This window comes from Kribbella sp. NPDC059898, assembly GCF_042730855.1.
GTDB lineage: Bacteria > Actinomycetota > Actinomycetes > Propionibacteriales > Kribbellaceae > Kribbella.
Map to the genome: position 1 here is coordinate 57,060 of NZ_JBHWKR010000021.1, position 48,079 is coordinate 105,138.

Here is a 48,079-nt window from a genome sequence, read left to right on the forward strand (position 1 = left end):
GCCACGAACTCAGGCTCGAGTCCCGAGTCGATGTGAAAGGGAGATCGACATGGCAGCACCGCTCCTCGGTATGCCCCAAGGCGCAGAGTGGCTCGTGATCCTCGCGATCGTCGTGCTGCTGTTCGGATCGGCGAAGCTGCCGCAGCTGGTCAAGCAGCTCGGCAAGTCGAAGAAGATCTGGGAAGACGAAGTCGGCCCGAAGAAGAACGACGCGGAGCTGACCGGAGAGGCCTCGCAGGCCCCGGCCCAGGTCCAGCAGCCGGTCCAGCAGGCGCAGGCGCAGCCGAACCAGACGCCTGGCGACGGCCTGCCGCCGACGCACACGGCGAACTGATCAGAACGTCTCACCTGTGTCAATGGTGAAGTTCGGGCGACGGAAGGCAAAAGAAGACCGCCGCCCGAAGGACCCAGAGGGTCGGATGACCCTGCGCGAACACATTGTCGAGCTCCGTAACCGGCTGCTCATCAGTGTGCTCGCGATCGTGGTGTGCACGGTCGCGGCCTGGTTCATCTACTACCAGGCGCTGGAGATCCTGAAGCACCCGTTCGAGGTCGCCGTCAAGCCGTTCGCGGAGAACCGCGGCCTGAAGCCGCAGCTCACCTTCCAGGGCGTCGGTGACCCGCTGACGTTCCGGATCAAGGTGTCCGCGCTGCTCGGCCTGGTCGTGGCCGGCCCGATCTGGTTGTTCCAGCTCTGGGCGTTCATCGCGCCGGGTCTGCACCGCAGCGAGAAGAAGTGGGCGTACCTGTTCGCCGCGATCGCCGCACCGCTGTTCGCGACCGGTATCGCGCTCGGCTACTGGACGCTGCCGAAAGGCATCCAGATCCTCCTGGGCTTCACCCCGGACCAGGTGCAGAACCTGATCGAGCTCGGTCACTACCTGGACTTCGTGATCCGGACGTTGCTGGTGTTCGGGATCGCGTTCCTGATCCCGCTGGTGGTCGTGCTGCTGAACATGGTCGGCGTGGTGCCGGCCGCCGCGCTGGCGAAGTTCCGGCCGTACATCATCCTGGTGATCTTCGTGTTCGCCGCGGTCGCGACGCCGTCCGGCGACCCGTTCACGATGTGCCTGCTGGCGATCCCGATGTGCCTGCTGTTCTTCGCGTCCGAGGTGATCGCCCGGATCAACGACAAACGCCGCAAGGTGCGCAACGACGAGTTGCTGGCGGACTAGGGGATGAGTCGGCGGATCGCGCTGGTGGTGAACCCCTCCAGCGGCCGGGGTCGTGGTGCGCGGATCGCACCCTCGGTGCGGGAGCGGCTGGCGGCGGCGGGGCTGACCGTCGACGTACACACCACCACGTGCGCCGACGACGTCGGGCGGATCGCCGCCGAGGTGGTCGCCTCCGGGGCGGACGCGGTCGCGCTGATCGGCGGCGACGGCACGATCCACCTCGGCGCGCAGGTGCTGGCCAACTCCGGGATGCCGTTCGGCGTCATCCCGGCCGGTACCGGCAACGACTTCGCCCGCGGCATCGGCGTACCGCTGGGTGATCCGGGCGCCGCGGCCGACCTGGTGATCGGCGGCCGGACCCGCGCGATCGACCTCGCGGTGGCCAAGGACGTGTTCATCACCACGGTCGTGGCCGGCGGCTTCGACTCCCTGGTGAACAAGCGCGCCAACGCGATGTCCTGGCCGAAGGGCAGCTCCCGCTACACGCTCGCCACCTTCGCCGAGCTCCGCACGTTCACCCCGCTCGAGTACGTCGTGACCATCGACGGCGATCCGATCGAGACCGCGGCGATGCTGGTCGCGGTCGGCACCGGGCCGACGTACGGCGGCGGGCTGCAGATCTGCGCCGGCGCCGAGATCGACGACGGGCTGCTGGACGTCACGATCATCAAGCCGGTCTCCCGGCTGACCCTGCTGCAGCTGTTCCCGAAGCTGTCCAAGGGCACCCACGTGGGGCACCCGGCGGTGCACGCGCTGCGCGGCCGTACGGTGCGGATCGAGGCGCCGGACATCACGGCGTACGCCGACGGTGAGCCGCTCGGGCCGCTGCCGGTGGAGGTCGGGATCGCGCCCGGCGCCCTCACCGTGTTCCACTGAGACGAAATCTCAAGGTTCCCAGGTATTCTCTTTCATGGTCTTCGTCTGATAGGAAAGCTTCCTAACAGTTCATTCCTCGGACGCCCCTCGGAGGACCCCATGGAAAACCGCCCCACCCGCCGGACCACGCTGCTGCTGGGTCTGTCGCTCGCCGCCGTACCGGCCGCCGGGCTCGCCGCCTCCCGCTACGCGTCGCCCGCCGACGCCGCGGTACAGGTGAAGGCGACCGGTCTGGACGATCCCGCGAAGAAGGAGATCGCGATGGAGATCGTCTGCAGCGCGGAGAACTCGTCGCTGGACTGGAAGGCGCAGTACAAGTACATCGAGGACATCGACGACGGCCGCGGGTACACCGCGGGCATCATCGGGTTCTGCTCGGGTACCGGCGACATGCTCGACCTGGTCGAGCTGTACTCGAGCCGGAAGCCGGGCAACGTGCTGGAGAAGTACCTGCCCGCGCTGCGCAAGGTGAACGGCAGCGCCTCGCACAAGGGCCTCGACCCGAACTTCACCAGGGACTGGAAGACCGCCGCGAAGGACTCGGCCTTCCAGAACTGCCAGAACGACGAGCGCGACCGGGTGTACTTCAACCCGGCCGTCAAGCAGGGCAAGTCCGACGGGATCGGCACGCTCGGGCAGTTCTGCTACTACGACGCGATCGTGATGCACGGCGACGGCGACGACCCGACCAGCTTCGGCGGCATTCGCAAGCGCGCGCTCAGCCACGCGAAGCCGCCGTCGCAGGGCGGGAACGAGACGACGTACCTGAACGCGTTCCTGGACGCGCGCGTCTGGGCGATGAAGCAGGAGGAGGCGCACAGCGACACCAGCCGCGTCGACACCGCGCAGCGGGTCTGGCTGAAGAAGGGCAACCTCGCGCTGAACACCCCGCTGGACTGGAAGGTGTACGGCGACCCGTACCACATCAGCTAGTCACCCACCGGACCGCAGCCGGGCTCTCATCGGACCACCAGGGAAGAGAGCCCGGCTGCGTCATGTCTCGGCCCGATCGGTACGTGGATCGACCTCGGCGCGCTGGCGGAGCATGGAGAGGTTGGTGGCGAGCTGCTCCAGGACCGGGGCCGGCAGCACCGAGCCGAGCCAGATCTGGAGCTCCGCCTCGACCGTCGGCGTCGCGGCCTCGAGTACCTGCCGGCCTTCGGTGGTGAGTTCGAGCAGGGAGGAGCGGCGATCGGAGGGGTTCGCCGTACGCCGGATGCGCCCGGCCGCCTCGAGCCGGTCGACCGCCTTGCTGGTCGCGCCGACGGTGATCGCCACCTCGCGGGCCAGATCGAACACCCGGGCGGTGTCCCGGGACGCGATGTACCGCAGGAACTCGAACTGGCCCAGCGGCAGGCTGTGCTCCGCCTTCAGCCGGGTGTCGAGGGCGTTGTAGATCCGGGTTTCCAGGCGCACCAGGTCCGTGAACAATGCTGTGAGATCAGTCACGGAATTAGATTCCTCGGAATGTAGTTGGAGAGAACTATATTCCTCGGAATCTATCACTGGGAGACGGACCGATGAGCGCTGAAGAACGTGAAGCAGCACGCGGGATGATGCAGAAGGGTGTGGTCGGGCGGTCGCCGGAGGAGCAGCGGGCCGAGTTCGACGAGCTGTTCGCGAGCCGCCCGCTGGGCGACGACGTCCAGCTGACCGAGCGGACGCTGGGCGGCGTACCGGCCCTCGACGTCCGCGTCGACGGTGCCGACCGGGCCGGCGTGATCCTGTACCTGCACGGCGGCGGCTACGTGATCGGATCGGCTCGTACGGGCGCGAACCTGGCCGCGCCGTTGTCCCGCCGGAGCGGCGTCCCGGCGGTCTCGCTGGAGTACCGCCTGGCGCCCGAGCATCCGTTCCCGGCCGGGATCCACGACGCGCTGGCGGCGTACCGCGAGCTGGTCGAGGGCGGGCAGCCGGTCGTCGTCGCCGGTGACTCGGCCGGTGGCGGTCTGGCGCTGGGGATGCTGATCGCGGCCCGTGCGGAAGGGCTGCCGCAACCGGCCGGCGCGGTGCTGTTCTCGCCGTGGACGGATGTGGCGCTGACCGGGCCGAGCATCGACAACCGGGGCGACTACGATCCGCTGTTCAGCCGCGCCAACATGGCGGAGAGCGCTGCGCTCTACCTCGGCGGCGCCGACCCGCGCAACGAGCTCGCGAGCCCGGTCCTCGCCGACCTGAAGGGCCTGCCGCCGCTGCTGGTGCAGGTCGGTACGGCGGAGGTCCTGCTCGACGACGCACTCCGCCTGGTGGCCCGCGCCGCGGAGCAGGAGGTCGACGTCAGCCTCGACGTGATCGCCGGCGCACCCCACGTGTTCCAGTACTTCGCCGGCTTCCTGCCCGAAGCCGACGAAGCCCTCGATCACGCGGCGACGTTCATCGCGACCAGAATCCGCAGTGGTGCTGCGAACTGAGGTCGATCGGCGCCGGGCGGCCGAGCTGGAGCGCCTGAGTGGTCTCGCCGCCACGGAAACGCGGCCACTGCGGCAGTCCTGTTCCGTTGGGGTTGCCGGAGCGGGCGAAGTTCGTCCAGTACTTCACCATCTGCTGTGACAGCTCCGCCTGCCGAGGGGTGAACGTGACACCGGCGTCGAACAGGTACGGGACTTCCGACCCGTGGTACGCGCCCGCCGTGTACCCGGGCGGGAACCCGATGACGTCCGGCGCGGTCCGATCCGCGAACGAGAACGAGTACACATCGGTGAAGCGGGACATCGTCGTACTGCTGCGCAAGGCCGGGCAGACCCACCCGCGGTCGGTCGTGACCGCGTTCCACGCCGCGATCCCGGTGCGCTTGTACTCCCGCTCCACCGCCTCAGCCCGGCCGCCGAAGCTCTTCACGAGATTCGCCCGGTACGACGCTGCCGTCATCGAGCCGTCCACCTCGTAGAGCCACCCGAAGAAGCCCTGCTCGTCCCGAGTGTTGCCCTCCATCACCGGGACGTGGTTGAACAGCCCCGTCTTCAGGGCCGTCCGCGGGTCGAGCGGGAGCAGCGCCGTACCGGTGCCGGCCTGGGTGAAGTCGCCCATCTGCTGGAGCTTCAACGGGTCTGCCTTGCGCAGGCACTCGAGGTCGGCGCAACCGATCTTCAACGCGGCGGTCCTGCCCTCGGCGGCGAGCCGGCTCCGCGGCGCCCACCACTGCTTCGCCGGGTTGTCCGGGGAGTTGCCGTTGACCGGGAAGTTCGTCTCGCACGAGCCGCTCTCGATGATCGCGCGGTCCAGCAACGGACCGGCGCCGGGCGAGGTGAGTTGCGCGCAGGTCGAGAGCCCACCGGCGGACTCGCCGAGTACGGTCACGTTGCCCGGGTCGCCGCCGAACGCGCGGGCGTTCCGCCGCACCCAGCGCAGCGCGGCCTGCTGGTCGGCGAGCCCGTACGTTCCGGAGTCGGGCAGGCCCGGGTATCCGAGGAAGCCGAACGTCGCGAGCCGGTAGTTAATCGTGACCACGACGACGTCACCGGTCTCGGCGAGCCGGCGGCCGTCGTACTCGCTGCCGTTCCCGCTGTTCCAGCCGCCGCCGTGGATCCAGAACATCACCGGCCGCGGCCTGCCCGCGGTGCCGGGGGTCGTGACGTTGAGGTAGAGGCAGTCCTCGGACGAGCCCGGCGCGAGCGCCGTACCTGTCTCGTTGAGCTGCGCGCACGCGGCGCCGGGCCTGCTCCCGTCGCGGATCCCGCTCCACGCCGCAGCCGGCCGCGGCATCGTCCAGCGGCGCTCGCCGGTCGGCGGGGCGGCGTACGGAATGCCCTCGTAGACCTGCGAACCGCCTTTCACGACACCGCGAACGGCGCCCTTGTCGGTCTGCACGACGGGCGGCGCCGCACTCGATGGCACGGCACCCATGGTGAGCAGCCCTGCGATGACGACTGCCAAGCTTCGAACACGAAATGTGGTCACCTCGCCACCGTAGGAAGTCCACCTGGCTACCCGGATCAACCTTTGGTATCTGGCCGGGCACCGATGGGTTTGTCCCAGGTGTCGCATAGATTGGACCCATGAGTACCCCGTCCGAGAAGTACGCCACATTCCGCTCGGACCAGGAGCATCCCGCCGTGAAGGAGTTCCGGGCGCTCTACGACTTCGAGCTGGACGAGTTCCAGCTGCGCGCCTGCGCCGCGCTCGAGGACGGGCACCAGGTGCTGGTCGCGGCGCCCACCGGGTCCGGCAAGACGCTGGTCGGCGAGTTCGCCGTGCACCTGGCTCTGGAGCGCGGGCAGAAGTGCTTCTACACGACCCCGATCAAGGCGCTCAGCAACCAGAAGTACGGCGACCTCGTCAGCCGGTACGGCGCCGACAAGGTCGGGCTGCTCACCGGCGACAACTCGGTCAACTCCGAGGCCCCGATCGTGGTGATGACCACCGAGGTCCTGCGGAACATGCTGTACGCCGGCTCGCAGACCCTGCTCGGCCTGTCGTACGTCGTGATGGACGAGGTGCACTACCTCGCCGACCGCTCCCGCGGCGCGGTCTGGGAAGAGGTGCTGATCCACCTGCCGGACTCGGTGTCGGTGGTCTCGCTGTCGGCGACCGTGAGCAACGCCGAGGAGTTCGGCGACTGGCTGGAGACGGTCCGCGGCAACACCGTCGTCGTCCTGGAGGAGAAGCGGCCGGTGCCGCTGTTCCAGCACGTGATGGTCGGGAAGCGGCTGCACGACCTGTTCGCGGGTGAGGCGCCGACCGCTCGGGTCGGCGTTCCCGCGAAGTCGGGCAATCCCGCGAAGGCCGCCGCGGCCAAGGCCGACGTCCGTGACCTGGTCAACCCGCAGCTGGTCCGGATCGCCCGCGACGACAACCGGATCTTCCGGGACGACTCGCGCAAACCGCGCCGCCGTCGCGACATGCCGCGGAACCGGCCGGCCAAGACCCACTTCACGCCGTACCGCTCGGACGTCGTCGAGGAGCTGGACGCCGGGGCGCTGCTGCCGGCGATCTTCTTCATCTTCTCCCGCAAGGGCTGCGAGGACGCGGTCGTGCAGTGCCTGCGGTCCGGGCTGCGGCTGACCAAGCCGTCCGAGCGCGACGAGATCAAGCGGGTCGTCGCCGAGCGGACCGCGGACCTCCCGGACGAGGACCTCGGCGTGCTCGGGTACCACGACTTCGCCGAGGCGCTGTCCCGTGGGATCGCGGCGCACCACGCCGGCATGCTCGCGGCCTTCAAGGAGGTCGTCGAGGAGCTGTTCGCACGCGGGCTGATCAAGGTCGTGTTCGCCACCGAGACGCTTGCCCTGGGCATCAACATGCCGGCCCGGACCGTCGTTCTGGAGAAGCTCTCCAAGTGGAACGGCGAGGCGCACGTCGACATCACGCCGGGGGAGTACACGCAGCTCACCGGGCGGGCCGGGCGGCGCGGCATCGACGTCGAGGGACACGCCGTGGTGCTCTGGCAGCCCGGGTTCGACCCGCGGGCGGTGGCCGGGCTCGCGTCGACGCGTACGTATCCGCTGCGGTCGTCGTTCTCCCCGTCGTACAACATGGCCGTCAACCTGGTCCGCCAGGTCGGGCGGACGCGGGCGCGGGACATGCTGGAGCTGTCGTTCGCGCAGTTCCAGTCCGACCAGGCCGTGGTCGGGCTGGCGCGGCAGGTGCAGCGCAACACCGAGGCGCTCGAGGGGTACAAGGAGTCGATCGAGTGCCACCTCGGCGACTTCCTCGAGTACGCCGAACTCCGCCGCCGGATCGGCGACCGCGAGGCGTCCGGGTCGAAGCGGCGCAAGCTCGACCGCCGGGTCGAGGCGCAGGAGTCGATCGAGAAGCTGAAGACCGGCGACATCATCCGGATCCCGGCCGGGCGGAGCGCCGGCTGGGTGCTGGTGCTCGACCCGGGGATGCGGTCCGAGCGGGAAGGGCCGCGGCCGACCGTCCTGACCCTCGACCGGCAGGTGCGGAAGCTGTCGATGGTGGACTTCCCGGCGCCGGTGGAGGCGATCGGGGCGCTGCGGATCCCGCGCAAGTTCAACCCGCGGAACCCGCAGCAGCGCCGCGAACTGGCCCAGGTACTGCGCACCCGCACCGACCTGCTCGGCGAGGACGGCCCGCCGTCGCGGCACCGCGACGTGATCTCGCACGCCGACGACCCGGAGCTGCAGGAGATGCGGGCACAGCTCCGCGCCCACCCCTGCCACGGCTGCTCGGACCGCGAGGACCACGCCCGCTGGGCGGAACGGTACTTCCGCCTCGACCGCGAGAACCGCGACGTCCAACGGAAGATCGAGCAGCGGACCAACACCATCGCCCGGCAGTTCGACCGGGTGTGCCAGGTGCTGGACGCGCTGCACTACCTGGACGGCGACAAGACCACCGAGGCCGGCGACCGGCTGTCCCGCATCTACACCGAGCTCGACCTGGTCGCCGCCGAATGCCTCCGCCAGGGCGTCTTCGACGACCTCACCGTCCCCGAGCTGGCTGCCTGCCTGGCCGCATTGGTCTACGAGTCCCGGTCCAAGGACGACCCGACCTCACCACGCCTGCCACGCGGCGACGTACGCCAGGCCCTGGAGCAGATGGGCGCGATCTGGCGCGACCTGTCCGCCCTGGAACGCGACATGCGCGTCGACTTCCTCCGCTCCATGGACCTCAACTTCTGCTGGCCCGCCTTCCGCTGGGCCTCCGGCGCCTCCCTCGCCGAAGTCCTCTACGAATCCGACCTCGCCGCCGGCGACTTCGTCCGCTGGGTCAAACAACTCATCGACCTCACCGAACAAATAGCCGACGCCGCCGGCCCCACCCCCCTCCGCACTACGGCCCGAGCGGTAGTAGACCAAATCCGCCGAGGCGTCATCTCCTACGCCACAGTGGTCGACTAGGTCACTTCGTCACCGGAGTGGACCTCTGGGGGTGAAAGACTTCCGGAGTCGTCCACCCCTGAAGGAGAACACGTTCGTGGAGTTGTCGCGCCGGAATCTCGGCAAGCTGGCGGTCGCAACCGGTGCCACCGCCGCGGTGGGTACGGGTGCCGGGTACTTGATCGGGCGGCCCGCCGACGCGGCCGCGACCTGGAAAGCGACCGGTACGGCGGTGCCCGCGCTGGCCGGGTTCGACAATCAGATGAAGGCGTTCATGCTGGCCCGCGGGATCACCGCCGGGCAGGTCGCGGTGACGTACAAGGGCCGGCTGGTGCTTGCCCGCGGCTACAGTGCGTCGACCGCGCTGACCGTCCAGCCGACCTCGCTGTTCCGGATCGCGAGCCTGTCGAAGTCGCTGACCGCGGCCGCGATCGTGAAGCTGGTGCAGGACGGCAAGGTGAGCCTGTCGACGCCGGTCGCGAACCTCATCGACATCAGGCCGGCGACCGGGCTGACCCGGGACGCGCGCTGGTCGAAGATCACGCTGTGGAAGGTGTTGCAGCACCTCGGCGGCTGGGACCGGGACGTCTCCGGCGACCCGGAGTGGAAGGACGCCACGATCTCCCGGACCCTCGGCGTACCGATGGAGCTGCACACCTCGGACGTGATCAAGTACGTCGCCGGGCAGAAGCTCGACTTCGACCCGGGCACGAAGTACGCGTACTCGAACTTCGGCTACACGCTGGCCGGCCGGGTGATCGACAAGGTCAGCGGCCTCAGCTACGAGAACTACGTGCAGCAGAAACTGCTCGCGCCGCTGAAGATCAAGCGGATGGCGCTCGGCTACTCGATCGCGAAGCACACCGGTGAGACGTCGTACGAGTCGCAGTACACCGGCCGGACGGTCCTCGACATGTCCGGGAAGACCGTGCCCGCGCCGTACGGCTCGTTCAGCATGCGGATCCAGGACGCGAACGGCGGCTGGATCGCGAGCGCGCCGGACCTGGTCCGTTGGGCGAAGATGTTCGACGCCCCCTCGAGCGTGCTGAACAGTACGTCGCTCGGCCACGTCTGGGCGAAGCCGTCCATCGGCGTGAACTCCGACGGCTGGTACTACGGTCTCGGCTGGCAGATCCGCCCGGTCACCGGTGGCACCGGCCGGAACACGTGGCACACCGGCAGCATGCCCGGCACCTACTCGATCGTCGTCCGCACCTCCAACGGGATGAGCTGGGCGGCCGTGTTCAACCGCCGCGACGACGCGAGCGGCAAGTCGTACGGCGACATCGACGCCGCCCTGTGGACCGCCGCCAACGGCGTGAAGACCTGGCCCACGAACGACCTCTTCCCGCAGTACTTCGGCTAGAACATCAACGCCCGGAAGTGCGGCGTACTGATCTGGGCCTCGCCGGCCATCTCGGTCAGTACGTCGCGCAGGGTGTCGACCGCGTCGTCGCCGAGCCGTTTGCGGAGCCGGCGTTCGTAGTCGCGGTGGAACCGGCGCGCCCCGGACAGGGCGGCGCGGCCGCGGTCGGTGAGGTGCAGCAGGCGGGCACGGGCGTCGGACGGGTCGGGGCGGCGCTCGATGTACCCGCGGCGTTCCATGTCGTCGGCGATCTGGCCGGCGCCCTGCTTGGTGATCTCCAGCCGCTCGGCGAGCCGGCTGATCGTGGTCGGGCCGTCGGCCAGCGTGCGGAACACGAAGCCGTCCGAGCGGCCCTGGTCCTCGTATCCCTGCGCGCCCAGCTGCTCGCGGAGCTCGCGGACGAACTCCTGGTCGGCCAGTAGCAGCAGGATGCCGAGATCCGGCTTGCCCAATTGCGTCATGCCCGCCATGATAGTCAAGCTGACTTGGTCAAGTCAGCTTGACTAAATGGGAAGGGGAACGGGATGCGGGTCATCCATGCGGACGAGGCAGCGCGGTTCCAGTTGCCGGGGGTCGAGTTCACGGGGTACGCCGCGCCGAGCCGCGGGTCGGCCGGGCTGTGCACGTGGCGGCTCACGGTCGACGCCGGCCACCGCGGCGACGCGCCACACACGCTCGACCGCGACGAGGTGTTCATGGTGCTCAGCGGCACCGTGCAGCTCGGCCCGGACGGCGACAAGCTCGGCCCGGGCGACGCAGCCGTCGTACCAGCCGGTGAACCGATCTCACTGAGCAACCTGGGCGAGGGCAAGGCCGAGCTGATCGTCGCCATCACGGCAGGCTTCACCGGATACATGGCTGACGGCACGGCTGTGCAGCCGCCCTGGGCGCAGTAGGTTGTCCCTGCTGGGACTGTCGAGCCAGAAAGGGCGGGTCATGCCGGAGATCGTGGAGTTGGGGGAGCGGCCGTACGTCGCGCTGCGGGGAACGGTGCCGATGGACGGTATCGCGGCGTTCGCGGACCGGTTGCGGGAGGTGATCGGCTGGCTGGCGGCGCGGGAGATCGCGCCGAACGACGCGCCGTTCTTCAAGTACGACGTGGTCGACATGGAGCACGGGCTGACGATGGAGATCGGCTTCCCGGTCGACGACGTGCACCCCGGGGAGGGCGAGATCGTCACCGGCGTACTCCCGGCCGGCCGGTACGCGACCGCCACGTACCACGGCCACCCCGACGGTCTGGTCAAAGCCACCGGCGACCTGCTCGACTGGGGCGCCGGGCAGGGGGTCGAGTGGGACACCGAGGGCGACAACTGGGCCGCGCGGCTGGAGATCTACCGCTCCGACCCGCGTGAGGTGCCGAACATGGACGACTGGGTCACGGACCTGCAGTTCAAACTGAAGAGCTGAGTGCCGACCGTTCTCGCGGGCGTCAGCCGCCTCGATTCGGAGCGGATCCGGCACGTCGCCTCACCGCTGATCGAGCTTGGCTGCGCGCTGCACGTACTGGCGGAGCCCGCACACCACGACCGTGCCGACTGGGCGGCCGCCGTGCCGCTCCCGGACGACCTGCGCGCGGAGCTCGCCCAGTGGACCTGGACCGTACGAGCGGTCCGGGCACGCTTCTTCGCGACCTCCTCCACTACGGGTATGCGGTCGTGGGACGACGAGTTGGCAGCGCTGCGTGAACGCCCGCCGGAGGACGTGGCCGCGGAACTCGTCCGCCCGCTCCACGGCCGCCCGTTGAGTTCGACCGACAACACCGCAGCACTGCATTGGGCGCGTAGCCGTGGCCGTTCGACCGCTGCACTGGTTGAAGCACTGCTGACGGACCCTGCAGAACCAGTACGTCGTTTTGTGGAGCTACTGGACGCCTGCTGGCGAGAGTGGTTCGGCAGCGTTTGGGACGAGTCACGGGACGCCCTGGCGGCACGGGGTCGTCACGACCGCGACCTGGCGGTACGGGACGGTGTCGGGGCGATGCTGCGTTCGCTGGACGCGTCGCTCGACGTACGGGACAAAGACAGCGTTGTGGTGCAGAAGGTGCAGAGCAAGCGGATCGACATCAGCAGCCGGTCGCTGTTGCTTGTCCCGAGCAACTACATCGCGCCGCATCTGTTCATCGGGGAGATCCCCGGCGAGCCGATCACGATCATCTACCCGACCGGCGGGCGTACGGCCGACGTACCGACGGCGCAGCAGATCCGGGCGCGACTGGACGCGCTCGCGTCGCCCGATCGCCTGCAGGTGTGCCGTGCGGTGGCCAGCGAGCCGCGTACTGCCGGTGAGATCGCCGCGTTGTGGGGCCTGCACCCAACGCAGGTGACACGCCACCTGCGGGCGCTCACCAGAGCCGGTCTGGTCACGGCCGAACGCGAGGGCCGGTTCGTTGCCTACAGGTTGAACAACGACGCGCTCACGACGCTAGGCGCTGACCTCCTCACGCTCATCATGCGCTAGCAGATCGCGTAGCGCCCTGGCTGCCGCAAAGCCGGCGCGGTTGGCGCCGATGGTGCTGGCTGACGGGCCGTAGCCGACCAGGTGGATCCGTGGATCGGCTGCCGTGGCGGTGCCGTTCATCCGGATGCCACCGGACGGCTCACGCAGGTGAAGGGGCGACAGGTGCGCCAGATCGGCGCGGAACCCAGTAGCCCAGAGGATGGTGTCCACGTGCTGCTTGCTGCCGTCAGCCCACTCCACACCGTCCGGCGTGATGCGTGAGAACATCGGCAGGCGCGTGTAGACGCCGCGATCCCAGGCGGCTTGCTCCTGTTGCCGCAGGTGGAGTCCCGTCACGCTGACGACGCTGCGAGGCGGTAGGCCGGCACGGACGCGTTCCTCGACCCGGGCCACGACCTGACGCCCGTACTCCGGCGTGAAGTCCACGTCGGTGCGCCACTCCGGAGGACGTCGGGTCACCCATGTCGTGGTCGCAACCGCCGACACCTCCGCCAGCAGTTGCACCGCGGACGCCCCACCGCCAACGACGAGCACATGCTGCCCGGTGAGGTCAGCCGCTCCACGGTAGTCGGCCGTGTGCAGCTGCCGCCCGCGGAACGTCTCGATCCCCGGGTACCACGGGATGAACGGCCGGTCCCACGTTCCGGTCGCATTCACCAGCGCGGCAGCGTCGTACTCGCCGGCAGACGTGTCCAGCGCGAACCCGCCGTCGATCTCCCGCACACTCTCCACCGCCACCGGCCGTACGACGGGAAGCTCGAAGCGCTGCTCGTAGTCCGCGAAGTACGCCGGCACGAACGCGTTGGCCCGCTCCGCGCCCACGCTCTCCGGTACGGGTACACCGGGCAGGTTCGCGATCCCGTGCACGTCGTGCATCGTCAACGAGTCCCACCGGTGCTGCCACGCACCACCCGGCGCCGCGTTCCGGTCCAGCACGACGACCTCGTCGTACGGCGTGAACCCGAAGCGCACCAAGTGGTACGCAGCCGACAGCCCCGCCTGTCCCGCACCGATCACCGCTACCTCAAGCACACCAAGAGCAACGCGATGCGAGCCTCAGGTCTTCCCTCAGAGCAGTTCGTCGATGCGATCGTGGTAGCGGCGGCCGCTCTTGCCGCCGATGATCGCGGCGATCAGCGTAAGCACCAGCAGTGCGGCGGCCGCGGCGGTGCTGCCGAGCAGGAGGGTGTTGCCGGACAGCGACACACCGCTCGGCCGGTGGACGTTGCCGAACAGGTCGTACTGGCCGTCCAGGAACCAGGTGAGACCTCCTGCGACCGCTCCGACGAGTACGGCGATCATCCACACGCCGAAGCCCTGCCGGCCGCCGTCGAAGCGGGCCAGCCGGCCCGCGACGTACCCGCCGGTGTAGAACGCCAGCGCGAGCATGAAGATCGCCACCCCGGCAGCGGTGATCGACGCTGCGCCCGCCTGGGCCTTCGCGTCGCTCGTCGTGTAGTCGAGGACCTGCGCGGTCCCGAACGCGGCGGCGGATGCGGCGGCCAGCAGCAGCACGGACATCGAGATGGCGATCAGCCAGCCGAAGAACGCGGCGCCGAACTTGAACCCGCGGTACGACAGCAGCTCCGGCTCGACCTCGGCCGGCGGCGGGGTGCGCAGCGGCTGGTCCGCCGGGACCGTGATGGTGCTGATCGCCCGACTGGCTGCGGCCCGGGCTTCCTCGTACCGCTGGGTGCTCTCACCGGCGGGGGTGGTGATCGTGGCGGTGTCACCCGGGTACTGCTGGCTCATATCCGCTGGCTCCTCACTGGTCTGCCGAAAATCAAGCGCCGTGCGGACGCCCCCTACCCGTCCGAACGCCTCCTGACACAGGCGGAGCGCGGATTTAACCGGCTCCTGGTGTGGGTTCACTGACCGTCGCCGGGTATCGGCGCGGAGTGAAGACCAACGGCCCGGCCGGACGGGGCACGGTACGCGTCTGTGACGAGCCGACCAGCAGCAGGCACCGCATGTCAACCGTTTGAGCGTCCAGTTGGCCCAGAGTTGTCACAGTGATCGCCTCCGCCGGGCCGCCGACATCCCGCCCGACAACCACCGGTGTGTCGGCGGAACGGTGCTCCAGCAGCAGGTCTCGCGTGGCAGCGACCTGCCAGGTGCGGGACTTCGAGGCGGGGTTGTAGATCGCTATGGCCAGGTCTGCCTGTGCTGCCGCGGTCAGCCGCTGTGCGATGACCTCCCACGGCTTCAGCCGATCCGACAGCGACAGCACGCAGTAGTCGTGCCCCAGTGGTGCTCCCACGCGGCTGGCGACCGCCTGCGCCGCGGTCATGCCGGGCAGCACGTGTACGGCGATGTCGGCGTACTCCGGCTCCGCTGCCACCTCGGTCACCGCACTCGCCATCGCGAACACGCCAGGGTCGCCGGACGAGACGACAACGACGCGGGAGCCCTTCCGGGCCAGGTCGAGCGCGAACGCGGCCCGCTCCGACTCCACCCGGTTGTCGGACCCGTGTTTGCGCTGCCGAGCCCTGTCGGGTAGCCGGTCGACGTACGTCGTGTAGCCGATCACGTCGTCGGCACCCGCGATGGCTGCGCGTACTTCGGGGGTCATCCACTCCGGGCCGGCCGGGCCGAGGCCTACGACGGTGACCGACCCTTCCGGCGCCGTCTTGGTGGCTGGGGGAGCGAACGTGTTGTTGATCGGGCTGGGCAGCAGTGCGAGGGAGAAGTACGGCACCTCGTCCGGGTCGACCTCGTTGAGCGGGGCCGTGCGCTGGGCGTCGGTGGTGGCGCGTTCGACGTACCAGGCCTCGTCGGCGCGGCCGGCCAGCTCGAACGCCTCCCGAACTCCTCCGAACGTCCGGCCGAGCTTCATCACCGCGGCCGCGTCCGTCGAGCGGAGGCGGTCGGCGAGGACGTCCGGCGGCAGGGTTCCCGGGAGGACCGTGAGGATCTCGTCGCGTTCGCAGAGCGGCCGGCCGAGTACGGCGGCGGCCGCGCTCACCGACGTCACGCCGGGCACCACCTCGCACGGATACCGGTCGGCGAGCCGTTTGTGCATGTGCATGTACGAGCCGTAGAAGAGCGGGTCGCCCTCCGCCAGGACGACGACGTTCCGCCCCGCGTCGAGATGGGCGGCCAGACGGGCGGCGCAGTCGGCGTAGAAGTCGTCCATCGCGCCCTGGTAGCCGCCAGGGTGGTCCGTCGTCTCGGTGGTGAGCGGGTAGACCAGGTGCTCCTCGAGCTGCTCTTCGGTCAGGTACGGCGCGGCGACCGACCGCGCGATGCTCCGCCCGTGCCGCGCGCTGTGGAACGCGATCACGTCCGCGGCCCCGATCAGCCGCGCCGCCTTCACCGTGACGAGCTCGGGGTCCCCGGGACCCAGGCCGACACCCCACAACTGCCCGGTCATCACTCCGCCTCACTTGCGATCGCGTTGACGGCGGCCGCGGTGATCGCGCTGCCGCCCCTGCGTCCCCGGACCACCAGGTACTCGAGGCCCAGCTCGTTCGCGGCCAACGCCTGCTTGGACTCGGCCGCGCCGATGAACCCGACCGGGATCCCCAGCACCGCGGCTGGTCGCGGGCCGCCCGCCGCGATCACCTCGAGCAGCCGGAACAACGTCGTCGGAGCGTTGCCGATAGCAACAACCGCGCCCTCGAGATGGTCGGTCCACAGGTCCACGGCCGCGGCGCTCCGAGTGGTCCGCAACTGCTGCGCCAGCTCGACGGTCCGCGGGTCGGGCAGCGTGCAGATCACCTCGTTGTCCGCAGGCAGGCGGCGCCGGGTGATGCCGGCCGCGACCATCTGCGCGTCACACAGCACCGGGGCACCGCCCTGGAGTGCGGCGCGGGCGTTCTTCACCACGTTCGGCGACCAGGCCAGGTCCGCGACCAGGTCGGTCATCCCGCACGCGTGGATCATCCGTACGGCGACCTGCGACACGTCGGCGGGCAGCCCGTCGAGCGCCGCCTCGGCCCGAATCGTCGCGAACGACCGCCGGTAGATCTCCGCGCCGTCCCGCTCGTACTCATCACTCACAGCCGTTCCCCGTCCACCAGATATCCGTCACCGACAGCAACCACGTCCACGAACTCGCCGGCCGGTTTCCCGCACCGCCGTTCACACCCCGACCAGTGCACCCGCCGGCCACGGGGTACTAGGTGCTTGGCCGCGTCTGTTCGTACGTCAGCGAGCGCCTCGGCACACCCCGGGCGACCAGCACACGCCGTGACTCCCTCCCACGGGGAGTCCGGCGTGGTGACTAGCCCGACCTCGTCCAGCCCGCGCGTACCGGCCGGCACCACCACCGAGCGCCAAGGCGTCACACGTACCTCTCCCAGCACGGCAGCCTGCTCCTGCGTGAGACTCCCGAGCGGCACTGTGACCACCAACGCCGTCCCGTGCACACCAGCAACAACCCGCATGCCCTCTACCGGCGCGACCCCAACCGCCTGCAGCCCAAGGCGTTCAAGAATCCGCTCAGCACCACCAGGAACCTCAGCGACCCGCCATTCCTGCTCACGCACCTGCAGGAACGCCTCAGCCGCAGCAAGCATCAGCTCCGGCACCGCGGCCCAGTTGACCCGAACACCGCGGTCGCCGATGCTCAGCAGGGCGCTCCGCTCGTCCAGCGCCCGTGCTCCCACATCCGCCTGCACCTCAGCCAGGTCCCCACGCCCGTCGTCCAGCGCGAACAAGAACCGTCCTGGGAGCTCGGCCAGCGCAGGGCGGTCGCACAGCGCCTCGTCGAGCGCATTCACCACCGGCATCACGTCGTACCGCGTCTCTTGGTCCAGACCGGACAGCGGGGACGCCATGATGTTCCGCACGCGCTCGTGGGTGATCGACGGCAGCAGACCGGTGGCGTACAGCCGGTCGGACAACTCCCGCGGTCCATCGGCGTCCAGCCCGCGCAGTTGGACGTTGGCGCGCGACGTGAGCTCCAGCCGCCCGTCACCCAGCTCAGCGGCAGCAACACGCAGTACGTCGAGCTGTGGAGCGGTCAGGCGTCCACCGGGTAGCCGTACGCGGGCGAGACCGCCGTCAGCGGCCTGGTGCACTGCCAACACACCAGGGCACCGATCGCCTTCAGTCCTCGCCACAGGCGTGATGCTACGTGCCCGAAACCCGCTGTGTTCTGGACCACAGCAGCACCGCGACGGTCAGCACCGCGAAGCAACCACCAGCAACCATCACCACCGACACCGACCACGCGTCCACCACGAGACCACCCAACAGCGCGCCCGTCGACAGCACGGCCTGGAACGACGACGTGAACCACACTGTCGCCGCTTCCCGTGACTCCGGTGCAGCCTGGGCGAACATGGTCATCGAGCACACCGGTACGCCGCCGTACCCGAGGCCCCACACGACGAGCAGCAGCAACGCTCCCGCCGTACTGCGACCGAGTACTGGCATCAGCAACGTCGACACCGCGATCAGCCCGGCGCAGGTGGTGAACGTGGCCGTGAGGTTGCGCGCGGAGTACGTGCCTGCGACAGCGTTGCCGACCAGACCCGCAGCGCCGTAGACGAGCAGGAACAGGCCGATGAGCTCGGGGCGGATCACTTCCCGCAGGAACGGTGTGATGTACGTGTAGGTCGCGAAGTGCGCCGTGACGATCAGACAGGTGACAAGCAAGGCCTTAGGGCTACTACGGAGAGCCTTGGCGAGTACGGCGGCCCGGGTGACCTGCAACGGCGGCAGGGGAGGGACCGTGGTCCGCAGCGCGATCAGGGCCAGCAAAGCGAGTACGCCGAGCGCGGCGAACGACGTACGCCAGCCGGCCAGCTCGCCGAGGAACGTGCCCGCGGGTACGCCGAGCACCGAGCCGAGAGGTACTGCCGAGAAGATGACCGCCGTAGCTCTTGTCGACTGTGGCCCGGGGACCAGGCGGCCGGCGAGGCTGGCGCCGATCGACCAGAAGGCACCGAGGGTGAGGCCGACGAGGAACCTGGCCACCAGTTCGAGCCAGAACGCGGGCGCCGCGGCTGCGAGGAAGCCCGCGGTGGCAAGCAGGACCATGAGGGCGCACAGCATCGGCCGCCGGTCCAGCCGGGCGGTGACGAGCGTGACGACCGGAGCGGAGACGGCCGCGACCAGCCCGGGCATCGTCATCAGCAGGCCGGTGCGGCCCGGGGTGAGCTCGAACGACGTGCCGATCGGGGTGAGCAGGCCGATCGGGAGGATCTCGGTGGTGGCGATCGCGAAGATCCCGAGCGTCACCGCGCCGACGCCGTACCACCGCACGGCCGGCGACCTGGTTGCCGTCTGGAGTGTCATGCCCTCCAGGCAACCGGCGCCGCCCGCCCCCGGCTCGCGGTTTCGCGACAGCTCGGTCCGGCGCGAGCAAGCCGTCGCATTCTCGCTGGCCGACGGCGCGGCGGGGGAATGATCCGGATCGGGATCATCTGCGGCTAGACGGTTCCGCGTTACCCTCGGAGGTATGGCGGAACTCCCGGAACGCACCGTGCCCGACCTCACCGGCTACCTGACGCACGCCGGCCACGTCCTGGAGACCCAGTTGTCCGCGGCGCTGGCCGAGATCGGGCTGACGCTGCGGATGCAGTGCGTCCTGCGGCACGCCCTGGAGGCGGAGCGGACCCAGATCCAGATCGCCGAGCTGTCGTACATGGACAAGACCACGATGGTGGTCACGGTCGACGCGCTCGAGAAGGCCGGGTTCGCCGAGCGCAAACCGTCGGCCACCGACCGCCGTGCGCGGATCATCGCGGTCACCGACGCCGGCGCCCGGGTCGCCGCCGAGGGCCAGCAGATCGTCGACCGCGTCCACGCCGACGCCCTGGCCGCCCTCGCCGCGCCGCAGCGGCAGTCGTTCGTGGACGCGGTGACGACGCTGGTCGACGGCCCGCTGGCGAACCCGGTCACCGCGCAGCCCGTCCGCCGGTCCCGGCAGCGAGCCGGCTGACAGTCGTTCGCTAAGAGATCGTCTGTTATAGAACTATCTGTTATGGTCTCTCCTGTCGGTACAAGGACAGGAGACGGCTGTGGTGACGGACGTTGCGGTGCGGGGCCGGGCGAAGGCGCTCGTGGTGCTCTGCGTGATGCAGTTGATGATCATCCTCGACGGGACCGTGGTGACGGTCGCGTTGCCCACGATCCAAGGGGATCTGGGCTTCTCGCAGGCCGGGCTGGCCTGGGTGATGAACTCGTACCTGATCGCGTTCGCGGGCCTGCTGCTGCTCGCCGGGCGGATCGGCGACCTGATCGGCAGCAAGCGGGTGTTCCTCGCCGGGCTCGGGTCGTTCACCGCGGCCTCGATGCTGTGCGGTCTGTCGACCAGCGCGGGGACCCTGATCGCCGGGCGCTTCTTGCAAGGCGTCGGCGGGGCTCTGGCGTCGGCGGTCATCCTCGGGATGATCGTGAACCTCTTCCCGGCTCCCGCCGAGCAGGCGCGCGCCATGGGCGTCTACAGCTTCACGGCGGCCAGTGGCGCGTCGATCGGACTCATCTTCGGTGGCGTGATCACCCAGACCGTCGGCTGGCACTGGGCGTTCCTGATCAACGTCCCGATCGGCCTGGCCGCTCTGGTGTTCGCCGTACGGCTCCTGCAGCAGCAGCCTGGGCTCGGTTTGGCCAACGGTGCTGACGTATTAGGTGCTGTGCTGGTCACGGCTGGGCTCTCGTTGGGCGTGTACACGATCGTCCAGACGGCAGAGCCGCATGCGACTCTCACACGCACCCTGGTGCAGGCAGGCGCGGCAGTCCTGTTGCTGGCGGCGTTCGTCGTACGACAGGCGCGGATCAAGCACCCACTGCTTGCCCTACGCATCTTCCGGCGCCGGCAGCTCACCGTCGCGAACGTCATCGTCGTACTGCTGTTCGCCGCCGGCTTCGGGTTCCAGTTCACGACCGCGCTCTACGTGCAGCGCGTGCTCGGCTACGACTCCCTGACGACCGGCCTGGCCTTCCTGCCGTCGCCGTTGATGAACGCGTTGATGTCCCTGTCGCTGGCGCCGCGTCTGACGGTCCGCTTCGGCCCTCGCAAGATGCTGATCGCCGGGCTGGTCGTCTTCATGCTCTCCCTGCTCTGGATCAGCAGGGCACCGGTCGACGGCACGTACCTCGTCAACGTCGGGCCTGTGCTCGCCGTGATGGGTGCCGGGATCGGTGTGGCCATTCCTGCCTCGATCATGCTGGCCATGTCCGCCGCAGACCCGGCCGACGCCGGACTGGCCTCAGGACTCAACAACACCGCCCAACAAACCGGAGCAGCCATCGGTACGGCGGTACTCGCCACCTTGGCTGCCTCGACGACGGCGCACCGTGCCGCAGAAGGCGAGCTGCTCGCTCTGAGGGACGGCTACGGCGCCGCCTGGCTTGCCGCGGCCGGGTTTGTGCTCGCTGCAGTAGTGTTGTCGATCACCCTGCTCCGAAGTACGGCTACTGTTGTCGGCCGTGAGTAGGACGAGAGATCCCGACCGCTTGGTGCTGTTCACGGACGCGGTCGTGGCGATCGCCATCACGCTGCTGGTCCTGCCGCTGGTCGACCTGGTGCCGGAGGTCAAGAGCCACGGCGGCGACGCGGTCAGCGTGATCACCGAGCACCGGCAGGAGATCTTCACGTTCCTGCTGAGCTTCGTGGTGATCGCCAACTTCTGGCTCGGACACCACCGGGTCTTCGAGCACGTCCGCGCGTACACCCCCGCCATCATGCGGCTGAACCTGCTCTGGCTGCTGACGATTGTGGTGCTGCCGTTCCCGACGGAGATCGTGGGGGCATTCCACAGCGACCGGTTCACCGCCGGGGTGTACACGGGCACGATCCTTGCCCTCAGCATCACCCAGACCGCCATCACCTGGCTGGTGAGCGGTCACAAGGAGCTCGAGAACCCGGCTGACCCGGTCGGCAAGCGGGAGCTCGTCGGCTCCTTGCTGCTGACCGGGCTGACCGCTGTCGCCTTTCTGCTGGCGTCTCTGGTGCCGGGTGTTGCCTTCTATGCGTTGCTGCTGCTACTCCTGTCGCCGATCACCATGCGGGTGTGGCGCGCTACGCACCCAGAGCAGCCCAGAACCGACACTGGTGTTCAGAGCTGAGGCTGACCTGCTGGATGCCGGTCTGGTCGGTGGGAGCGAGTGAAACGCCGCTGACGTTGCTGTTGCCGGTAGGTGACCACTGCGGGCGGCCAGGGCCGTTCGGGTCGCCGGTACGGGCGAACGCGGTCCAGTAGTCGATCATCTGATTCGACAGCTGCTGCTGCGGCTCCGACATCGGGAAGTCGTAGCCACCCAGCCGGAACAGGTAGGGCAGCTCCATGGCGTGTGCAGCTCCCAGACCGGGTGTTGCGATCGGGGAGTGCTTGTCGGCGAACTCGTACGCGTACACAGGCACCTTGCGCGCTGCCTGCTGGTCCGTCGCGACCTGTGTGCACGACCAGATCCTGTCCGTCGTCACAGCACCCCATGCGGCCGCGGGCGACCCGTAGCGGGACTGCGGGTAGTGCTGCAGTACCTGTGCCGCCTTGGACTCGCCGACCATGTTCTTGACCAGCGCCGGGTAGTCCTTGATGTCACCGAACGCGGCCAGCCACCCGTTGGCCTCGTCGTGGTTGTTGCCCGAGATGATCGGTACCCGGTGGAACAGTCCCGCCTGCAGGGCCTTCGCCGGGGAGAACGGCACGACCGCGGTCCCGCCGTACCCGATCTGGGTGAAGGCGAGCGTGTCGTCGACGAGTGCGTCGGCCTTGAGGCCGCGGAGGCAGTCGATCGTCGTACAGGGCAGCTTCTTGCCGGCGGCCCATTCCTTGCCGTTGGCCTCGACCTGGCTGGCCGGGATCCACGGGGAGTCCGCTGCCTGGCCCGGGTACTGGCTGTTCGCGGCCCAGTTGAACGCACACGAGCCGCTCTGCATGATCGCCTTCGCGAACAGGCCGGTGGACGCCGGCGAGGTCAGCTGCGCGCAGACGCTCATCCCGCCGGCCGACTCGCCCGCGACGGTGACGTTGCGGGGGTCGCCGCCGAACGCGCCGGCGTTCCGCTGCACCCAACGCAGCGCCGCCTGCTGGTCCTGCAGGCCGAACGTGCCCGAGCCGGGCAGACCCGGGTACCCGAAGAAGCCGAAGATGCCGAGCCGGTAGTTGACCGTGACAACGACCACGTCGCCACGGGCCGCGAACTTGGACGCTTCGTAGCTGCTGCCGGCTCCCGAGAAGAAGCCGCCGCCGGGCAGCCACACGACCACGGCGCGCGGCTCGGCCGATGGTTTCGCGGGGGTGGTGACGTTCAGGTAGAGGCAGTCCTCGGCCGTCGAGCCTTTCGGCGCCTCGGAGTTCGCCTGCTGCGGGCACACGTCGCGGACCTCCGATTGCCGTACGCCGTGCCACGCCGCGGCCGGCTGCGGCGCCTTCCAGCGGAGCGCACCGACCGGGGGAGCGGCGTACGGAATCCCGTCGTACACCAGGGAATCCCCAACCGTCTTCCCCGCGACCAAACCCTTGTCTGTTCGGATGGCTTGCGCAGCCTCACCGGGGCCCGCGAAGGCCACCAGCAAGCTGCCTGCTGCTGCCGTTATCGCCAAGATTCTCTTCATGCCGACAGCCTCGGCCGGGAAGCACCTGGACGACTTCGGTCGGGAGGCCAGACCCACTAAGACTTTGGTCTACGCAGGCGGCTAGCTGTTTCTACGCAGCAGATACGTGTCCATGATCCAGCCCTTGCGCTCGCGAGCCTCTGCGCGCACCTTCTCGATCTCCGCCGCCACCTCTCGCACCGGCCCGGAGACCAACAGCTCGTCCGGCGTCCCCAGATACGCACCCCAGTAGATCACCGCATCCTGATCCAGATGCTCCGTGAACGCCGTCTGCGCGTCGAGCATCACCACGACGTCGTCGACCCCGTCCGGCCACCCGGCCGCCAGCCGCCGCCCGGTGGTGATCTGGATCGGCCGCCCCACCTGGTTCAGCCCGACCCGGTGCCGGGCCGCCAGCGTCGACACGCTGCTGATCCCCGGAACCACCTCGACCTCGAACGCCAGCTCGCTCCGCGCCTGGATGTCGTCCAGGATTGCCAGCGTGCTGTCGTACAGCGCCGGATCGCCCCACACCAGGAACGCCCCGACCTGGTCCTCGCCGAGCTCGGCCGCGATCATCCCCGCGATCACGTCGGCCCGGCGGCGCCGCCAGTCGTCCACGGCCTCGACGTACGCCGAGGTCGTCCGGTCCCGTTCCGGGTCCTGCCCGACGACGACGCGGTACTCCTTCGACGTGGCGTACCGCCGCAGGATCTCGGCGCGCAGGTCGACCAGGTCCTGCTTGACCTCGCCCTTGTCGAGCACGAAGAACACGTCGGCCCGGTTCAGCGCCGACACGCCCTGCATCGTCACCTGCTCCGGATCGCCCGCACCGACGCCGATGACCAGAATCTCCCGCATGACCGGGAGCCTATGTCAGCGGGAGAACTGCCAGCGGATCTGGTCGCTGTCCGGCAGCACGATGACCGTCCCGTGCCCCGGCGTCCAGCCGTCGTGCAGCAGGAACATCCGGCCGCCGGACCCGGCCAGCAGCCGCAGGCCGGTGGTGCGGTAGTAGAGCACCTTGCCGCCCAGGACGACCGGCGTCTCGGTCACGCCGGGCCCTTCGACACCGAGCGGCGTACTGCTGACCGCGGTCACGCGGGGCAGGTCGGGAACGTCCGACTGGATCTGCAGCGCGTACCCGCGGCCGACGACCGTCGCGAAGTCGGACACCGCCCAGAACAGCGCCGCCGTGACCACTCCGCCAATCAGCAGCATCCGCAACGCCCGGTGCCAGACCGGCAGCGCGGCCGGCCCGGAATCGCCCGCTGCGGTCCGGAGCCAGGCGCCGTACGCCGCGACAACGGTGCCGACGGCAACGACCAGGGGAGCGAACAGTTCCACACCGCTCCGGAACGCCGCGGCCAGGACGACGGCCAGCGCGATCGCCGCGAGCCCCGCGAGCAACGCGATCCGCCCGGCGGTCCGCAGTACCGCTCGGGACTCGGTACGCCGGAGCGCGGCGTCGACCCGCCGATGGACGGCGAGGCCGCCGAGCGCGAGGCCGGCGATCACGAGCAGCGGCAGGTACAGCGAGCTGATGCTGTTCATGATGTAGTCCTGCGCGGAGAACCCGAACAGGCTGACGTCCAGCCCCATCTCCCGCGCCTGCGTGTCGCTCCGCGCCCAGCCGAAGTAGATCATCAGGGCCGTCGCGATCGTCAGCGGCGGGCCGAGCGTGGTGAGTACCGACAGCACCGCCTGGAGCGGCGACTCGCGGGACGGCTCACTCATCCGGGCGACTCGGTCAACGTGGGGGAGGACTCGGTCGGCGACCCTTGCTCGGTGGACTCCGAGGTCGGCTCGGCGGTGGGCGACGATCCGTCGGTCGGTTGCCCTTCGGTGCGGCCGCACTCGGTTTGCCCCGAGCCGCTCGTCACGCGCTGGAACTTCACCTCGGGTTTCGCGCCCGGGTGCGCCTGGTGCCACGTCACGGACCGCGCGAGCAGGTCGGTCACCAGCGACGCGAGACAGTCGTTGCCCAGCGGACCCGGATCGGCGCCCGCGTACTTCTCGACGAGCGGCCACTGGTTCGACTGCCCGTTCACGGCGGCCCGGCAGAGTGCGAGCATCGCGGTGGCGATGTCGGTGCCCTTGAGGCCTCCGGTGTCATCGCGTAGATAGGCCTGCAGCTCCGAACACTTGCCGTCCGCAAGCGCGTTGTACGCCGGCCAGTACGGCGTCGGGAACTTCGGATCCTTCGGCCCGAACGGCACCCAGGACAACGCCCCGCCATCACTCTTGCCACTGGTCTCGGTGTCAGGCGTGCTCGACCCGCCGGACGACGTACCAGAGTTGCAGCCGGCGAGTACGCCGTACAGGAAGAGCAGCGCGACCGCGCGACGCCACACCATGACCCACCCCCAAAGGACACCCCTCCGGAATTCTCAGAGTGCCCGGGCCATGGCCCAGCGTCAACGACGAAGCGTGCCTACTCCCGCCACTCGCGTTCGAACGGGAGCCGCCAGGCGCGCGGGGCGATCAGCTGGTGGATCGCGTTCGGGCCCCAGGTGCCGGGCTGGTAGGGCTTTGCGGGCGGCGGGTCCTCCAGCAGCGGCGCCGAGCGGTCCCACAAGGACTCGATGCCTTCGGCCGTGGTGAACAGCGTGTGGTCCCCGCGCATCGCGTCCAGGATCAGGCGTTCATACGCCTCGAGTACGTCGGCCGCGTTCTCGGTCTCCTGGGTGGAGAACTGCATCGACAACTTCTCCAGCCGCATCCCGGGGCCGGGGCGCTTGCCGTAGAAGGACAGCGAGACCCGCGAGGAGTCGGCGAGGTCGAACGTCAGGTGGTCCGGGCCCTCGGAGCCGACGCCGGAGCCGGACGGGAACATCGTCTTCGGCGCCTCCTTGAACGCGATCGAGATGATCCGCTGGCCCTCGGCCATCTTCTTCCCGGTGCGCAGGAAGAACGGCACGCCGGCCCAGCGCCAGTTGTCGATCTCGACCTTCAGCGCGATGAACGTCTCGGTGTCGGAGTCCGGCGCCACGCCCTCCTCGCCGCGGTAGCCGGAGTACTGCCCGCGGACCACGTCGCCGGGGTTGATCGGCAGCATCGACCGGAAGACCTTGTTCTTCTCCTCCGAGATCGCCCGCGGTTCCAGGGCGGTCGGCGGCTCCATCGCGACGAACGACATCACCTGCATCAGGTGCGTGACGACCATGTCCTTGAACGCGCCGGTCGGCTCGTAGAAGGTGGCCCGCTGGTCCAGGCCGAGCGACTCCGGGATGTCGATCTGCACGTGGTCGATGAAGTTCCGGTTCCAGATCGGCTCGAACAGGCCGTTCGCGAACCGGAACGCGAGGATGTTCAGCGCCGCTTCCTTGCCGAGGAAGTGGTCGATCCGGAAGATCTGCGCCTCGTCGAAGGTCTCGTGGACGAAGTCGTTCAGCTCGATCGCGCTGGCCAGGTCGTCACCGAACGGCTTCTCCATCACCACCCGGGCGCGCTCCACCAGGCCGGCGTCGCGGAGCATCGCGATCACCGACTGGGCCGCCTTCGGGGGCACCGACAGGTAGTGCAGCCGCCGGGTGTCCGGGCCGAGCAGCTCCTCGGCCTTCTTCACCGCGGCCGCGAGCGCCTCCGGGCCGGCCGTCACCGGCACGTACTCGAGCCGGTCGGCGAACTGCGCCCACTGCTCGTCGGTCATCTTGTGGGTGCCGAACTTCTCCACCGCCTGCCGGGCCCGGTCCCGGAACTCGTCGCAGCTCAGGTCCTCGGTCGCGGTCCCGATGATCCGGACGTCCGGCGCGAACCTGGACTGCTGCAGGTACGCCAGCCCCGGCAGCAGCTTGCGCTTGGCCAGGTCGCCGGTCGCGCCGAACAGCACGATCACATGCGGCGCCAGCGGCTCCGGATCCCGCCGCGACGGACGCGACCCGGGCGCCGGGTACGCAATGGTCTGGGTACGGTCTGGCATTTGCGGTCCTCCCGAGGAACGTCACCGGAGCCAACGGTCGCAGTCTAGGTGGCTCCGGTGACGCTCAGGCGTCAGGCTGATTGCCAGAGGCCGAGGATGTTGCCCTCCGGGTCCTTGAAGTAGGCCGCGAAGCCCATGTCGCCGACCGGGACCTTCTCGCCGACGCGGGCGCCGCCGAGGCTCTCGATCGTCTTCCAGGCGGCGTCGATGTCCGGTACGTCGACGGTCAGCACCGGCCGGGTCAGGTCGGTGTTCTCGGCGCTGCGCTGGAACATCCCGCCGTTGATGAAGCCCGGTTCGGCCGGCATCTGCTGCTCGTCCACCGGCCCGGTGGACACCATCGTGTAGTTCATCTCGGGCATCTCCATGACGTTCCACCCGAAGGCTTCGCGGTAGAACGCCCGCGCTCGCTCACCGTCGTCGTACGGCACCTCGAAGTGCACGATCCGACCAGTCATCGCCGTACCTCCCCCAAAGAGTTCCCTTGCTGCCGACGCTAGACCTGCGAGGATGAGGGCGTGAAGTACCTGCTGATGATTGCCGGCGACGAGTCCGCGGCCGCGCACGCGAACGACGGGTGCGGCGGCTGGACCGAGGAGATGGAAGCGCGCGGCGTGCTGGCCGGCGGGGCCGGACTGCGGCCGGCGGACGAGGCGACCACGGTCCGGGTGCGGGACGGCGACGTGCTGCTCACGGACGGGCCGTTCGCGGAGACCAAGGAGCAGATCGGCGGCTTCGTGCTGATCGACTGCGCCGACCTGGACGAGGCGATCGAGATCGCGGCGAAACACCCGGCGGCGGGCTACGGCACGATCGAGATCCGGCCGGTGTTCGAGCCGCCGGTGTGACGTTCGAGGAGATCTACCGGCAGGAGTGGAGCCAGGTGGTCGCCACCCTGATCCGCGTGACCGGTGACTGGGAGCTGGCCGAGGAGTGCGCGCAGGAAGCGTTCGCCGCGGCGCTGCAGCGCTGGCCTTCCGATGGGGTGCCGGATCGCCCTGGAGCGTGGCTGACGACGACAGCGCGCAACCGTGCGATCGACTGGCTGCGGCGGGAGGCTGTGGGGGCTACCAAGCTGCAGCAGGTGGCTGCGCTGGGCGTTGAGCCGTCAGAGCCGGCGTACGACGTACCGGACGACCGGCTGCGGCTCATGTACACCTGTTGTCATCCCGCGCTCGCGATGGAGGCCAGGGTGGCGTTGACGCTGCGGACACTGGCCGGTCTGAGTACGACGGAGATCGCACGCGCGTTCCTGGTGCCGGAATCGACCATGTCCAAGCGGTTGACCCGTGCCAAGCAGAAGATCCAGCACGCCGGCATCCCGTACCGCGTGCCGCCCGCACACCTGCTGCCTGAGCGCACACCCGCCGTACTGGCTGTGCTGTACCTGCTGTTCAACGAGGGGTACTCCGACGTCGTCCGGAGCCAGCTGAGTAGTGAAGCGATCAGGCTGGCACGGCTGCTCGTCCAGCTGATGCCCTCCGAACCGGAGGCCGGTGGACTGCTCGCGCTAATGCTGCTGCATGACTCCCGCCGGAACACCCGACTAGCGCCAGACGGCGCACTCGTCACGCTGGAGGAGCAGGACCGTACCCAATGGGATCACGGGCAGATCGCTGAGGGCACACAGGTCCTGGACACTGCGCTAGGTCTCGGTGCTCCCGGTCCGTACCAGATCCAGGCGGCGGTTGCGGCCTGCCACGCGACCGCGCGTACTGCGGACGACACGGACTGGCCGCAGATCGCTGGGCTCTACGCCCAGCTCCCACAGACACCTGTGATCGCGCTGAACCGCGCCGTAGCGATCGGTATGGCTGACGGTCCCGACGTAGGTCTACGCCTGGTCGAGGAGCTCGCGGCCGGTCCACTGACCGGCTACCACCTGCTCCCGGCGACCCGGGCGGACTTCCTCCGCCGGCTGAACCGTCCGACCGAGGCCGCTACCGCGTACCGCGAGGCCTTCGACCTCGCGGGCACCGAAGCCGAACGCCTGTACCTGCAGAAAAGGCTGAAAGAGGTGTCTGTCCCGCGCTGACCCGTTCGTCGGTGGGGTATGACGGACATCAGAAGTGCTGTGGCGGGTGAACGGACCGACCTGGCGAACATCCTGGCCGGGCTGGCCGAGACAGACTGGGACAAGCCGTCCCTGTGCGCGGGCTGGCGGATCCGTGAGGTGGTCGCGCACATCACCATGCCGTACCGGATCCCCATGCCGCGGTTCCTGGCCGGGATGGTGCGGGCCGGCGGCAACTTCAACCGGTACGCCGACCGGCAGGCGCGGCAGGACGCGTCGACGATGACCTCGGCCGAGCTGGTCGACTGTCTGCGGCAGAACGTCGACAACCCGTGGAAGCCGCCGGGCGGGGGCTACGAGGGCGCCCTGTCGCACGACGTGATCCACGGCCTCGACATGACCGTTGCACTGGGCATCGACCGCCAGGTACCGCTGGACCGGCTCCGGCGCATCCTCGACGCAATGAAGCCACGGCAAATCAAGTACTTCGGCGTGGACCTTACCGGCGTACAGCTGCAGGCCACGGACCTCGACTGGACCTACGGTGCCGGTGAGCCACGCACCGGCACCGCACAGGACCTCCTGCTGCTAATGAGCGGCCGCTAAAGAACGCGACGGCTGAAGGCCGATGCCTTGCGCGTACCAGCAGCGTGGAAGCGGAACAGCCGGCCGCCGTCGCGCAGCCACGCAACCTTGCCGTCGTCGCCGCGGACGAAGTTGGCGCGGGTGTGCGAGGGCGTACCGTCCGGGTTGAGCGCCAGGACGTAGTCCTTGCGGTAAAAAGCGAAACGGAGCATCGTCTGACCGCCCACGCTCGCCACCAGTTCGCCGTCCTCGGCCTTGACGTCCAGCCCGATGTCCTCGGGCTTACCGTCGAATCCGATCTGCTGAGCGACGTACGTCCCCTCGTACTCCGCCAGCCGCGCCTGCGGCAGCTCCCGCGGTACGGCGGGCAGGTTGTTCACTCCTCCGAACTCCTGCAGCGCCCAGTCATCAGCGAACAGCTCAGCGACCAGGAACGGCCCGCTTTCCGAGTTGGTGAGCAACGTGATCGCGAAGTCCCGCTCCGGTACGAACAGGAACCCGGAGTGCTGTCCTGACCAGTCACCACCGTGCTGTACGACGATCGGTCCCTGGGCTGTCGGACGCAGCATCCAGCTCACACCGACACCGTTCAGCTCTACGAACAGCGTGCCACCCGGACCAGGGTGCGACTGCATGGCCCGCCGAGTGCGTTCGCTGATCACCTGGGGGAGGTCGCGGTGCCCGAGCTGAAAGCGTGCGTACCGCAGCTGATCGCGTGCACTCGAGATCAGCCCGCCGACCGCGGACAGCCCGCGCGGCACCCGGTCGAACGACGGCTCCACGACAGGCTTGCCGTCCACGATGTTGTGCGACGCGGCGACGCTGAACCCGGTCAGCTCGCTGCGGAAGTACCGGCTGTGGTTCAGCCCGAGCGGGTCGATGACCAACTCCCGTACGGCGGTCTCGTACGTCTTCCCGTACACGGTCTCGAGGATCAGCCCCGCGACGCCGATCGCGGCGTTGTTGTACGAGAACACCTTCCCGAGCGGTGTCAGCTGCGGGATCTTCGTCATGTCCGCGACGTACTTCGAGAGCGCGTCGTCGCCGTCGCCGGTGTCCTCGAAGTAGTCGCCCTGCCACCCGGCCGAGTGGTTCAGCAACTGCCGCACGGTGACCCGCGCGGAGACAGCCGGGTCCGCGGTCGCGAAGTCCGGCAGGTACGCGCGGACCGGCCGGTCCAGGCTGATCCGGCCGCGCTCGGCGAGCCGCATGATCGCGGTCGCGGTGAATGTCTTGGTGGTCGAGCCGATCCGGAACACGGTGTCCGCAGTCACCGGCTCGTTCGTGTCCACGCTGGTCACGCCGAAGCCGCGGACGTACTCGCGGCCGCGGTACCAGACGCCGAGCCCGGCGCCGGGGATCGCGTACTTGGCCATCCCGTCCTGGATCTTGTCGGCCAGCCGCCCGATCGCGGCGGGTTCGGTGACGGTGGTTGCCGAGGACGGCAGAGTGGTGGCCGCGGCGACCGGTACGGCAGCGGCGGCGGACTTGAGCACGGTACGACGAGTGAGCGACACGTCAACGTCTCCTTGGGCGAGTGAATGGTACCGATGCCGCTATTATTACCACTGTTGGTATCAATGGATATCCTGAAAGAACCCTGATGGAGAGCCGATGGAGGAGTCGCCGACCCCGGTGCTGGACGTCCTGCTGCACCCGATCCGCTGGCGGATCGCGCAGCGCGTACTGGGCCGCGAGGTCACCACCACCGACCTCAAACGGGACCTGCCCGACATCCCGGCGACCACCTTGTACCGGCACGTCGCCGCACTGATCGACGCCGGCTACCTGACCGTCGTCCGGGAACGCAAGGTCCGCGGCACCACCGAACGCACCCTCAGCCTCGACCAGACCAAGGTCGGCCGCATCGACGCCCGCGAGGCCCGCGCGATGACCCCCGACCAGCACCGCCAGGCCTTCCTGATGATGCTCACCCGCCTGGCCGCCGACTTCGACCGCGTAGTCGAGAACGGCGACCTCTACGAGCGAATGGACCAACTCGGCTACTCACAACTCGCGCTGTACCTGAGCCCAGAAGACCTGACCGACTTCCGCACCCGCTTCGCCACCCTGATCGAGCCCTACCTCGCCGAGTCCCCAGGCAAGGACCGAGTAGTCCTGTCGATGTTCTCGCTACCCGACAGCTGACCGGACAGCTGACCGGACAGCTGACCGGACAGCTGACCGGCGGCGGAGCTCGGCGCGCTCGATCGCGGGCGGCGTGGTCGCGTAGTTGTCTGCCGGGTCGAGCTCGGTGCCCGGCGGGACGATTTCGTCGATCCGGTCGAGCAGGTCCGCGGACAACCGGATTTCGGCACCGGACAACAAGCTGTCGAGCTGTTCCTGCGTACGGGGACCGATGATGACCGAGGTCACCGCCGGATGCTCCCGGACGAAGGCCGTCGCCAGTTGCGGCAGCGTCAGGCCGGACTCGGCGGCGAGGGCGGCCAGCTTCGCCGCGGCGGCCGCCTTGACCTGGCCGGCCGGCGCTGCGGGGTCGTAGCTTGCCGGCCGGAGGGTCGCCCGGTGGCTCGCGGCCGGGTCCGCGCGGCCCGAGAGCCAGCCTCCGTTCAACGGGCTGAACGTCAGCACTCCCAGGTCGTACCGCTGGGCGACCGGGAAGACGGACGCTTCCGCTCGGCGGGTGAAGACCGAGTACATGCACTGCTCGGTCAGGTACCGGTGGGTGCCGCGGCGCTCGGCGGCCCACTGCGCCTCGACGAGCGTCTCGGCCGGGAACATCGAGGAACCGAACGCCAGGATCTTGCCGGCCTGGACCAGATCCGACAGCGCGGCCAGGGTCTCGCCATGGTCGGTGTCGTGGTCCGGGCGATGCAGCTGGTACAGGTCGAGACGGTCGGTGCCGAGCCTGCGCAAGCTGTTCTCGACGGAGCGCACGATCCAGCGCCGGGAGGCTCCGCGCTGGTTCGGGTCCGTGCCCATCGGCATGCCGAACTTGGTCGCGAGCACCACCTCGTCGCGCCGCGTGCGGATCGCCGCACCCACGATCTGTTCGGACTCGCCGCCGGAGTACACGTCGGCGGTGTCGATCAGGTTGATGCCGGCGTCCAGCGCCCGGTTGACGATGCGCGCGGCGCCCGCGTGGTCCTGGTTGCCCATGGCACCGAACATCATCGCGCCGAGGGCGAACTCACTGACGGACATGCCGGTTGCGCCGAGGATGCGTCGCTCCACTGTCGTACTCCGTTCCTGCCGGGGGTCTGTTCTTCGATCAGACCAGTCGACGAGGCGGCGGCGTGAGCGCGATCCTGGCGCGGCCTTGCCAGATCCTGTCAAGCTGGGGGACGTGCATCTGCTCGACGAGCTGAAGGGCCTGATCTGCCGGTATGCAGTCGGGTACGGGCACGAGCACGGCAGGCAGGTGCTGCCGGGGGTGCGAATCAGTCGGCGTGACGCGCAGACCGAGCCGGAAGCAGGTGTGACGGAGCCGTCGGTGGCGATCGTCGCCTCCGGACTCAAGCGGACACTGCTGAATGGGGTGCCCTACGAGTACGGCGCGGGGCAGTATCTGGTGGCCGCACTGGACCTGCCGGTGATCGGCCAGGCTGCGAAGGCGACCCGGGACGAACCGTTCACGGTCGTCAGCCTGCAGCTGGATCCGGCCGAGATCGCGCCGCTTCTGCTGGAGCTGCCGGCGGCTCCGGCACGGTACGGCGGCCTGGTGGTGAGCGACGCGGACGACGAACTGCTCGATCCCGTCGTCCGGCTACTGCGGATCGCGGACCGCCCGGACGACGTCCGGGTGCTGGCTGCGGGCATCCGCCGCGAGATCCTGTGGCGGCTCCTCACCGGCGAGCAGGGCTCGCTGGTCCGGCAGATCGGCCTGGCCGACGGCATGCTCGCACACATCGCCGAAGCGATCCGCTGGATCCGCCGCAACCCCGGTCAGCAGCTCCGGGTCGCCGACCTGGCGGAGCTGGCCGGCATGAGCCCGTCCACGTTCCACCGCCACTTCCGCGCCGCGACGTCGATGACCCCGATCCAGTTCCAGAAGCAGCTCCGCCTCCAGGAGGCCCGCATCCGCCTCAAGACCCGCAGCGCCTCCGCAGCCGCGATCGCCCACGAGGTCGGCTACGCAAGCCCCAGCCAGTTCACCCACGACTACCGAAAAGCCTTCGCCAAAACCCCAGGAGCAGACAGAACCCCCTAACCCTCCACCCACCCCACCCCGCACCCCCACCCCCCACCAAGCGAGCGAGCGCCCCGCACCATGCGAGCGAGGCGAGGCGCCCCGCGCCAAGCGGGCGAGGCGAGGCCTCCTCATCAAGCGAGCGAGGCGAGGCCCCCCGCACCAAGCGAGCGAGCGAAGCGGCCCCCCGAGCGAGCGAAGCGAAGCGCCCTGCACTAAGCGAGCGAGCGAAGCGAAGCGCCCCCGCCAACGAAGTGAGCGGAGCGACCCACAGCGGGGGTCCGGGGGGGCGGAGCCCTCCCGGGGCGGGGTCTGGGGGCTCCGCCCCCAGAAAGCACAACGACCGATCAAAGTGCGAGCAACACCCGCACACAGATCGGCCAGATCGGTCGCGCCCCCGGCAGGATTCGAACCTGCGCACCCGCCTCCGGAGGGCGGTGCTCTATCCCCTGAGCTACGGGGGCTCAGGAACGAGCAGAACATTAGCAGCATGTTCATGCCATTTCCGAATCGGGGGCGGTCGGCGTGGGGTAGAAGTCTGGGCATGCGCAAACTAGGGATCTCTCTTGTTGTCGTGCTAGCCGCCCTCCTTCTACCCACCCAGGCCCAGGCCGTCACCGGATGGCATGTTGTCGGGTCTGACAACGCCCGCCCGCTGGACGAGAGTCAGGGCCTCGCCACGGTCACCCGCGGCGGAAGTACGCAGTACCGCTACACAGGTGTCGGGACCATCCCGTCGGACCTCCTGGTCCGCGGCTGGAACCATGTCGGCGACCCAGGCGCGTCACAGGGCTGGTACGTCGAGCCGTACCAGCGTGACGACCGTGGCGGGAAGCTGTACCGCGTGCAGTCGCCTTCCGGTGCCTGGTCGACCTACACGCACGCCCTGGAGTCCTGGGAGGCGAACAACAACAGCTTCGCCGCGGTGAGCCCGGACGCCCAGTGGCTGGTCACGGGGGAGTGGGGCACGATGGACCGCCTCCTGGTCCTCCCGATGCCCGGTGTGGCTGCCACGGACCCGTCGAAGAACCTCCCGTACGCCGCTGCCGTCCGCCTGGACCACCAGGTCCGCGACGTACAGGGCTGCGACTTCGTGAACGCCACTCAGCTCCTGTGCTCTTCCGACGACCCGGACGGCAGCCTGTTCGGTACGACGAAGCCGCTGCTGCAGGTGGATCTGTCCGCGCCTGTCGGCTCGAGTGATGTCACCGGGCACGTGACCTCGTTGGGGCAGCTCCCGCTGCACAGCAGCTGCTCCGGCAACTTCGAAGTGGAGGGTCTCGACTACTACGAGCCGGACGGCACGCTGCGCGTCGTGGTGATGTCCCCGGGCGTGTGCGTCGGGATCGACAGCAAGACGTACCGGTTCCAGCGTTGAGCTCGGGAGCCCCACCCATCGACCCCTGAGTGGACCCTGGAACCGCGGCGCGGTGGCATCCGGGCCGCCTCGAGCACCGTCATAGTGGAGGTAAGCCCCACGGTGGAAAGGAAACGGTACTCATGGCTAGCTCTCTGGTCCGCCCGTCACACGATCGCTGGATCGGCGGTGTCTGTTCCGGACTCGCTCGCCGGTTCGGTATCTCGGCCAACACGATGCGGCTGATCTTCGTGATCAGCTGCCTGCTCCCGGGCCCCCAGTTCCTGATCTACATCGCGCTGTGGATCCTGATGCCGTCCGAGCGCTGACCCCGGCGACCGGCCGTCCCGGCGTACCTGGCAACCTGGCTCCCATGAGTGCAGGCAGGTGGCGCCGGGCGGTCGGGACGGCAGCCGTCCTGCTGTTCGCCGGCGTCCTGCTCGGTGGGTGCCAGCTCGGCCCCGCGGCGCCCGCGGCCGCCGACCTGCGGACCGCCGCGCCGCCGTGGGACGCTCCCCGGGACGCGGTCTCGTACATCGACAAGGCCGGCTTCGAACGACTCCCGCTGGACTTTTCCGGCCCGTCGCCGTACACGCTGAACATCGCCGTCACCCTCGACGGCCGGCCGGTCCAGGTCGCGGCCGGGATCGGCATCGACAAGCTCCGCGCCGAGCAGGCCGCCGTCCACACCCACACCACCGACGGCGTCGTCTGGGTAGAAGCGAAAACAGCCGCCGAACGCCCCACCCTCGCCCAGTTCTTCACCCTCTGGGGCATCCGGTACGACCCAAACTGCCTCGCAGACGCCTGCGCCGGCCTGACCGTCACGGTCGACGGCAGACCCGCCGCCTGGGACACCCCACTGGTGCGCAACAGTCACATCACGGTGAGTGCTCGGTAGCGCCGCCGTACCGGGCTGTGGATAGCGAGTCAAGGGTTTCGGCCGAAGCCCATTAGGCTGATCCGGTGACTCCGGAACAGCTCGCTGAGAAGATCCTGCAGGCCCTGGCTGCGCTCGCCGCCGATGGCACCATTGCCGTCGAGGGTGGGTTGCCGCGCGAGCTGAAGGTCGAGCGGCCCAAGAACCCCGAGCACGGGGACTACGCCACCAACGTCGCGATGCAGCTCGGCAAGCGCGCGGGGCTGAACCCGCGGCAGTTCGCCGAGCTGCTGGCCGCGAAGCTCCGCGACGACGAGGCGATCACCGCGGTCGACATCGCCGGGCCCGGGTTCATCAACCTGCGGGTCGCGGCGGATGCCCAGGGCAAGGTCGCGCAGGCGATCCTGGACGCGGGCCCGGCGTACGGCACCGGCGACAGCCTGCAGGGCCGGGCGATCAACCTCGAGTTCATCTCGGCGAACCCGACCGGTCCGCTGCACCTCGGCCACACCCGCTGGGCGGCCGTCGGCGACGCGCTGGCCCGGGTGCTGGCCGCGGCCGGCGCGAGCGTGACCCGCGAGTTCTACATCAACGACCGCGGCAACCAGATGGACAAGTTCGGCGCCAGCCTGCAGGCGGCCGCGCACGGCGAGCCGATTCCGGAGGACGGGTACCATGGGGAGTACATCCTCGACCTGGCCAAGCGGATCGTCGCCGAGGTGCCGGGGATCACCGAGCTGCCGGTGGACGAGCAGGTGATCGCGTTCCGTGAGGCGGGGTACGAGCGCCAGCTCAAGGAGCAGCAGGAGCAGCTCGAGCACTTCCGGACCAAGTTCGACGTCTGGTTCTCCGAGCGCAGCCTGCACGAGCAGGACGGCGTACCGCACGCGATCCAGAAGCTCCGCGACCAGGGCCACCTGTACGAGGCCGACGACGCGCTGTGGATGCGGACGACGGACTTCACCGACGACAAGGACCGGGTGCTGATCCGGTCGAACGGCGAGCCGACGTACTTCGCCTCCGACGCGGCGTACTACGTGAACAAGCGCGAGCGCGGCTTCGAGACCTGCGTGTACATGCTCGGCGCCGACCACCACGGCTACGTGAACCGGCTGAAGGCGATCGCGGCCTGCGCCGGCGACGACCCCGAGCACAACATCGAGATCCTGATCGGCCAGCTGGTGAAGATCCTCAAGGGCGGCCAGGAGATGCGGCTGTCCAAGCGGGCCGGCACGATCGTCACGCTCGCCGAGCTGGTCGAGGAGGGCGGCGTCGACGCGCTCCGTTACACCCTCTGCCGCTACCCGGCCGACTCCCCGCTGACCCTGGACATCGAGGAGATGACCCGCCAGGCCAGCGAGAACCCGGTGTTCTACGTGCAGTACGCGCACGCCCGGCTGGCCTCGATCCTGCGGAACGCCGACGAGCTCGGCATCAAGCTGGACGAGTTCGACCCGGGCCTGCTCAGCCACGAGCGCGAGGGCGACCTGCTCCGCGCGCTGGCGGAGTTCCCGCGGGTGGTCGCGACCGCCGCCGAGCTGCGCGAGCCGCACCGGATCGCGCGCTACCTCGAGGACACCGCGTCCGCGTTCCACAAGTTCTACGACAGCTGCCGCGTGCTGCCGCGCGGCGACGAGGAGGTGGAGCCGGTGCACAAGGCTCGCCTGACCCTGGTCTCCGCGACCCGGACCGTGCTCGCCAACGGGCTCGACCTGCTCGGCGTCTCCGCACCGGAGCGGATGTGAGGGCGCACGAAGCGGGCGCGCTGCACGCCGACCTCGGCCACCGGGCACCGCCCTGGCTGCGCGCCCCCCGCGACCCCAACGAACTGGTCCCGGCGCTCTGGTCGACGAACACGAAGAAGGACGCCGAAGGCGCGCTCGTGGTCGGCGGTGTCGACGTCCGCGACCTGGTCGCCGAGCACGGCAGCCCGGCGTACGTCCTGGACGAGGACGACTTCCGCGCCCGGGCGCGGGCCTTCAAGCACGCGTTCAAGGACGTCGACGTCTACTACGCGGGCAAGGCCTTCCTGTGTACGACGGTCGTCCGCTGGGTGATGGAGGAGGGCCTGAACCTCGACATCTGCAGCGGGGGAGAGCTGGCCGTCGCGCTCCGGGCGGGCGCCGACCCGAAGCGGCTCGGGTTCCACGGCAACAACAAGTCCGAGTCCGAGCTGGCCCGCGCGCTGGACGCGGGCGTCGGCCGGATCGTCGTCGACTCGCAGTACGAGATCACCCGGCTGATCGAGCTGGCCGCCGAACGCAACACGGTCGCCCCGGTAATGGTCCGGGTGACGGCCGGCGTCGAGGCGCACACCCACGCGTACATCGCGACCGCGCACGAGGACCAGAAGTTCGGCTTCTCGATCACTTCCGGCGCGGCCTTCGAGGCCGTTGCCCGGATCAACGAGGCGCCGGAGCTCGAGCTGCTCGGGCTGCACTCACACATCGGTTCGCAGATCTTCGACTCGTCTGGGTTCGAGGTCGCCGCGAAGCGCGTGATCGCCTTGCACGCAAGGGTTTCCGAGGAGATCGGCGTGGACATGCCGGAGCTCGACCTGGGCGGCGGCTTCGGGATCGCGTACACCACCCAGGACGATCCGTCGGACCCGGCGCAGCTGGCCACCGAGATGGGCAAGATCGTCGAGCACGAGTGCCACGAGCACGACGTACCGGTCCCGCGGGTCTCGGTCGAGCCCGGCCGCGCGATCGTCGGCCCGGCGATGTGCACGGTGTACTCGGTCGGCACCGTCAAGGAGGTCGAGCTGGACAACGGCGCGGCCCGGACGTACGTGTCGGTGGACGGCGGGATGAGCGACAACATCCGCGCCGCGCTGTACGACGCCGACTACTCCTGCACGCTCGCCAACCGGTACTCCGACGCCGGGCCGACGCTGGCCCGGGTGGTCGGCAAGCACTGCGAGGCCGGGGACATCGTCGTCAAGGACGAGTTCCTGCCCGCCGACGTCCGGCCCGGCGACCTGGTCGCCGTACCGGGTACCGGCGCGTACTGCCGGTCGATGGCGAGCAACTACAACCACGTGCCGCGGCCACCGGTGATCGCGGTCAAGGACGGCCGAACGCGCGTCGTGGTACGCCGTGAGACCGAAGACGACCTGCTTCTCCTCGACATGGGGGCCGCCGAATGAAGAACGACGACAAACCGCTCAAGGTGGGCCTGCTCGGTTGCGGAGTGGTCGGCACCGAGGTGGTGCGGATCCTGACCGAGCAGGCGGACCATCTGGCAGCCCGCGTCGGCGCCCGGCTGGAGATCGCGGGGATCGCCGTCCGGCGGGCCGGCCGCGAGCGCGACATCGCGGTCGACCCGGGCCTGATCACGACCGACGCGCAGGCGCTGGTCTCGCGCGGCGACCTGGACCTGGTGATCGAGGTGATCGGCGGCATCGAGCCCGCGCGCGGGCTGATCCTGACCGCGCTCGAGCACGGCGCCTCGGTCGTCACCGCGAACAAGGCACTGCTCGCCGAGGACGGCCCGACGCTGTTCGCGGCCGCCGAGAAGTACCAGCGCGACCTGTACTTCGAGGCCGCGGTGGCCGGCGCGATCCCGATCCTGCGGCCGCTGCGCGAGTCGCTGGCCGGCGACGACGTCGTCCGGGTGATGGGCATCGTCAACGGCACCACGAACTACATCCTCGACAAGATGGACAGCACCGGCGCCGGCTTCGACGAGGCGCTCGAGGAGGCCCAGGCGCTCGGGTACGCCGAGGCCGACCCGACCGCGGACATCGAGGGATTCGACGCCGCCGCGAAGGCCGCGCTGCTCGCCAGCCTCGCGTTCCACACCCGGGTGTCGATCGCCGACGTGCACCGCGAGGGCATCACCGAGGTGACCGCGACCGACATCGCGTCCGCCCGCGAGATGGGCTGCGTGGTGAAGTCGCTGGCGATCTGCGAGCTGGACGAGGCCACCGACTCGGTGAGCGCCCGGGTGTACCCGGCGATGATCCCGGTCACGCACCCGTTGGCCAGTGTTCGGGACGCGTACAACGCGGTTTTCGTGGAAAGCAAGGCAGCTGGGCGGCTGATGTTCTATGGTCGTGGTGCCGGCGGCGCCCCGACGGCCAGTGCCGTCCTCGGGGATCTGGTGTCCGCCGCGCGCAACCGGCTCAAGGGTGTGCCGGGAGTCGGCGAGTCGTCGTACACCCAGCGGGCCGTGCGGCCGATGGGCGACGCGACGACCCGCTACCACGTGTCGCTGGACGTGGCCGACAAGGCCGGTGTGCTGGCGGCGGTGGCCCAGGCGTTCTCCGAGCACGACGTGTCGATCCAGACCGTCCGCCAGGAGGGCCGGGGCAGCGACGCGCAGCTGGTGGTGGTCACCCACACCGCGACCGATGCCGCGTTGTCCGCGACCGTGGAGTCCTTGCGGGACATGGACATCGTCCGTGAAGTCAGCAGTGTGATGCGGGTAGAAGGCGAGTAGGTCTGATGGTTCACCAGTGGCGTGGCGTGATCGAGGAGTACAGAGACCGGCTTCCCGTCTCGGCGGACACGCCGGTGGTCACGCTCGGCGAGGGCGGGACGCCGCTGGTGGCCGCGCAGTGGCTGAGCGAGCAGACCGGCTGCGAGGTGTGGCTGAAGGTCGAGGGCAACAACCCGACCGGCTCGTTCAAGGACCGCGGTATGACGGTCGCGATCTCGCTCGCCGCGCAGGCGGGGGACAAGGCCGTGGTGTGCGCCTCGACCGGTAACACCTCGGCATCGGCGGCGGCGTACGCCGTTCGGGCCGGAATGCTGCCGCTGGTGGTGATCCCGGCCGGGCGGATCGCGAAGGGGAAGCTCGCGCAGGCGGTCGTGCACGGGGCGAAGCTGGTGCAGATCGACGGCGGGTTCGACGACTGTCTGCGGATCGTGCGCGAGCTCGGGAAGAACTACCCGGTCGCGCTGGTGAACTCGGTGAACCTGGTGCGGCTCGAGGGGCAGAAGACGGCGTCGTTCGAGGTGTGTGACGCGCTGGGCGACGCGCCGGACCTGCATCTGCTGCCGGTCGGGAACGCGGGGAACATCGCGGCGTACTGGAAGGGGTACCAGGAGTACGCCAAGGACAAGCTGGCGACGCGGACGCCGAAGATGTGGGGTTTCCAGGCGGAGGGCGCGGCGCCGATCGTGCGCGGTGCGATCGTCGAGAAGCCGGAGACCGCGGCGACCGCGATCCGGGTCGGGAACCCGGCGTCCTGGACGCTGGCCGAGGCGGCGCGGGACGAGTCCGGCGGGCGGATCGAGATGGTCACCGACCAGCAGATCCTCGACGCCCAGCGCGAACTCGCCGCCCGCGAGGGCGTCTTCGTCGAGCCGGCCTCCGCGGCCGGCGTCGCCGGCCTGCTGCTGGCCAAGTCCAACGGCGACCTTCCGGGCGGCTCCACCGTCGTGATCACCGTCACCGGTCACGGCCTGAAGGACATCGACACCGCCCTGTCCCACGCCACCTTCGAAGAACCACCGGTCACCCCGGCAGACACAGACGCAGTCGCCCGCCTCGCCGGCCTCGCCTGAGCAGCCGTGATGGAAGACGAGTCGAACACCCCCGCCCTGCCCACACCAGCTGACTCGGCTGGGCGGCCGCTGCAGGTGAGCGGGCGGCGGGTGTGTGATCAGGTTCGGGTTCGGGTGCCGGCTACCAGTGCGAATCTTGGGCCTGGGTTCGATGCGTTCGGGTTGGCGCTGACGTTGTACGACGAACTGGTGGTCACCCCGGGTGGGTCCGGGGTGACGGTTCAGGTCAGCGGGTGTGGTGAGGGGGAAGTGCCGCTGGACGAGTCGCATCTGGTGGTGCGGTCGATCCGGGCGGGGCTGGACGCGTTGGGGGCTTCGGTCCCGGGGTTCGCGTTGCGGTGTGAGAACAGGATCCCGCACGGGCGCGGGCTCGGGTCGTCGTCGGCGGCGATCGTCGGCGGGCTGGCGGCGGCGTACGCGCTGGCCGGCGAGCAGCTCGACCGCGAGCGCCTCGTCGTACGCGCGAACGAGATCGAGGGGCACCCCGACAATGTCGCCGCGGCAGCACTCGGAGCGTTCACTATCGCTTGGCTAGAAGGCGAAACCGGCCGCGCGGTGAAGTTGCAACCGGCGGCTGGAATTGCTGCGACTGCTTACGTACCGGACAACCGCGTGCTCACCAAGGAGGCGCGCGGGCTGCTGCCGAGCGTTGTTTCCCACAGTTCAGCGGCGGCGAATGCGGGGAAGGCTGCGCTGCTCGTCGCTGCGCTGACAGGACGGCCGGAGCTGCTGTTCACCGCGACCGAGGACCTGCTGCACCAGGAGTACCGCGAGCCGGCGATGCCGGAGAGCCTCGCGCTGGTGCACAAACTGCGCGGCAGCGGCCTGGCCGCGATCATCAGCGGCGCCGGCCCCACGGTCGCCGTACTGGGTGCTGCGAGTACGCCGGACGCGCCGGACGGCTGGACCAGGTACGAGCTCGGGATCGATCCAGTCGGCGTACAGGTCTGGTCGATGGAGGCGGGCTGACCGGGGAATGCGCCGCGACGGACACGCGTTGAACTTGATGGAGTCGGCAGAAGGACCTCTAGTGGTGCTAGTCTCGACTCACCCGATCCCCTCCAGGTGATCGGTGTGCTCTCGTCACGATCCGGGCTGTGCTCCCGGCACCCTGTGTTGTGTGGCGACCCTCCTGTGGATGTGACCTTGCGCCGCCTGCGTCGGAGATGTCCGGGGGGACTCAGATCGAGCGAGAGCCCTCCTGTATCCCGCGTGCCCGTTGTGTGGCCGTGGGTGGAATGAAATTTGGTCGATGCGCCGTGCAGGCGTTCGACGATCCGTGTGGGAAGGACCTCACGTGACAGAAACTGTTGAAGCCTCCAGCGCAGCCGACGCAGCGGCCACCACCGCCACGCGTCGCCGGAAAGCTGGCGGCGGCCTCGAGGGCATGCTGCTCCCCGAGCTCAAGCAGCTCGCCGGGACGCTCGGCATCAAGGGCACCGGCGCACTGCGCAAGGGCCAGCTGATCGAGGCGATCAAGGCCGCTCAGGCGGGGTCTCCCGCGGGTGGCTCTACCGGCCGGACCCGGGCGAAGGCTACCCAGCCGACGCTCGACGAGGCGGCCGAGGCGCCGGCGGCGAAGACCGCCGAGGCGCCGGCCAAGCGCGAGGGCGGCAGTCGCCGGACCCGCGCCGCCGCGCAGAAGGACGCGGCCCCCGACGCGGCGCCGAGCGAGGCGCCCGTCCAGCAGAACGTGCAGCACGCCGTACCGAACGACGCCCGGCAGCACGACGCCCGGCAGCACGACGCCCGGCAGAACGGCGCCGCCCCCGAGGCCGCGGTCGAAGCGCCCGCGGCGCGGCAGACCCAGCCGGAGCCGGCCGTGCAGCACGGCGCCGACGAGCGGACCGACGACCGTGGCGAGAGCCAGGCGCGCAACCGCGACCGGAACAGCAACCGGAGCCGCGACAACCAGAACCGGGACAACAACCGGGACGGTCAGCGCGACGGCAGCCGGGACCAGGGCCGTGAGCAGACCCGCGACAGCCAGGGCCGCGACAGCCAGGGCCGTGACGGCCAGAGCCGCGACAGCCAGGGCCGCGACGGCGGCCGGGACCAGAGCCGTGAGCCGAGCCGCGACAACCAGGGCCGCGACGGCAACCGCGACGCCGGTCGCGACACTCAGCGGAACCGGCAGGACCGACAGGACCGGCAGGATCAGAACGATCGTGGCGAGGACGGCGAGGGCCGTCGGCGGCGGCGCCGGGGCCGCGACCGGGACCGGACCCGCGACGGCCAGAGCACCCGCGACAGTGGGCGTGACGGTGGGCGTGACAGCGGCCGGGACAACACCCGCAACCGCGGCCGCGGCGAGCGGTACGACGCCGAGCCGACGATCACCGAGGACGACGTACTGGTCCCCGCGGCCGGCATCCTCGACGTACTCGACAACTACGCGTTCGTCCGGACCAGCGGCTATCTGCCGGGCCCGAACGACGTGTACGTCGCACTCTCGATGGTGAAGCGCTACGGCCTCCGCAAGGGCGACGCGATCACCGGTGCGGTGAAGCAGCCGCAGGAGGGCGAGCGCAAGGAGAAGTTCAACCCGCTGGTCCGGATCGACACCGTCAACGGTGCGGACCCGGAGATCGCCAAGCAGCGGCAGGACTTCAACAAGCTCACCCCGCTGTACGCGACCGAGCGGCTCCGGCTGGAGACCGAGCCGGGCATCCTGACCACCCGGATCGTCGACATCGTCAGCCCGATCGGCAAGGGCCAGCGCGGCCTGATCGTCTCGCCGCCGAAGGCCGGTAAGACGATGGTGCTGCAGGCGCTCGCGAACGCGATCACCACGAACAACCCCGAAGTGCACTTGATGGTCGTGCTGGTGGACGAGCGGCCCGAAGAGGTCACCGACATGCAGCGCACGGTCAAGGGCGAGGTCATCGCCTCGACGTTCGACCGGCCGGCCGACGACCACACCACGGTCGCGGAGCTGGCGATCGAGCGGGCCAAGCGGCTGGTGGAGCTCGGCCACGACGTCGTCGTACTGCTGGACTCGATCACCCGGCTGGGGCGGGCGTACAACATCGCCGCGCCGGCCAGCGGGCGGATCCTGTCGGGTGGTGTGGACTCGTCCGCGCTGTACCCGCCGAAGCGGTTCTTCGGTGCGGCCCGCAACATCGAGGACGGCGGTTCGCTGACGATCCTCGCGACCGCGCTGATCGAGACCGGCTCGAAGATGGACGAGGTGATCTTCGAGGAGTTCAAGGGCACCGGCAACATGGAGCTCCGGCTGCGCCGCGAGTTCGCCGACCGGCGGATCTTCCCGGCGATCGACGTGGTCGCCTCCGGTACCCGCCGCGAGGAGCTGCTGATGTCGAAGGACGAGACCCAGGTGGTGTGGAAGCTGCGCCGGGTGCTGTCCGCGCTCGACGGGCAGGCCGCCCTGGAGCTGCTGATCGGCAAGCTCAAGGAGAGCAAGTCGAACATCGAGTTCCTCCTCCAGGTCAACAAGACCACCCCCTCCACCGGCGGCACGCACAGCACAACGAACGGCGACTGACAATGGCGGTGGTGTGGGGTGGTCAACAAGACCACCCCGTCCACCGGCGGCGCGCACAGCACAACGAACGGCGACTGATGGAAGGCTGGGGGAGGCTGGCGGCCTCCGCCTTGTCGGTTGCTGAGGGTAGCTGAGAGAAGTTGTTCCAGGGGTTCATCTGGACCTCACTGAAGGTTTCTCCCCGGTGGAGATGACTATCCCGTCAAGTACTCACTTCGGCGGGAGTTGTAATGCGCACAAGATGGCGACTGGCCACGGCCGCCGGGATCGCCCTGGCGGCGGTCACCGGCGTCGCGGTCGCGAACGTGGTGCCGGCCCGGCACGCGGGACCGCAACCCGACGGTACGGCGAACACGACGTACGGCTGGCGGGTGACGCCGGCCGGCGACCAGACCAAGCTCGGCGAGAAACCGTTCGGTTCGGCGCTCAGCCCGGACGGCAAGTACCTCGCGATCAGCAACGACGGCACCCGGACGCAGAGCCTCTCGCTGGTCGAGGCCGCGACCGGCAAGGTCGTCCAGAACCTCCCGTACGCGAGCCCGGAGGCCCTCTTCATCGGCCTCGCCTGGAGCCCGGACGGCAGCAAGCTGTACGCCGCGGCCGGCGGCAACGACAAGATCCGCGTCTACACGCAGGCGAGCGGCCTGCTCACCGAGACCACCCCGATCGCGCTGCCGAAGGGCACCTTCCCGGCCGGCCTCACGCTGAACGCCGACGGCAGCAAGCTGTACGTCGCCGGCAACGGCGCGGCCGCGATGTCCGCGATCGACACCGCGACCGGCACGGTCCTCGGCAAGGTCGCGACCGGCCCGAACCCGTTCACCGTCGGCCTCACCGCCGACGGCAAGACGGCGTACGTCTCGAACTGGGGCACCAGCACGGTCTCGGCCGTCGACACCGCGACCCTGACCGTCCGCAAGACCGTCACCGTCGGGAGCCACCCGACCGCGATCCTACGGAACCCGGCCACCGGCGAAATGCTCGTCGCGGTCACCGACGCCGACAAGGTGATCGGCATCGACCCGGCCACCGACGCGATCACCCGCACGATCGAGCTGGCGCCGTACCAGCATGCCCCGGTCGGCTCCAGCCCGCAGGACCTGGCGCTCGACGGGACGACGCTGTACGTCGCGAACGCCGGCAACAACGACGTCGCGGTCGTGAACCTGCGGACCAACCACGTCACCGGGCTGATCCCGACCGGCTGGTACCCGACCACCGTCACCGTCACGCGGGACCACAAGCACCTGCTGGTCACGAACGCGAAGGGCCTCGGCGCCGGCCCGAACCCGGGCGGCCCGCAGCCGACGAACCCGGTCGTCGACTACTCGCAGTACGTCGCCTCGATGATCATGGGCACGCTGTCGAGCATCGCCGTACCGAGCCGCGACCAGCTCGCCCACTACACGAAGCAGGTGCGCGAGAACGACGGCTTTGACGGCGCCACGCACCCGAACGGCCCGGCGAACGTCGTCCCGGTCCGGCCGGGCGACCCGAGCCCGATCAAGCACGTGATCTACGTGGTGAAGGAGAACCGCACGTACGACCAGGTGTTCGGCTCGCTCGGCAAGGGTGACGGCGACCCGTCGCTGAACCTGTTCGGCGACGACTCCGCCCCGAACCAGCGGCAACTGGCGCGGCAGTTCGTCACGCTCGACAACTTCTACGCCGACGGCGCGGTGTCGTCCGACGGCTGGGAGTGGGCGACCGCGTCGGAGTCGAACGCGTACAACGAGCACCTCTGGCCGGTCGCGTACAGCGGCCGCGGCCGGAGCGACGACGTGTACACGAACCAGGCGACCGATCCGGGCAAGCTCACCGGCGACTCGCGGATCTGGGACCGGCTCGACGACGCCGGCATCCCGTACCGCAACTACGGCATGTGGGCGGGCGGCCCGCTGCCGGCCAAGGTGTTCGCGACCGAGCCGCGGCTGGCCGCGCACACCGACCCGAACTACGCCGCCCAGAACGGCGACATCCGGGACAACTCGCGCGTCGACGAGTGGCTGAAGGAGTTCAACGCGTCCGGCAGCCTGCCGACGATGCAGTTCGTCCGGCTGGCCAACGACCACACGTTCGGTACGTCGGTCGGCAAGCCGACGCCCAAGGCCGCGGTGGCCGACAACGACCAGGCGCTCGGGCGGATCGTGGACGCGGTGTCGCACAGCAAGTACTGGAAGGACACCGCGATCTTCGTCACCGAGGACGACGCGCAGAACGGCCCGGACCACGTCGACGCGCACCGGACCGTGGCGCTGGTGATCAGCCCGTACACGCAGACCGGCAAGGTCGACTCGACCATGTACAGCACGGTGTCGATGATGCGCACCATGGAACTGATCGCCGGGATCGGCCCGCTGACCCAGTTCGATGCCGGGGCGACCCCGATGACCGCGAGTTTCACTCCGAAGCCGGACCTGGCGCCGTACGATGCCCGGACGCCGTCGCAGTCGCTGGACGAGAAGAACACCGCGTCGGCGCCGCTCGCCGCGGAGTCGTCGACGATGGACTTCAGTCAGGCGGACAAGGCGCCCGAGCAGCAGCTGAACGAGGCGATCTGGCAGAGCGTGAAGGGTGCCGGCAGCCCGATGCCGGCGCCGCGGGGCGCTCCGGCGAGCGGGGCGGAGGCGGCCGAGGAGGGCGGGCGCTGACCCCGGATTTCCGCGTCGTCGGGCGCTCATGGCACACTAGATGGCTGGTTCCGGTTCACGTTCGTACCGTGCGGACGACCCGGGGCACCTGATCCTAGGAGACTGTCTTGAAGAGCGACATCCACCCGACGTACGTGGAGACCACGGTGACCTGCACCTGTGGCGCCACGTTCACGACGCGCTCGACCGCGGAGAACGGCGTCATCCACGCCGACGTGTGCTCGCAGTGCCACCCCTTCTACACCGGCAAGCAGAAGATTCTGGACACCGGTGGCCGGGTCGCCCGCTTCGAGAAGCGGTACGCGAAGAAGTAGTTGCCTGACCGCGCGCCGGTTCCGCAGTCACTTGCGG

46 protein-coding genes and 1 tRNA gene are annotated in these 48,079 nt (G+C 69.4%); 29 read left to right on the forward strand and 18 right to left on the reverse strand.

From position 1 onward, the window contains the following. The first annotated feature begins 49 nt into the window (after positions 1-49). The 4 genes from ACFV9C_RS40275 to ACFV9C_RS40290 all read left to right on the forward strand — a co-directional run bounded on the left by ACFV9C_RS40275 (position 50) and on the right by ACFV9C_RS40290 (position 2,984). A complete protein-coding gene (locus ACFV9C_RS40275; RefSeq protein ID WP_380202484.1) occupies positions 50-334 on the forward strand; it encodes a twin-arginine translocase TatA/TatE family subunit in 285 nt (94 codons plus the stop codon). Positions 335-419: 85 nt separating this feature from the next. After that, on the forward strand, positions 420-1,175 hold the full coding sequence (tatC, locus tag ACFV9C_RS40280) for a twin-arginine translocase subunit TatC (RefSeq protein ID WP_380202485.1): 756 nt from the start codon (positions 420-422) through the stop codon (positions 1,173-1,175). A 3-nt stretch (positions 1,176-1,178) separates the two neighbouring features. Further along, a complete protein-coding gene (locus ACFV9C_RS40285) occupies positions 1,179-2,051 on the forward strand; it encodes a diacylglycerol/lipid kinase family protein (protein WP_380202486.1) in 873 nt (290 codons plus the stop codon). 99 nt (positions 2,052-2,150) lie between these two features. Beyond that, entirely contained in the window at positions 2,151-2,984 is an 834-nt protein-coding gene (locus ACFV9C_RS40290; protein WP_380202488.1) for a chitosanase, read from the forward strand. Between the two features lie 60 nt (positions 2,985-3,044). On the opposite strand, the gene ACFV9C_RS40295 is transcribed toward ACFV9C_RS40290, so the two are convergent. Next, entirely contained in the window at positions 3,045-3,500 is a 456-nt protein-coding gene (locus ACFV9C_RS40295) for a MarR family winged helix-turn-helix transcriptional regulator (RefSeq protein WP_380202490.1), read from the reverse strand. A gap of 71 nt (positions 3,501-3,571) precedes the next feature. Between ACFV9C_RS40295 and ACFV9C_RS40300 the strand changes: the two genes are divergently transcribed. Then, positions 3,572-4,462: an alpha/beta hydrolase gene (locus ACFV9C_RS40300; RefSeq protein WP_380202492.1), complete on the forward strand. Its 891-nt coding sequence runs from the start codon at positions 3,572-3,574 to the stop codon at positions 4,460-4,462. Here ACFV9C_RS40300 and ACFV9C_RS40305 read toward each other — a convergent pair. Further along, a complete protein-coding gene (locus ACFV9C_RS40305; protein ID WP_380202494.1) occupies positions 4,425-5,885 on the reverse strand; it encodes a carboxylesterase/lipase family protein in 1,461 nt (486 codons plus the stop codon). The genes ACFV9C_RS40300 and ACFV9C_RS40305 overlap by 38 nt on opposite strands. A 161-nt stretch (positions 5,886-6,046) precedes the next feature. Here ACFV9C_RS40305 and ACFV9C_RS40310 point away from each other — a divergent pair, with 161 nt between their 5' ends. Beyond that, positions 6,047-8,854: a DEAD/DEAH box helicase gene (locus tag ACFV9C_RS40310; protein ID WP_380202496.1), complete on the forward strand. Its 2,808-nt coding sequence runs from the start codon at positions 6,047-6,049 to the stop codon at positions 8,852-8,854. A 76-nt stretch (positions 8,855-8,930) separates the two neighbouring features. Further along, entirely contained in the window at positions 8,931-10,199 is a 1,269-nt protein-coding gene (locus ACFV9C_RS40315) for a serine hydrolase domain-containing protein (protein WP_380202498.1), read from the forward strand. Here the strand turns inward: ACFV9C_RS40315 and ACFV9C_RS40320 are convergent. After that, on the reverse strand, positions 10,196-10,660 hold the full coding sequence (locus ACFV9C_RS40320) for a MarR family winged helix-turn-helix transcriptional regulator (RefSeq protein WP_380202500.1): 465 nt from the start codon (positions 10,658-10,660) through the stop codon (positions 10,196-10,198). The genes ACFV9C_RS40315 and ACFV9C_RS40320 overlap by 4 nt on opposite strands. A 63-nt stretch (positions 10,661-10,723) precedes the next feature. Here ACFV9C_RS40320 and ACFV9C_RS40325 point away from each other — a divergent pair, with 63 nt between their 5' ends. The 3 genes from ACFV9C_RS40325 to ACFV9C_RS40335 are packed head-to-tail and all read left to right on the forward strand — an operon-like array spanning position 10,724 to position 12,659. Next, on the forward strand, positions 10,724-11,095 hold the full coding sequence (locus ACFV9C_RS40325) for a cupin domain-containing protein (RefSeq protein WP_380202502.1): 372 nt from the start codon (positions 10,724-10,726) through the stop codon (positions 11,093-11,095). A gap of 40 nt (positions 11,096-11,135) precedes the next feature. Then, positions 11,136-11,609, forward strand: a complete 474-nt coding sequence (locus ACFV9C_RS40330) for a GyrI-like domain-containing protein (RefSeq protein WP_380202504.1) — start codon at positions 11,136-11,138, stop codon at positions 11,607-11,609. Next, a complete protein-coding gene (locus ACFV9C_RS40335; RefSeq protein ID WP_380202506.1) occupies positions 11,610-12,659 on the forward strand; it encodes a DUF5937 family protein in 1,050 nt (349 codons plus the stop codon). Here the strand turns inward: ACFV9C_RS40335 and ACFV9C_RS40340 are convergent. From ACFV9C_RS40340 to ACFV9C_RS40365, 6 genes are all read right to left on the reverse strand, one after another. Further along, the gene (locus tag ACFV9C_RS40340; RefSeq protein WP_380202508.1) at positions 12,624-13,691 is read right to left on the reverse strand and encodes an FAD-dependent oxidoreductase; all 1,068 of its coding nucleotides are present in this window, start codon (positions 13,689-13,691) and stop codon (positions 12,624-12,626) included. The genes ACFV9C_RS40335 and ACFV9C_RS40340 overlap by 36 nt on opposite strands. A gap of 36 nt (positions 13,692-13,727) precedes the next feature. Further along, complete coding sequence (locus tag ACFV9C_RS40345; RefSeq protein ID WP_380202510.1) at positions 13,728-14,411, reverse strand: hypothetical protein; 684 nt, start codon at positions 14,409-14,411, stop codon at positions 13,728-13,730. A gap of 94 nt (positions 14,412-14,505) precedes the next feature. Further along, positions 14,506-16,032: a precorrin-2 C(20)-methyltransferase gene (locus ACFV9C_RS40350; RefSeq protein ID WP_380202512.1), complete on the reverse strand. Its 1,527-nt coding sequence runs from the start codon at positions 16,030-16,032 to the stop codon at positions 14,506-14,508. Next, complete coding sequence (locus tag ACFV9C_RS40355; RefSeq protein WP_380202514.1) at positions 16,032-16,661, reverse strand: precorrin-8X methylmutase; 630 nt, start codon at positions 16,659-16,661, stop codon at positions 16,032-16,034. Before ACFV9C_RS40355 ends, ACFV9C_RS40350 begins: the two co-directional genes overlap by 1 nt. Further along, the gene (locus tag ACFV9C_RS40360; RefSeq protein WP_380202516.1) at positions 16,658-17,692 is read right to left on the reverse strand and encodes a precorrin-3B synthase; all 1,035 of its coding nucleotides are present in this window, start codon (positions 17,690-17,692) and stop codon (positions 16,658-16,660) included. Before ACFV9C_RS40360 ends, ACFV9C_RS40355 begins: the two co-directional genes overlap by 4 nt. Before the next feature lie 43 nt (positions 17,693-17,735). Further along, positions 17,736-18,905 (reverse strand): MFS transporter, encoded by a 1,170-nt coding sequence (locus ACFV9C_RS40365; RefSeq protein ID WP_380202518.1) that lies wholly within the window; start codon positions 18,903-18,905, stop codon positions 17,736-17,738. A gap of 163 nt (positions 18,906-19,068) precedes the next feature. Here ACFV9C_RS40365 and ACFV9C_RS40370 point away from each other — a divergent pair, with 163 nt between their 5' ends. From ACFV9C_RS40370 to ACFV9C_RS40380, 3 genes are all read left to right on the forward strand, one after another. Then, entirely contained in the window at positions 19,069-19,551 is a 483-nt protein-coding gene (locus ACFV9C_RS40370) for a MarR family winged helix-turn-helix transcriptional regulator (RefSeq protein WP_380202520.1), read from the forward strand. A gap of 82 nt (positions 19,552-19,633) precedes the next feature. Continuing rightward, positions 19,634-21,049 carry an MFS transporter gene (locus tag ACFV9C_RS40375; protein ID WP_380202522.1) on the forward strand — a complete coding sequence of 472 codons (1,416 nt, stop codon included), beginning with the start codon at positions 19,634-19,636 and terminating at the stop codon, positions 21,047-21,049. Then, a complete protein-coding gene (locus tag ACFV9C_RS40380; protein ID WP_380202524.1) occupies positions 21,042-21,680 on the forward strand; it encodes a TMEM175 family protein in 639 nt (212 codons plus the stop codon). Before ACFV9C_RS40375 ends, ACFV9C_RS40380 begins: the two co-directional genes overlap by 8 nt. Here the strand turns inward: ACFV9C_RS40380 and ACFV9C_RS40385 are convergent. From ACFV9C_RS40385 to ACFV9C_RS40410, 6 genes are all read right to left on the reverse strand, one after another. Then, positions 21,634-23,040 carry a carboxylesterase/lipase family protein gene (locus ACFV9C_RS40385; RefSeq protein WP_380202526.1) on the reverse strand — a complete coding sequence of 469 codons (1,407 nt, stop codon included), beginning with the start codon at positions 23,038-23,040 and terminating at the stop codon, positions 21,634-21,636. The genes ACFV9C_RS40380 and ACFV9C_RS40385 overlap by 47 nt on opposite strands. 213 nt (positions 23,041-23,253) lie before the next feature. After that, positions 23,254-24,012, reverse strand: a complete 759-nt coding sequence (gene cobF / locus ACFV9C_RS40390; RefSeq protein WP_380202528.1) for a precorrin-6A synthase (deacetylating) — start codon at positions 24,010-24,012, stop codon at positions 23,254-23,256. Positions 24,013-24,027: 15 nt separating this feature from the next. Beyond that, positions 24,028-24,888 (reverse strand): hypothetical protein, encoded by an 861-nt coding sequence (locus tag ACFV9C_RS40395; protein WP_380202530.1) that lies wholly within the window; start codon positions 24,886-24,888, stop codon positions 24,028-24,030. Then, entirely contained in the window at positions 24,885-25,508 is a 624-nt protein-coding gene (locus ACFV9C_RS40400) for a hypothetical protein (RefSeq protein WP_380202532.1), read from the reverse strand. Before ACFV9C_RS40400 ends, ACFV9C_RS40395 begins: the two co-directional genes overlap by 4 nt. Before the next feature lie 77 nt (positions 25,509-25,585). Next, positions 25,586-27,073 carry a glucose-6-phosphate dehydrogenase gene (zwf, locus tag ACFV9C_RS40405; protein WP_380202534.1) on the reverse strand — a complete coding sequence of 496 codons (1,488 nt, stop codon included), beginning with the start codon at positions 27,071-27,073 and terminating at the stop codon, positions 25,586-25,588. Between the two features lie 71 nt (positions 27,074-27,144). Then, on the reverse strand, positions 27,145-27,531 hold the full coding sequence (locus ACFV9C_RS40410; RefSeq protein ID WP_380202536.1) for a VOC family protein: 387 nt from the start codon (positions 27,529-27,531) through the stop codon (positions 27,145-27,147). 60 nt (positions 27,532-27,591) lie between these two features. Between ACFV9C_RS40410 and ACFV9C_RS40415 the strand changes: the two genes are divergently transcribed. The 3 genes from ACFV9C_RS40415 to ACFV9C_RS40425 are packed head-to-tail and all read left to right on the forward strand — an operon-like array spanning position 27,592 to position 29,693. Beyond that, positions 27,592-27,921 carry a YciI family protein gene (locus ACFV9C_RS40415; RefSeq protein ID WP_380202538.1) on the forward strand — a complete coding sequence of 110 codons (330 nt, stop codon included), beginning with the start codon at positions 27,592-27,594 and terminating at the stop codon, positions 27,919-27,921. Next, the gene (locus tag ACFV9C_RS40420; RefSeq protein ID WP_380202540.1) at positions 27,918-29,108 is read left to right on the forward strand and encodes an RNA polymerase sigma factor; all 1,191 of its coding nucleotides are present in this window, start codon (positions 27,918-27,920) and stop codon (positions 29,106-29,108) included. Before ACFV9C_RS40415 ends, ACFV9C_RS40420 begins: the two co-directional genes overlap by 4 nt. Before the next feature lie 18 nt (positions 29,109-29,126). Further along, on the forward strand, positions 29,127-29,693 hold the full coding sequence (locus tag ACFV9C_RS40425) for a maleylpyruvate isomerase family mycothiol-dependent enzyme (RefSeq protein ID WP_380202542.1): 567 nt from the start codon (positions 29,127-29,129) through the stop codon (positions 29,691-29,693). On the opposite strand, the gene ACFV9C_RS40430 is transcribed toward ACFV9C_RS40425, so the two are convergent. Continuing rightward, complete coding sequence (locus ACFV9C_RS40430) at positions 29,690-31,189, reverse strand: serine hydrolase domain-containing protein (RefSeq protein WP_380202544.1); 1,500 nt, start codon at positions 31,187-31,189, stop codon at positions 29,690-29,692. The two genes, ACFV9C_RS40425 and ACFV9C_RS40430, sit on opposite strands and share 4 nt — an antisense overlap. 97 nt (positions 31,190-31,286) lie before the next feature. Between ACFV9C_RS40430 and ACFV9C_RS40435 the strand changes: the two genes are divergently transcribed. Further along, positions 31,287-31,820, forward strand: coding sequence for a hypothetical protein (locus tag ACFV9C_RS40435; protein ID WP_380202546.1), 534 nt, complete (start codon positions 31,287-31,289; stop codon positions 31,818-31,820). Here the strand turns inward: ACFV9C_RS40435 and ACFV9C_RS40440 are convergent. Beyond that, complete coding sequence (locus ACFV9C_RS40440) at positions 31,806-32,867, reverse strand: aldo/keto reductase (protein WP_380202548.1); 1,062 nt, start codon at positions 32,865-32,867, stop codon at positions 31,806-31,808. The genes ACFV9C_RS40435 and ACFV9C_RS40440 overlap by 15 nt on opposite strands. A gap of 112 nt (positions 32,868-32,979) precedes the next feature. Here ACFV9C_RS40440 and ACFV9C_RS40445 point away from each other — a divergent pair, with 112 nt between their 5' ends. After that, positions 32,980-33,843, forward strand: a complete 864-nt coding sequence (locus ACFV9C_RS40445) for an AraC family transcriptional regulator N-terminal domain-containing protein (protein ID WP_380202550.1) — start codon at positions 32,980-32,982, stop codon at positions 33,841-33,843. Positions 33,844-34,214: 371 nt separating this feature from the next. Here ACFV9C_RS40445 and ACFV9C_RS40450 read toward each other — a convergent pair. Further along, positions 34,215-34,286: transfer RNA gene (locus ACFV9C_RS40450), tRNA-Arg, on the reverse strand. 80 nt (positions 34,287-34,366) lie between these two features. Between ACFV9C_RS40450 and ACFV9C_RS40455 the strand changes: the two genes are divergently transcribed. The 11 genes from ACFV9C_RS40455 (at position 34,367) to rpmE (ending at position 48,042) form a co-directional block, all read left to right on the forward strand. After that, positions 34,367-35,200: a hypothetical protein gene (locus tag ACFV9C_RS40455; RefSeq protein ID WP_380202552.1), complete on the forward strand. Its 834-nt coding sequence runs from the start codon at positions 34,367-34,369 to the stop codon at positions 35,198-35,200. A gap of 122 nt (positions 35,201-35,322) precedes the next feature. Continuing rightward, positions 35,323-35,508, forward strand: a complete 186-nt coding sequence (locus tag ACFV9C_RS40460) for a PspC domain-containing protein (protein WP_380202554.1) — start codon at positions 35,323-35,325, stop codon at positions 35,506-35,508. Between the two features lie 44 nt (positions 35,509-35,552). Beyond that, positions 35,553-36,080 carry a hypothetical protein gene (locus ACFV9C_RS40465; protein ID WP_380202556.1) on the forward strand — a complete coding sequence of 176 codons (528 nt, stop codon included), beginning with the start codon at positions 35,553-35,555 and terminating at the stop codon, positions 36,078-36,080. 65 nt (positions 36,081-36,145) lie between these two features. Beyond that, positions 36,146-37,804: an arginine--tRNA ligase gene (gene argS, locus ACFV9C_RS40470; protein WP_380202558.1), complete on the forward strand. Its 1,659-nt coding sequence runs from the start codon at positions 36,146-36,148 to the stop codon at positions 37,802-37,804. Then, positions 37,801-39,207, forward strand: a complete 1,407-nt coding sequence (gene lysA, locus ACFV9C_RS40475; protein WP_380202560.1) for a diaminopimelate decarboxylase — start codon at positions 37,801-37,803, stop codon at positions 39,205-39,207. The genes argS and lysA overlap by 4 nt, the downstream gene beginning before the upstream one ends. Then, positions 39,204-40,502: a homoserine dehydrogenase gene (locus ACFV9C_RS40480; RefSeq protein WP_380202562.1), complete on the forward strand. Its 1,299-nt coding sequence runs from the start codon at positions 39,204-39,206 to the stop codon at positions 40,500-40,502. The genes lysA and ACFV9C_RS40480 overlap by 4 nt, the downstream gene beginning before the upstream one ends. Positions 40,503-40,507: 5 nt before the next feature. Continuing rightward, a complete protein-coding gene (thrC, locus tag ACFV9C_RS40485; protein WP_380202564.1) occupies positions 40,508-41,572 on the forward strand; it encodes a threonine synthase in 1,065 nt (354 codons plus the stop codon). 9 nt (positions 41,573-41,581) lie between these two features. After that, entirely contained in the window at positions 41,582-42,541 is a 960-nt protein-coding gene (gene thrB, locus ACFV9C_RS40490; RefSeq protein ID WP_380202566.1) for a homoserine kinase, read from the forward strand. A gap of 328 nt (positions 42,542-42,869) precedes the next feature. After that, positions 42,870-45,077, forward strand: a complete 2,208-nt coding sequence (gene rho, locus ACFV9C_RS40495) for a transcription termination factor Rho (RefSeq protein WP_380202568.1) — start codon at positions 42,870-42,872, stop codon at positions 45,075-45,077. Positions 45,078-45,307: 230 nt separating this feature from the next. Beyond that, positions 45,308-47,728: a bifunctional YncE family protein/alkaline phosphatase family protein gene (locus ACFV9C_RS40500; protein WP_380202570.1), complete on the forward strand. Its 2,421-nt coding sequence runs from the start codon at positions 45,308-45,310 to the stop codon at positions 47,726-47,728. Between the two features lie 107 nt (positions 47,729-47,835). After that, complete coding sequence (gene rpmE, locus ACFV9C_RS40505) at positions 47,836-48,042, forward strand: 50S ribosomal protein L31 (RefSeq protein ID WP_209693871.1); 207 nt, start codon at positions 47,836-47,838, stop codon at positions 48,040-48,042. The last annotated feature ends 37 nt before the right edge of the window (positions 48,043-48,079 follow it).

Excerpts from the sequence above, each read along its gene's own strand:
- cobF (WP_380202528.1), bottom strand. The coding sequence starts at position 24,012 with ATGCGGGAGATTCTGGTCATCGGCGTCGGTGCGGGCGATCCGGAGCAG.
- tatC (WP_380202485.1), top strand. The coding sequence starts at position 420 with ATGACCCTGCGCGAACACATTGTCGAGCTCCGTAACCGGCTGCTCATC.
- ACFV9C_RS40285 (WP_380202486.1), top strand. The coding sequence starts at position 1,179 with ATGAGTCGGCGGATCGCGCTGGTGGTGAACCCCTCCAGCGGCCGGGGT.
- ACFV9C_RS40455 (WP_380202552.1), top strand. The coding sequence starts at position 34,367 with ATGCGCAAACTAGGGATCTCTCTTGTTGTCGTGCTAGCCGCCCTCCTT.
- ACFV9C_RS40435 (WP_380202546.1), top strand. The coding sequence starts at position 31,287 with ATGGAGGAGTCGCCGACCCCGGTGCTGGACGTCCTGCTGCACCCGATC.
- ACFV9C_RS40400 (WP_380202532.1), bottom strand. The coding sequence starts at position 25,508 with ATGGTGTGGCGTCGCGCGGTCGCGCTGCTCTTCCTGTACGGCGTACTC.
- ACFV9C_RS40370 (WP_380202520.1), top strand. The coding sequence starts at position 19,069 with ATGGCGGAACTCCCGGAACGCACCGTGCCCGACCTCACCGGCTACCTG.
- ACFV9C_RS40310 (WP_380202496.1), top strand. The coding sequence starts at position 6,047 with ATGAGTACCCCGTCCGAGAAGTACGCCACATTCCGCTCGGACCAGGAG.
- ACFV9C_RS40465 (WP_380202556.1), top strand. The coding sequence starts at position 35,553 with ATGAGTGCAGGCAGGTGGCGCCGGGCGGTCGGGACGGCAGCCGTCCTG.
- ACFV9C_RS40320 (WP_380202500.1), bottom strand. The coding sequence starts at position 10,660 with ATGACGCAATTGGGCAAGCCGGATCTCGGCATCCTGCTGCTACTGGCC.
- ACFV9C_RS40460 (WP_380202554.1), top strand. The coding sequence starts at position 35,323 with ATGGCTAGCTCTCTGGTCCGCCCGTCACACGATCGCTGGATCGGCGGT.
- ACFV9C_RS40330 (WP_380202504.1), top strand. The coding sequence starts at position 11,136 with ATGCCGGAGATCGTGGAGTTGGGGGAGCGGCCGTACGTCGCGCTGCGG.
- ACFV9C_RS40300 (WP_380202492.1), top strand. The coding sequence starts at position 3,572 with ATGAGCGCTGAAGAACGTGAAGCAGCACGCGGGATGATGCAGAAGGGT.
- ACFV9C_RS40275 (WP_380202484.1), top strand. The coding sequence starts at position 50 with ATGGCAGCACCGCTCCTCGGTATGCCCCAAGGCGCAGAGTGGCTCGTG.
- ACFV9C_RS40345 (WP_380202510.1), bottom strand. The coding sequence starts at position 14,411 with ATGAGCCAGCAGTACCCGGGTGACACCGCCACGATCACCACCCCCGCC.
- thrC (WP_380202564.1), top strand. The coding sequence starts at position 40,508 with ATGGTTCACCAGTGGCGTGGCGTGATCGAGGAGTACAGAGACCGGCTT.
- ACFV9C_RS40395 (WP_380202530.1), bottom strand. The coding sequence starts at position 24,888 with ATGAGTGAGCCGTCCCGCGAGTCGCCGCTCCAGGCGGTGCTGTCGGTA.
- ACFV9C_RS40290 (WP_380202488.1), top strand. The coding sequence starts at position 2,151 with ATGGAAAACCGCCCCACCCGCCGGACCACGCTGCTGCTGGGTCTGTCG.
- ACFV9C_RS40425 (WP_380202542.1), top strand. The coding sequence starts at position 29,127 with ATGACGGACATCAGAAGTGCTGTGGCGGGTGAACGGACCGACCTGGCG.
- ACFV9C_RS40365 (WP_380202518.1), bottom strand. The coding sequence starts at position 18,905 with ATGACACTCCAGACGGCAACCAGGTCGCCGGCCGTGCGGTGGTACGGC.
- ACFV9C_RS40410 (WP_380202536.1), bottom strand. The coding sequence starts at position 27,531 with ATGACTGGTCGGATCGTGCACTTCGAGGTGCCGTACGACGACGGTGAG.
- ACFV9C_RS40325 (WP_380202502.1), top strand. The coding sequence starts at position 10,724 with ATGCGGGTCATCCATGCGGACGAGGCAGCGCGGTTCCAGTTGCCGGGG.
- ACFV9C_RS40480 (WP_380202562.1), top strand. The coding sequence starts at position 39,204 with ATGAAGAACGACGACAAACCGCTCAAGGTGGGCCTGCTCGGTTGCGGA.
- ACFV9C_RS40500 (WP_380202570.1), top strand. The coding sequence starts at position 45,308 with ATGCGCACAAGATGGCGACTGGCCACGGCCGCCGGGATCGCCCTGGCG.
- zwf (WP_380202534.1), bottom strand. The coding sequence starts at position 27,073 with ATGCCAGACCGTACCCAGACCATTGCGTACCCGGCGCCCGGGTCGCGT.
- ACFV9C_RS40350 (WP_380202512.1), bottom strand. The coding sequence starts at position 16,032 with ATGACCGGGCAGTTGTGGGGTGTCGGCCTGGGTCCCGGGGACCCCGAG.
- thrB (WP_380202566.1), top strand. The coding sequence starts at position 41,582 with ATGGAAGACGAGTCGAACACCCCCGCCCTGCCCACACCAGCTGACTCG.